The following is a 57531-nucleotide window of genomic DNA, read 5'->3' on the forward strand; positions in this document are numbered from 1 at the left end:
TCATTCATCTGAGATATGTAACTATAAATTCCTTGATTTTTTAAGGAAAATCACTTGACAATATAGGGAGGAATAAATCTTCTGAAATCAAAACAAGACTGACATATGTCCAAACTTCCTTGTCATAAACTGTAACAAAATTTATGACAGATATTGATTAAGATATTGATGAAGGGAGGATTTTATGAAAAAGTACATAGAAAAGGTAAAGCGGATGGTTAGAATTTTTCCCGGAAGGCAGGAGGGGCAAAGCAAAGAGGAGTATGCAAGGCAGAGAGTGCTGCTCGGTATGAAATACGGTGCTTTTTTACTGGCAGCTTTTGCAGTGCTGCGGGGTGTACTTGTAGTTGCGGGAGAAAGCATGACGGTGAGCAGCAGTGTGGATGGACGGGAGCTGCCGATTTACTGTGTGGAGAGGGATGAAAAGAAAATTGCCCTAAGCTTTGACGCGGCCTGGGGGAATGAGCGGTTGATGGAAGAATAGATTGAAAAATCAGAGATTTTTCATTCAACAAATTTGTGCTTGCGCCCAAATTTGAGGGCTGTTGGAAGCATGGAGGATAGATTGAAAAATCAGGGATTTTTCATTCAACAAATTTGTGCTTGCGCCCAAATTTGAGGGCTGTTGGAAGCATGGAAGGATAGAATGAAAAATCTCCGATTTTTCATTCAACATATTTGCAGGTCAAGAAGGGAGCGGCTATTAGCATGGAACGGAAGCTGGAGCTTTATGAAAAGAAGATATTGAAGGATAAGGAATTTCCCATCCAATTGATTGTGAATAAATGTCAGAGTAAGGGAAAATATTTTAGCGCACATTGGCATGAACAGATTGAGCTTCATTATGTAGTGCGCGGAAAGACAGTGATCAGGCTAGAGCAGGAGGAGACGGTGGCTGATAAGGGAGCCCTTGTGATTGTCAATAGCAATGTGCTGCATGAGGGATATTGCAGGGGCGGTGAAATGGAGGTCATGGTGGTCATTTTTGATATGGAAGATTTTTCACAGGAATTTGCGGACAAGAATATTATTTTCAGGCCGCTGATTTCCGGCGATGACGAGATTTCCAGAATCATGCTGCGCATACATGAGGAGTATAAGAGGAAGGAAATTGGCTACCAGCTGGTCTGCAAAGGAGAGCTTTTAAAGCTTGTCACTTACTTAGCACGTAACGATGCGGTGGAAATGCTCTCGGAGGAGGATCTTTTAAAAAGGCGCAAAAAGTTAGAGCGGCTCAATACAGTCTATCAATATATTGAAAACCATTATGCGGAGCCGATAACCAACCGGGAGCTGGCGGAGATGGTACATTTAAGCGAGGGGCGCTTTTGTCATATTTTTAAGGAAAGCGCAGGGGCTTCCCCCTTACAGTATATCAATGAGATTCGGCTGAATAAGGCGATGAAGCTTTTAAAGAAAGGGGATTTTACGGCCACACAGGCGGCGGAGACGGTGGGTTTTTTAGATTATAATCATTTTGGGCGTATGTTCCGTAAATATTTTGGCTGCACCCCTCTTGAAGCAAGAAAAAAAGTGTGAAAAGGACGGTCAGCATGCTTTGCGAACTGACCGTATGTGAAAAAAGCTGTAACGCTTCGCGCTCCAGCTTATTGTAATAAAGCAGAACAAAATAGCAGAATCGTATGAGTTTACAGCAGAAGAAAGCTATCTTTTTTCTGCAGTCTTTTTGTATAATAAATGCAATTTCCGATATGCAGAAATATACATTTTTGCATGGGCGCTAACGAAGCTTTTCGGTAAAAAGTTACAATTAACAGGAGGGTAAAGAGATGAAATTAGGAACTTTTACGGTAGTGCTTGGCGACATGGCATTGGATGAAGCGTGCGGCTTTTTAGAAGCAAACGGTGTACAGATGGTGGAAATCGGATGCGGCGGTTTCCCGGGAAAGGCTCATTGTGATGCGGCAGAGCTTTTGGCGGATGAGAAAAAACAGAAGGAATTTTTGGACACGATCCACAGGCACAATCTGGAAATCAGTGCATTAAGCAGTCACGGAAATATGGTACATCCGGATGCGGAAATTGCTAAGAAATTTGACGATGATTTGACCAACGCGATTTTATTGGCGGAAAAACTGGGTGTTCCCGTAGTGAATACATTTTCCGGCTGTCCCGGCGGAAGCGCTGCAGATAAGACGCCTAACTGGGTTACATGCCCTTGGCCGGAGGACTTTTCCGAAATTTTGGAATATCAGTGGAATGAGGTTTTGATTCCTTACTGGAAAAAGAAAGTAGCTTTTGCAAAAGAGCACGGCATACATAAAATTGCATTGGAGCTGCATCCGGGATTTTGCGTTTATAACACAAGAACATTGCTGCGCCTGCGCGAGGCAGTAGGGCCGGAAATTGGCGCAAACTTTGATCCTAGCCATTTGATCTGGCAGGGAATGGATCCTTGTGTGTGCATCAGAGAGCTTGGAAAAGCAGGCGCTCTGTTCCACTTCCATGCAAAGGATACAAAGATAGATCCCGTTAATGTGGCAGTAAACGGTGTTTTAGATACAATGCACTATGGCAATGAGATTGAGAGATCCTGGATTTTCCGTTCCGTGGGATACGGACATGGGGAAGAATTTTGGAAAGCAATTGCTTCTGAGCTGCGTCTGGCAGGTTATGACTATGCTATCAGCATTGAGCATGAGGACAGTCTGATGTCCGGCAGAGAAGGACTTCTTAAGGCCATTGAATGTCTGAAAAACGTATTGATTTTTGAAGAGAGAGGAAGCATGTACTGGGCATGAAAAAGCATACTTTAGCAATGGTCGGCTTCGGTGGTATGGCAGGCTGGCATTATGACTTAATTGAAAAGCTGGACAATTTATCTGTGGCCGGCATCTGGGACATAAAAGAGCAGCGGCGTGAATATGCCCGTTCCCGGCAGATTCACGTGTATGAAAGCCAGGAGGCGCTTTTAGCGGATGAACAAGTGGATTTGGTGCTGGTGGCAACTCCTAACGATGTACATAAAAGTATTGCAATAGAGGCTATGAAGGCCGGAAAAAATGTGATAAGCGAAAAGCCTGTTACACTTTGTTCGGCGGATTTGCAGGAAATGATTAACGCATCCAAACAGTATGGGCGGTTTTTGACCGTACATCAAAACCGCCGCTGGGATGAGGATTTTCTCACTGTGAAAAGGCTTATGGAGGAAGGAACCTTAGGCGAGGTGTTCAGGCTGGAATCCAGAGTGCACGGCTCCCGGGGCATACCGGGAGACTGGCGGCAGGAGGCGGAGCACGGAGGCGGTATGGTGCTTGACTGGGGGGTTCATCTTTTAGATCAGGCGCTTATGTTTTTTCCGGGGGTCAAGCTTAAGAGAGTGTATGCAACCTTGACAAATGTGACCAATCAGCTGGTGGATGACGGATTTACGGCGGATTTGGGATTTGCAAACGGAATCCACATGATCGTGGAAGTAGGAACAAGTAATTTTATCAGCCTTCCCCGTTGGTATGTGTTGGGAACAGACGGCACGGCAATGATTGAAGACTGGGGAGAGAATCTGAAGATTGTGCGTGCCTGCGGTGCGGACGAGGAGGATGTGGTCCCGGTGCGGACGGCGGCCGGCCTGACAAAGACTATGGCGCCTCGGCGTGAGGACAGCATTTTTACGGAGGAACGCCCGGAGGAGAAAAGCGATATCTGTGATTTTTACCGAAACGTAATGGCCGTGCTGGAAGGACGGGAGGAAAGTTTGATCAAGCTGGAAGAAGTGGCGCGGGTCATGAGATTGATGGAAGCCATTTTTGAGTCTGCCCAAAAACAGCAGGTGATATATTTTGAAAAGTAAAGTGTGATTTTTGTGGATTGGTTCCGGTATGGCAGATTGCTGCCGGAAAAGGGAAACATGGGAAAAATAAATTGTCAGAGGAAAATTTGTGCCGGCGCCTAAAATATAGAGGTACTGGCAGGAATGGAGGTTTGGTATGAATTTACCGGTTGCGGCGCAGATGTATTCTGTGCGTGAGGAGGCGGCTGCGGATTTTGATAAGACCATGCAGCAGCTTGCAGATATGGGGTATGACGGTGTAGAGCTTGCGGGACTTTATGGAAAGTCTGCAAAGGAAATCCGTTCCAGTTTAGAGAAGGCCGGACTGCAGGCAATCAGCGCCCATGTACCAATGGTCGAGTTTGAGCAGGATTTGGACAAAACTGTGGAGACTTATAAGGAGATTGGCTGTAAGTATGTGGCAATTCCTTATCTGGACAAAGAAAGATGGTATGGCGGCAGCAGGTATCAGGATACGCTTGATATGATGGTAAGGATATCTGAAAAATGCCGGGAGGCCGGGATGGTGCTTCTTTACCATAATCATAATTTTGAATTTGAAAAGACGGAACAGGGAGACTATCAATTAGATATCCTCTATGAAACGATTCCGGCGGATGTGCTGCAGACAGAGCTTGACTTGTGCTGGGTAAAGGTAGGCGGCGCTGACCCGGTTACATATCTGAAGAAATACAAGGGACGTTGCCCCCTTGTACACGTGAAAGATTTTATCCGTAAGGATGGAGAAGTGGTGCTGGTGGCAGTGGGAGACGGTGAGGTTTCGGCGGATGCGGTTGTGCCGGCTGCTGTGGAAAGCGGCGCAAATTGGCTGGTAATTGAACAGGACAGCCATACATTCGGAACGCCCATGGAAAATATGGAAAAGAGCCTGAAGTGTGTAAAAACGAAATGAAGTTACACTAAGGCGGCGGTTGTAAGAAAGAGAACGCGGAAGACGGTTGAAGGAGGATGATATCATGAAAGTATTAAATGTTGGTGTTGTAGGTTGTGGCGGTATTGCCAACGGTAAGCATTTACCTGCTATGAAAAGAACCGGTCACTTTAAGATTGTGGCTTTTTGTGATTTGATAGAGGAGCGGGCCGAGAAAGCGAAGAAAGAGTATGGCACAGAGGATGCACGTGTTTATACGGACTATCAGGAATTGATCAAAGAAGAACTAGATGCGGTATATGTGCTGACTCCCAATAGCTCGCATGCGCCTATTGCGATTGCGGCAATGAAGGCAGGTAAGAATGTTATGTGTGAAAAGCCCATGGCAAAGACCTTTGCAGAGGCACAGGAAATGGTTAAGACCGCAAAGGAGACCGGAAAGATTTTGACCATCGGGTACCAGAACCGTTACAGGGGAGATTCCCAATACCTTAAGAAAGCATGTGTAAACGGCGATTTGGGTGAGGTTTATTACGCAAAGGCTCATGCAATCCGTAGAAGGGCAGTTCCTACCTGGGGCGTTTTTCTGGATGAAGAAAAACAGGGCGGCGGTCCGCTGATTGACATCGGTACCCATGCATTAGATTTGACATTGTGGATGATGGACAATTATGAACCGGCATCTGTAACCGGTTCCGTATTCCGCAAGCTGGCTGACCAGAAGGATACCGGAAATGCCTGGGGAGACTGGGATCCGGAAATCTTTACGGTGGAGGATTCCGCCTTTGGCTTTATCAAGATGAAGAATGGCGCAACTATTCACTTGGAAGCAGCCTGGGCGCTTAACAGCCTGGAAGTGGACGAGGCGAAAACAACTCTGTGCGGAACAAAGGCAGGAGCAGACATGAAGGATGGTCTGCGCATCAATCGGGTGCAGTATGGCAGACAGTGTGTGGAGAAACCGGCGTTAGATGCGGCTGGGGTTGCATTTTATGATGGCGATGCAGAAAGACCTGAGGATGAAGAACAGAAAGTATTTTATGAGGCAATCGTGGATGGAAAACCGTTGACCGTATTGCCGGAGCAGGCTATGGTGGTGACACAGATTCTGGAAGCAATCTATGAATCTGCAAAGACAGGAAAGACGATTTACTTCGAATAACATGAATCGCTGACAGGCATAAAGAACAGGTTGCAAAATCAAAGATTTTCAGGCTGCGGCTTTATGCCTGACGCTTAAATTTGTGGGCTGTCAGTTAAAATGGAGGACTGTGATGACACTTGGAATTATTTCCTGGATCAAGGAAGAAGATTTTATTAAAGTAAAGGAAAAGGGCCTTTCCTTTGTGGAGCTGGACGTAAATGACCGTGCGGAGGAGTTTTTGGCCCATGTGGACGAAGTCAAAGCATACAGTGAAAAATATGAACTGCCCATCCGGGCAATTGGCCGCTGGGGAAGCGGACGCATCTGTAAAGATGGTATTTGTGAGGATGAGCTTTCTTTGGAATGTCGGTTGATTGATGCGGCGCAGAAGCTGGGCTGCAATATTTATATTACAGGCTGTAACTATGTGGATGAGCTTTCCTATTATGAAAATTGTGGACTGGCAATTGCCTATTTTGAAAAGCTGATTGCATATGGAAAAGAAAAAGGTGTCAGGATTGCTACCTACAATTGCAGATGGAACAATTTTGTCTGCGATCCTATGGCGTTTACAGTGATTCATGGATACTTGAAGGATTTGTATATTAAGTACGATACCTCCCACTGCATTTATGCAGGCGGCGACTATCTGCAGGAGGCAAGAGACTGGGGCCAGCGCTTTATCCATGTTCATATCAAAGGAGCGCTTACGATTGACGGAAAACGTTTTGACGACCCGCCGGCAGGGATGGATATGACCAACTGGGGCGCGTTTTTAGCCATTTTATATGCGAAAGGCTATCAGGAAGGCTTAAGCATTGAGCCTCACTCTGCAAACTGGAAGGGCGAGCTGGGAGATAAGGGCGTGGATTATACCATTGACTTTATCCGGAAATTGATATTGATGTAGCAGACAACCCTTTTTCATACTTTTGTATATGGAGAATGCCTTGAAAGACAGGCATTCTTCAATCTTTTAGGGTTTTATTTTTGCAGTGCAATATCAAAAAATATGAAATGTATAGAATAGGAGCATGCGGTTATGGGGGAAGAAGAAAAAATAAAAGCCGGAGTTTTGTTCTGTCCTGTGGCGCCCGAATTAAAGGCAATTAAGCTGAAAACACATAATTTAAATGTGGATTACAATAAGACATATGAAGATGAAACGGAAAAACGGGCGGCAATTCTTTCGGAGCTGATTGGCGAATTTGGCGAAGGAGGCTTTATACAGGGCCCCATTGCATTTCATTACGGAAAGCATACCAAAATCGGCAAAAACTTTTTTGCAAATTTTAATTTAACAATTCAAGATGACGCTGAGGTTATCATTGGAGATAATTGTAATTTTGGGCCAAATGTGACAATTGTAACGCCGATTCATCCTATGCGTGCGGATGAACGGAAGGCAATACTGACACCAGAGGGAAAGGAAAAACGCCTTTGCTATGCAAAGCCTGTACATATTGGCAGCGACTGCTGGTTCGGCGCTTCGGTGACGGTCTGTCCCGGTGTGACGATTGGCGATAACTGCGTAATCGGCGCGGGCAGCGTTGTGACGCGTGACATTCCGGCAGGCTGCTTTGCTGCGGGGGTTCCGTGCAGGGTAATCAGAGAAATTACAGAGGCGGACAGTATGAAATATAAGCCGGAAATATTGGCGGATAATAGTGTAAAAAAAGGTTCTAAGATGCCATAAAACGTGGAGTAAGAAACATAAACGGGGCTGATAAATTTGTGAGATAAAATCACAATTTATCAGCCCCGTTTTGTGTAAAAATTTCATGAAAATTAGTAACAAAATTTTTGTGACCGCAAATAAAATATTTTACATCAAACTGCATTTTTTTTACATGAAAGCCGTCAATATGAATAAAAATACTGGAAAAAACAGGGTTTTTTAACAGACGTACCATTTTTGGTATTATTGATTTGACGGAATTATTTCAAGTATTATATACCCATAGCACTACGGAACTGGAACACATATAATGATAGTCTGGCTTAAATTTAAGAAACGTTACCGTATAGGCGTTTACCTGCTGCTATAGTGGGAGCGGCATTGTAAGATTTCAATTCGATTGTCAACAATCCGATAGACGAGGCGATTAACATCATCTATCCGGCGGCTCCAATAGCCCTGCAGGTTGCCTTTTAAAGGCTCAGGCTTGCCGATGCCGGAATATCCGTTGCGGTCGATATCCTGCAATAGCTGGTTGATGCGCTTTAATGTTTTTTTATCCTGTTTTTGCCAATACAGATAATCTTCCCAGGCAAAATCATCCCATGATTTAATCATCTTCCACCTCAATCAATTCATGAACAGTGCCGCCGATGCGTTCCATGCGTTCTTTGGCAATTGAAAGGCGGGCTTGGTTTTCGGCGGAATAAAAAGGGTCGGCACGAAGTTCGAAGGGAATACCATTATAGCGCACGACCTGCTTTAAGAACATAGTAGTGGCGGCTGAAAGGGTGATGCCAAGATCGGAAAAAATTAATTCCGCCTGCTGTTTTAAGGTGTCATCTACACGAATGTTTAAGTTTGCCATAAGTTACTCCTTTCTATATGAGAAACAATAACACATAATTCGTAATATGTCAATACAATGCACGAAATAGTATCGTGTAAAAGTAACTATTCGTTACTTTTCACAGGTCAGGAATGCGCATTCCGTGAGAACATGATTCAGGTATGTGAAAGACAATCGTTTCACGGAAAGCTGAACTGTTGCAATATTACTTAATACACCTAATGTGGAACCATGGAGCTACGGTATAATAAATTGTGGTGCGGAGAAGCCTAAGTTCGATTTACAGGTGATGCATTGACTGGGGGATTAAGATGTATCGTATTTTAGTTTGTGATGATAATAAAGAATTTCTTAAGCTGATGGTATTGCTGCTGGAAAAATATGCGGGCGCTTATGATGCTATGGTGATAGGATGCGAAGGCGGACATGATTTGTTGGCTTACTGTTGGAATAATAAGCTTGATCTTATTTATATGGATATTGTAGTGGGAAGGGAAAATGGAATGTCTCTGGCAAAGGCTATAAAGGCAATGAATCCAAGAACGCTGATTGTCTATGTTTCAGCCTATGATGATTACTATGTTGACATGGTGCAGGCGGAACCCTTTCGGTTTATCTCCAAGGATGCTTCCGATATTCCCAAGCTGGAGAAGCAAATAGCGGATACGCTTGAGGCAGCTATGAGAAGAATAAATGGAAGGGAAATTTGGAGTTTTGTCTTTGACAGAAAGAAATACTATATAGAATTAGGAAGAATAAAATATTTTTATTCAATGGCGAGAACCATACATATAGTAGGAAATTTGGATGACGCGCCTGATTATTATTATGGCGGGCTGGACGAGCTTGAGAAGGAGCTGGAAAGGATAGATGGAAACTTTGTAAGAATTAGCAAACGGCATATTATAAATATGAAATACATCAAAGTGATGGGAAAAAAGAAGGTTGGAATAGATCATAAGGTTTTTAATGTGACAGGCAAGTATATGGAAAAGTTTATCGAAAGATGTGCGGAGTATTGGAGCCTTCATACCTGATTTGCGACATGCAGGGGGTGTATAAATGTATCAAGTTTTGGTTTGCGATGACAATAAAGAATTCCTCAAGCTTATGATACTGTTACTGGAAAAGTACGCTGATTTTTATCATGCGTCAGTCATAGGCTTTGACAATGGACAGGAATTGGTGGAATATTGCCGTGAGCATAAGCCGGATCTGATTTATATGGATATCAAACTGGGAGAAAAAAATGGGATGATGATAGGGAAAACCATAAAGGCAATGTATCCCAAATCACTGATGATTTATATTTCGGCTTATGATGATTACTATGTTGACATGGTGCAGGCAGAACCCTTCCGGTTTATTCCCAAGGATGCGGCAGACATACCTAGGTTAGAGGGCCAGCTTGCCGATACCCTGGAGGCTGCAGTGAGAAGAATCAGCGGGAAGGAAATATGGACATATTCATTTAATAGAAAGAAATATAAGGTGGAATTAGGAAAAATCAAATATTTTCATTCGGCAGCAAGGATAATTTATATAGCCGGGGGCTTGGGGAAGAACCCTGCATATTTTTATAGAAAAATGGACGAGCTTCAAGAGGAGCTGGAAAGGCTGGATGGAAATTTTGTGCGAATTAGCAAAAGCTGCATTGTAAACATGAAGTATATCCAATCCGTGAGAAAAAACAAGGTTGAAATAGACAGCAGGTTTTTGGCTGTGACCACAGGGTACCAGGAAACCTTTGCAAAAAAATATGAGGAATATTGGAATACTGCTATATGATGGAAAGGGCAGCGGACAAACGTGCAGACGGCGGGGAAGGTTTTTAACACGCATGGAAAAATGAACTTCACAACGGTGTTATTTTGTCTGATACAATTTGCATATATATAGTAAAAAGAATTTAGTGTAGTGAATTTGTGCTTGCGTTTCGATTTGAGGGATGTCAATGGGAATGGGGGATTATAATGACCAAACCAAACGAGAATTATACAGTGATCAGAGAGTATCAATGTCTATATGATGTTGAAGAATTGGTAAGACGTATCATTCGCCATCATATGCAAGATGCCTGTGAAAAAAAGGAGCTATCAGAACATAAGGAAGGTGAAGCTGGCAGCCATGGGGAATGTGACGGGTAAGACGCAGAGAAAGGAAGCTGACTTAAGGCTGAATACGGCATTATATATCCGGATCTCCAGAGAAGACGGCGATAAGGCTGAAAGTTTAAGTGTGGCAAATCAGCGCCTGCTGCTGACAGAGTTTGTAAATAAACAAAATGATTTATGCTTGTATGATGTGTACATCGATGACGGTTATACAGGCACTAGCTTTACCCGTCCAAACTTTCAAAGGATGCTTCAGGATATAGAAGATAAAAAAGTAGAATGTGTGGTTGTGAAAGATTTATCCCGGCTTGGCAGGAATATGCCCAAGGTCTCAGAGTATGTCAATGAATATTTTCCCAGTAAAAAAGTTCGTTTTGTTGCGGTAAATGATGGAATTGACAAGCAGTATTATGATATTGATACCGGCGAAAATATGATGATTGATGTTAAAAATATGTTCAATGGATTTTACCCCAGGGATATCTCCAAAAAAGTTCGTTCCACCTTCAGAACCAAACAAAGTAATGGACAGTTTATCGGCGCTTTTGCCGGATTCGGATACAAAAAATCAAAAAGTGACCATAATAAACTGGAGATAGATGAATATGCCGCTGAAATTGTAAAGCGTATCTTTTCTATGTATTTGGCTGGATTGGGACAAAATGCCATAGTCAGGCGGCTGAATGATGAAGGAATCCCATGTCCTGCAGAATACAAAAAGAGATGCGGGTTGAATTATCATAACGGCAATCAGCTTGATACTACTTCTTACTGGACCTATTCTACCGTTCACAGAATTTTACAAAATGAATTATACATTGGAAATATGGTTCAGAATAAGAGCTTTCGGCAAATATGCAAAAAGAGCGCAGTTTCCCTCCCAAGAGAAAAATGGATTGTGGTTGAAAATACCCACCAGCCCATAATCGATAAGAACACTTGGGAGCAGGTACAAAATCTGCTAAAAGGAAATGCCAGACAGACCGGCTTAAACGGTAAGATACATATGTTTGCCGGTTTTTTAAAATGCGGTGACTGTGGACGTGCCATGGTGAAAATCAGCCGCAAAAAGGACAATTGCTTTAATTGTGGAAGCTATAACCGCTATGGAAAAAAGTTTTGTACCATTCACAAAATCACAGAGCGGGGGCTGGAGGAGATTATTTTAAAAGACCTGAATTTCATTATAAAATCCATAAAGAATATTAGATTGCTGATAGAAGAAGAACAAAAAAAACAAAGAAAGGATATGCCTCATTTGATTGGCGGCGTATCTGAATGCCAGTCGGAAATTGACCGTTTCACAAAGAAAAAAGAGCGGGCTTATGAGGACTATTCAGATGGAATTATTTCCAGGGAAGATTATCTGAAATATAAAGAAAAATATGAAAATCAGATTTTAGCTTTAAAGTTAAAGATTGACTTTATGAGTCAGGCAAGAGAAGGACGATGGGTAAAACAAAGCGCATGGATAGAAAGACTGCTTAGATATGAACAGCTTAACTGCCTGGACAGAGAAATAGTGGTGGAAATGATTTCCATGATTTATGTTTATGAGGGAAATGTTGTCAGGATTATCTATAATTTTTCAGATGAACCAGATAGGTGGTTAAGCCGGTCATAGGAGCCTGCGCTGCGCTTAGGTTCATCAACCATGCATCCCCCTGGGGAAATGAAGATACGGCAAAGATTCTTGAAATTCTGAAAAAACACGATATTCATGTAACCTTTTTTATGACGGGCGGATGGGTGGAAAGCTATCCGGATGATGTGAAAGCTATTCTCGCCGCAGGTCATGATTTAGGAAATCACAGCGAAAACCACAAGAACATGAGCCAGCTGTCCGATGAAGAAAAGAAAGAAGAATTAATGAAAGTGCACACGAAGGTACAGGAACTTACCGGATACGATATGTTTTTGTTCAGGCCGCCTTACGGCGATTATGACAACGCGGTGGTGAATGTGGCAAGGGATTGCGGATACTATACCATTCAATGGGATGTGGATTCTCTGGATTGGAAGGATTATGGTGTGGATTCCATCATTAAGACAGTAACACAGCATAAGCATCTGGGAAACGGAAGCATTATTCTGTGCCACAATGGCGCAAAATACACAGCACAGGCATTAGATACGCTGATTGCTACCCTGAAAAACGAGGGATATACTTTTGTGCCGATTTCAGAGTTGATTTACAGGGATAAGTATCACATGAACCATGAAGGACGGCAGATAAAAAATTGAATATAAGGAGGTGAAACAAACGCTGCCACGCTTAGCGAGCCGGCTTATTGTAAGAAAAGCGGAGAAATTTCTGAATGATTAAGAAATTCCTCCGCTTGATTTTGATTAAGTGCAGCTGAAAACGCTTGATTTTTATAAATTGTGAGCCCGGTTATAAGCGTTACAGATCTGATTTGTATTTTTAATCAAAATATGCATTGCAACAAAGGAGCCAATTCCGCATAAGAGCGAACCGAAAACTAACCATAACAATACGGTAGTACCGTTTTCCTGAAATGTAAGGCCATAGCGTCCGGCATTAGCAGATAAGCGGTTTCCTAATTTATAGTACCAAATCCATGCATAAATGCCACAGGTAATAAATGATAAGAGAATAAAAGCAACCAATCCTGCGGTTTCTTCTCCATCACCCTCGCAGGCAACATTTACATCAGCAGCCATTTTGTAAATAAAATAATAACTGTAGATACCGCATGTGACCAGGGAAAGCAAAATATAAGAGACCAATCCTCTGTCATCTTTAAGCCTTGAGCCTCCATTAGGTGGAACTTGCTGGCCGCTGAAAGACTGATGTACTTCATTTATGGAGCTTTTTAATTCCTCTTCGGTGGCATGAAATACATTGTTTGCAGCGTTTGCCACTCTGCTTTCCAAAGAAAGATCTTCGCCGCAATGGGGGCAAAATTTTGTGTTGTCAGGAACCTCTTTTCCACATTTTTTACAAAACATGACATCCTCCTCTTAAGGTATAAATTTTTGTACGATTTTTGACAGGATATTATTTTCCGGCTGGAAAACAACAATGTCACCGTTTGAATATATAAGTCTAACGAAGTAAATTATAACAAAGATAGCAGCGGCTGTAAACATAAAAATTTTATAATTCTTTATATTTATTTTATTTTTTAGAAATAAAAAAATTATAACGAAAGGAGGAAGCCAAAAGGCGGGATGATAGTAAAAAGCGCTTTTAAAATCAAGGCGTAAAACGGCCAGCCAGGCTCTGGTCATTCCGCAGCCCATACAGGAGATTCCGGTAACAAACTTGACAGGGCAGCCAATGCCTAATACGGTAAAGAGTGCGTATACAATTATAACAGCGGCAACAGCCGGTAATATATTTAATAATTCTTTTCTTCTTTTCGACTTCATAGTATGATCCTTGCAGCCTGATACAAATTCTTCTAAAGAACAGATTTTCTGACGGTTAACAATCTTATAGTGATAATCTTATCATGATAAGATTATCATATCACCAAGCAAAGGGTTTTGTATATTCATTTTAAGAAAATGACAAAAAACAGGAGGGAATGTTTACCACTCCCTCCCTATAAAAATGGATGCCTTATACGTTTTCTTTTGCCGCAGCCGCAGCCATAGCTCTATACTTTTCTTTTTCCTGTGCCATTTCTTCAATTGTCTTAGTCTTTAGGCTAAACCCTTTTACAGGACGGTAAGGCACAGACTTGGTTTCCAGGCGTTTCTTAGCGTCCGCAATCACGTCCTGATACTGAGGCAGCCACTGCTTTCCGGCAACAAGCATTTCATCCACCATCTGTTTGATTTCATCAGGGGTACACACAGCGCCTGTTAAGGGATCCATCATAGCAGCCTGATAGAGCAGGTTAAGATCTGCATGTACCGCTGCTTCCACGGCCAGCTTCTGTACCCAGACACTTTGAGAGCAGATAGCTGCACATCCTAAAGGCAAATCGCCCACTTTAGGAACGGAGATACCATTATAGTCTACATAACAGGGTACTTCCACAACACATTCGTTGGGCAGGTTTGTGATGGTTCCTTCATTCATTATGTTAAAATGGCCTCTGTAGGTTCGTCCGGTTTCCAGACTTTCGATGATGTAGCTGCCGTGCTCGCTGGAGCGTGTTTCAGGTGAGAATTTTTTGGCAGGTTCTTTGACCCAATTAGGAAAATCAGTTTCAAACCAATTGCGGCTTTCCTTACAGACACGCAAATATCCGGCTGTCTCGCCCTGGATCCAATTGCTGTAATTAATCCATTTTTCCATATCCTCAGGGCGCTTCCTGTACCACATCAGATATTCGGAGAGATGTCCGTTGGATTCTGTGGAATAATAACCGAAATTCTTCATTACATCCAGGCGGATATTTTCATCTTTTGCAAATTCTGCGTTCTTCATCAGTTCATAGAGTTCGCCTGTGCGTTCTACGCCGTCTGTTTTTACGCTAATATACCAGGTCTGGTGATTTAAGCCGGCACAGATGATATCCACATCCTTTTTGTCTCTGCCAAGGGCTTTGGCGATCTGCTCATGTCCATGTTGTACACCGTGACACAGGCCGTAGGTCTTTACTTTGCCGTATTTGTTGCAGGCCCAGGTCAGCATTGCGTTAGGGTTGGAGTAGTTGAGCAAAATACAGCCGGGTGCGGCGACCTCCCGGATATCCTTACAGAAGGAAAGCAGGGCAGGAATGCCGCGCTGGCCGTACATGATACCGCCAATACAGAGGGTATCGCCTACGCACTGGTCGATACCATATTTTAATGGGATTTCCACATCTGTTGCGAAAGCCTCCAGCATACCGATTCTGACACAGTTAATAACGTACTTGGCATCCTGAAAGGCCTCTCTGCGGTCTAAGGTTGCATGAATTTTAATAGCCAGTCCATTTTCATCTATGTCACGCTGGCAGAGTTGTGTAACCATACGTAGGTTATCGGGATTGATATCCGTGAAGGACACCTGGATATCATGAAATTCAGGTACGGTGAGCAGGTCGGTTAAAAGCCCCCTGGTAAAGCCAATACTCCCCGCTCCAATAAAAGCTACTTTAAATGACATGAAATATTCCTCCTTATGCAATTTTTTGATGATAGGTAAGCCGCCTGCGGAACGTAGCGGTATTTGATGTTTACGTCTTTTCAGCTCTGTGATATGCTCAAATGGCAATAAGCCGCGCAAGCAAGTTTATGATTCTTATCATAGAAAAGTCGTAGGTAATTTGCAATGGTAACTATTTGATAAAAGAGGTAAATTTTTGATGTGTCAAAAAGAGAATATGACAGGAAAAAAAGATATGCAGGATAATTATGCGTTCCATTTCCTAAATGATGTGGAGCATCCGGTGGTACGACTGAATGCCGTAGGAAAAGAGCGGCGCAGTATAGATGCTTATTATTGGGATAACAGCAAACGTCCGGAATGCTATCTTTTCCAGTATACCTTAAATGGCAGTGGAACGGTGAAGATGGAAGGAGAAGAACGGGTGGTTTGCAAAGGGATGGGTTTTTTCCTTAAGATGCCCGGCCCGGAAAGTTACTATTTTGATGAAAAGAAAAATGAGGCGCCGTGGGAATTTATCTATATGCTGTTCGAGTGCGGCGCAGCGGAAGAATATTGCCGATATATTCAGGGCCGCTTTGGAAAAATCATAGATCTGCCGTGTTGCAGCCGGGCAGTTGAATTAATGTTTGAAATCCATGCACAGGCCAAAAGACAAAATCAGAGTCCGTTTTTATTGGGAAGCATGGTTTTTTCTTTTCTTTGTGCTCTGTGCAGCATTGACAAAGAAAGGAAGGAAAAGAGTACATCCTTGATTGTCAATGCAAAAGCCTGTATGGAGGAGCTGTTTACACAGCCGGTAGGAATTTGTGATGTGGCAGCCATCTGTCATGTGAGTCAGGGTCATTTGTCCCGTGAATTTACCAAAATGACAGGAGTGCGGCCCAATGAATATCTGACGAAGCTGCGCCTTAAAAAGGCTGTGGACATGCTTGGCAGCACTTCAAAGGCGCTTGCCGAAATCAGCGCTGCCTGCGGATTTTCATGCACCAATTATTTCCAGAAGGTTTTTAAAAAATATATGGGTATGTCGCCTGTCCAGTTCCGAAAATATGTAAAAAGTGAAGGGTATTCAAAGTTCCAGATTTAAATTTGACCTGATTTTTCAAATATATCCCAGCGGATTGTAGTCGCCGCAGCTTTCCTGCCTTGCAAGCTTTATGCCGGCAGTGGGTTGTTTCGGAACTGCTTTTTTGTGAGCCTGCCGGTATTCTCTTGGGGTACAGCCCTTTACGTTCTTAAAGATTCGGTTGAAGGTCTGCTGGTTATGATAGCCGGACTCTATAGCCACATTGATGATATCCATGTCCGTGCGCTGTAAAAGATAGATAGCATATTCAATCCGCAAAGAATTTAAATAGGATGGCAGGCTGATTCCTAACACGTTAGAAAAAATACGGGAGAGCGTGTATTTTCCGACACCAAATTTTTTGGCGAGTAATGGCAGAGTGATTTCTTCCCGGAAATTATTGCCAATGTAAGCGATTATTTTGCACGTAAGGTCCAGGGGGGGGGGTATTTTCAAAATCCCTAATCTGCAGCAGTGGGAAGATATGACTTAGAATAAGCGAGGTCAAGGAAGAAATTAAAGGTGTATTTTCTTCCTCCAGCGTTATCTCAAAAAGCCGTTTTTCCGCATATAAGATGTCCTCATGCATAGGCGATGGGTGTACCACCGGCACATGGGGATACTTGCCCAGCAGCTCCATTTGGTACATGGGCAGGATATCAACAGAGGAGTTCATAATGTAGAACTGGGTGTTGCCGGAAGAAGAAAGGGTGTGGTACTTGTGCTGTACATTAGGGAAAATTAAAGCAATGTCGCCAGGCCCTAAGGTATAATTCCCCACTCCAATCTGCATCTCAACAAGACCGCTTATGACATGGACATACTCAATGTAGGAATGAATATGAAGCGGATATTGCAGGGATGTGGTCTCATTATACAGAATAAAAAAATCCGGTTTGTTTTCGTAAAACATGTATTCTCCACTTTGGCAATAATTGTGTGGTTTTAAAAGTTAAATATGAATTATTATAGAATGTGGTCTGTTATAATGTCAAGTAACCATGGTAGAAGTCGAAAAAATATATAGTTTGCACAAAGCAATTTCTGGTGCGCAGAGAAAGAGTGGTAAATGTGCAGCTATTATAACGGTAATTACAAAACAATATGGAGATATTAACGCAGTATCGCAAGCACAGTTTGCGGTATGCAGGAGGTGTAAGTATGAAAAAAAGATTAATCAGCGGACTGTTATGCGCAGCAATGGCTTTATCTTTGGTTGCCTGTGGCGGCGGTTCGGGAAGTGGTTCAGAGGGTGCTTCCGGTGAAGCTGCTGATAGTGCAGACAGCGCCGGAAGTGAAGACACCGAAAGTGATGCGGCAGATAGTGGAGATGCCGGAAACGAAGCAGCAGACAGCGCCGGAAGTGGCAGCGGCCTTGAGCTTGCATATAACCTGGCAACAGAAGATTTTGCCGTTTTTGAAGGGCTGATCAAAGATTTTACAGAAGAGACAGGAATCAATGTTACGATTTATAATGGTGGCGATGACTATGAGTCAGCTATGAAGACACGTATGTCATCAGGTGATTTGCCGGATATGTGGGTGACACACGGATGGAGTATTATCCGTTACAGCGAGTACATGATGGACTTAAGCGACCAGCCTTGGGTTGCAAATATTGACGCAGGACTTAAGGATGTTATCACCAATGATAATGGCGAGCTTTTCATTCTGCCGATTACACAGGCAGTGGCAGCTATTATGTACAATAAAGATGTCTTAGAGGCAGCAGGCGTTGATGCTACCACAATCCGTACATGGGATGATTTCAATGCGGCTTGTCAGGCGATTGCGGACAATACGGAGGCAACCCCCATTGAACTGTGCTTAGGCGATGCTTTTGATGCTTATATGCTAGAGGTAATCTGGCCGACACTGTATTCCAACAGCGATATTGCTGACAACAAGGCGGATGCTTTGCAGGGTGGTTCCTTTGACTTTACAACAGATGGCGCAGACAGTTTCCAGATGGTCAGCGACTGGTTTACATCAGGTTACTTTAATGAGGATTATGTGAGCGGTAAGAAAGATGATATCTGCAGCGCTCTTGCCAATGGAGAAGGCGGTTTTGCATTATACTCCACAGAGATGATTCCTTCTATCCTTGCTTACAATGAAGAAGCTAATATTGGTATTCTTCCTGTTCCTGCTAAGGATGACAGTACAGCATCTTATTTTGGTACCGGCGAAGGTAACTTCAGCTGCTTTGGTATCTGGAAAGACACGGAATATGAAGCAGAGTGCAAACAGCTGTTAGAGTATCTGGCACGTCCGGAAATAGCGGTACAGGTTGTTAAGATTGACGGCGGTATCCCGGGACTTACGGATACTGTGTTAGATAACAATGATTTGGCAGCTTACACCACCAATGCTTTCAAAGAGGCTCAGTCCCAGTTTGACGGAGACCTGGTTTATGACAACTTCTTTGACCGTGAATATCTCCCCAGCGGTATGTGGAGTGTTATGGGCGATTCATTAGGAACGCTTCTTGCGGACGGAGATCCGGAAGGCAGCAAGGATGAGGCTATGGGTATGGTACAGGATAACTACAGCGACTTAATGGGCAACTAAAAAGTGGAAGTGATAGTTATACATAAGTAACGGTTTGGGCGAAGGCTGAATTGCTGCAAACATAAAAATAGAAAGGGGCTCCGGACTTGATGGGAACGCTTGGCGTCTTTTCGGGGACGGGGCTCTTTTTATATCCTGAACTGACAAAAAGGACCGGACTTATGGCTGTGATTGCTACAATAAATTGTTCCATGAAGTGTTTGTTACAATCAGCTGGCTGGTGAAGCATAAAGTGCTTGTTACAATCAGCTGGCTGGTCAAGTATGATAACGCTTGTTACAATAAGTTGTTCTGCCAAGGGTGACAGCGTTTGTTCTCTATATATGGATAGGAGGGTTTATGACTGGTAAACGGAAACAAAAACTCAACTGGTTTTATATGCCGGCGGTTATTATCATGCTGGCTTTTATCGCGTATCCCCTGTGCTATGCGGTTTATCTGTCTTTCTTTAAATGGAACGGATATTCTGTAAGCAAAGATTTCGTTGGTATTTCAAATTATATCTCTATGTTTAAGGATAAAGTATTTATCTCGTCCCTGCGCAATACGCTTGTCTATGGTTTTGTATGTACCTTTCTCCAACAGGTCATCGGCCTTACCATGGCAATGTTTTTGAATACGAAGTTTAAGGGCAGGGGTATCATCAGAACGGTTATTTACATGCCTGCCATGATATCAGGGCTGGTTATGGGGTACATTATGTATTTCTTCTTTCAGCTCAAGGGCGGTGTGATCAATGATATTATGTCTATGTTTGGTCTGTCCGGTTATGACTGGCTTGGAAACGGCGCCGCCGCTATCGGGGTTATCGTTTTTATCAATACATGGCAGTTTGTAGGCGTCAGCATGGTGATTTACCTGGCCGGCATCCAGGGCGTGTCACAGTCGTATATAGAGGCTGCAACGGTGGACGGTGCCTCAGCATGGGAAAGATTTCGCTATATTATCCTGCCGCTGCTGATTCCGGCTCTTTCTTCCTCCGTGATTTATAATTTGATTGGAGGCCTGAAACTCTACGATGTTATCATTGCTTTGACAGACGGCGGACCTGCCAAGAAGACGCACTCTCTGGCAACGTATATTGCTAGCCGTTACTTTGACGCGGAGCGTGCCGGGTATGCGGCGGCGATTGGTGTGTTCTCGTTTCTCATGATTATGGTGATTTCCATGATTGTCAACGCATTTTTCCGTAAAAAGGAGGTTGAACTGTGATGGCAAAAACGAAAGATTTAAAAATAAACAAAGAGCCGGCTCTGTTTGAAGATGAAAAGATGCCATTTAAGGCCAAGGACTGGTGGAAATATTTAATCAGTTTGTTTTTGCTGATTATTTATCTGTTTCCTTTTTATGTGATTATCAACGTGTCCCTGCGCTCTTTCAGCGATACATCGTCCAGAATACGGTTTCCTGATCCCATTTATTGGGAGAATTTCAGGAAGGTGATTGACAGCGGGGAAATTTTTACAGGTATTAAAAACTGTATCATTATTACCGTACTTGTCCTGCTTTTGGAAATTGTGGTAGGATGTATGGCGGCATATGCCCTGGCGCGTAACCAGTCTAAATTAAATGAGGTGGTAAGAAGCCTGATCATGTCCGTTATGATGATTACGCCGCTGACCATATTGGTAGGTATTTATTCCACCATGTCCACCATTCACGCGACTTCCACCTATTGGGGCATGGTGCTGGTACTTAGCGCGTTCGGACTACCGCTGGTTATCTTTTTGTATACGAATTTTATTTCATCCATTCCGGTAGCCTTAGATGAGGCGGCGGCCATTGACGGGGCAAGCAACCTTCAAGTGTTTTTCCAGATTATCCTGCCGCAGCTTAAGACCGTTACGGTGACGGTCATTATCTTACAGGGCGTGGGTGTATGGAATGAGTATACCTATTCTTATTATTTCCTGCAAAAGACATCCATGAGGACCATTACGCTGGTTATCAAGACTTTCTTTTCCGCCGTATCGAATGACTATGGCGCTGCGGCAGCCACGGCGGTTATTGGTATGATGCCTTTGGTAATTGTATACTTATGTTTGCAGAAGTATTTTATTCAGGGTCAAGTGGAAGGAGCCGTAAAAGGATAAAAATGATACTTACGGATGCATGTATGGATCATTATTTTATTGCATCCATGACGTGGATAAGTGACCTGATGGTAATATGTAACAGCAAGCGGTGAGTTTGAGATAAATGACAGACATAAAAGAGGTACGGAAATTGAAATTATCAATGGATTCCCCGGTTTTTAACATAGCAGATCAGATTGCGGATATACTAGTGGCCGGTTTTTTGTGGCTGGTGTTTTCGGTTCCGGTATTTACCATTGGGCCGGCCAGCGCCGCTTTGTATTATACGGTGGTAAAAGTAGTCAGAAGAAAAAGGGAAACGGTTACAAAGTCGTTTCTATATGCCTTCCGCCTTAATTTAAAACAGGGGATTGGCCTTACGATCCTTTACCTGGTATATGGAGCGGTTCTTGCAATATTTATTAGCTATATGAGATATGGGGCGTTAGAGATAAATCCATATATTGCAGTTCTTACAGGAATCATTGCAGCGGCGCCGTTTTTATTTACCCTGCCATATATATTTCCAGTGCTGTCGAGATTTCAGTTTAAAGTAAGTGGTTTGCTTCAGTATGCGCTGCATATGTCAATCGGACATTTTATCACCACGGGAATCCTGCTTGTAATGTTGCTGATCGTAGTTTTTTTCATTTACCTGTTTCCATTTTTCTTGGGAATCCTGCCAGGCATTTATGCCTATGGAGCTTCTTTTTTGATTGAAAGGGTATTCAAAAATTATTTAAAAGCTGAGAGAGAGAAATACGGAGAGGAAGATGAACTTCCGTGGTATTTGGAATAAAAAGCGTATTTGTTGTTTTTCAGGCAATATCCGGATTTTAAAATCAACATGAAAGATAGATATATCTTGTTGCACAAGGCTTTTCGTGGAATAATCGTCTGAATATTTGGTGCGTTTATGAGTTTTGCAATTATCTAAGTAATGTGTATTTGGAAAGGAGTATAAAATAAATGGACAAAAATATTGCAATCAAGGAAAATGGCTTGTCGGTTTTGTTCAATATCCGGGAAGACGGCGTGGTGGAGCTTAGTGGGTTTAGCCCTGCTTCGATGGAGGCTGCCCCCAAGGTACAGAAAGATGCGGAAAACATCAGCCCTCTTTTGGAGGTACAGATTACGGGAAAGAGTACAAGGGCTATGCATGCGTATAAGCATAATTTCAGCAGTGCATCTCTTGATTTTCATTATGTATCCCACAAACTGACGGTATGGGAGCAGGGAAAGGAATTACAGATTATCCTGAAAACGGAGTATGGCCTGCATGCTGCTTATCATATGAAATTCTTTGATGCCGTCCCGGTTGTCCAAGTGTGGACACAGTTACACAATCAGGGAGCGGAGGAGATTGGCTTAGAGTATGTATCTTCTTTTATATACCAGAATCTTTGCGGCAATGGCAGTAAACCTTATGGAGACAAAACGGATATCTATACGCCTTTAAATGGCTGGAGCTGCGAGGCCCAGTGGAAAAAGGAGGATATCCGGGACTTAAATCTGCCCGGTATGACCGTAGACGGATTCAATATGCCAGGATTCGGTAACAATCATTACTGCTATGGAGGAAGAAGCTCATGGTCATCCTGTGAATACCTTCCCATGGGGCTTGCCCATGACAGAGAGACAGGGGAAACCTACTGCTTTCAGATTGAGCATTCGGGACAGTGGCATGCAGAATACGGCACAGAGCCGGGTTCTAAACTTTATCTTGCCTTAAGCGGCCCAACGGAGGCGGAGAACGGATGGTGGAAGAATTTAAAACCGGGCGAGACTTTTACAACAGTGCCGGCAGCTTTCGGTGTGGTGCAAGGAGATGTGAATGAAGCGATTGCGGCATTAACGATGTACCGCAGAAAAATCCGCAGACCCAATGCAGATGATGAGAAACTGAATGTGGTATTTAACGATTACATGAACTGCCTGATGGGGGACCCTACCGATGAGAAAGAGCGGATGATGATTGATAAAGCCGCCAAGATGGGATGCGAATATTATTGCTTAGACTGTGGATGGTATGACAAAGGCTATTGGTGGGACAGAGTGGGCGAGTGGATAGAATGCCCGGAGCGTTTCCCGGAGGGGCTTAAATCAATCTGTGAATATGCCAAGAGCAAAAACATGGTGATGGGACTGTGGCTTGAGATTGAAGTCATGGGAGTTGCCTGTGAGCTGGCTGCTAAATTGCCGGACGACTGGTTTATCTGCCGCCATGGCAAGAGGCATATTGACAATAAGAGGTATCTTTTGGATTTCCGTAACCCGGAAGTGCGCAGCTATTGCAGTGATGTTGTAGACCGCTTGATTACGGACTATGGGGTAGGTTATTTTAAAATTGATTACAATGTGACCATGGGATATGGGAGTGATTTACATTCTGACAGCTGTTCCGATGCGATCATGGAGCATTACAGGTGCCTGTACCAGTGGTATGAGGAGATTTTTGCAAGGCATCCTGAGCTTGTGGTTGAAAATTGCGGCTCCGGCGGACAGCGTATGGACTATGGAATGTTAAAGCTTTTGAGTCTGCAGTCCACCAGCGATCAGACAGACTATATTTATAATTCATATATCGCTGCCAATGTGGCCAGCGCCGTTACGCCGGAGCAGGCCGGTATGTGGGTATACCCTTATGAGGATGAAGAAGAACATGTGATCTACAATATGGTAAACGGTCTGCTTCTGCGTCCTTACATCAGCGGCATGGTCTGGAAATTAAGTGAAAATAGCATTAAACTGATGCAGGAAGGCATTGCGCTCTACAAAGAAATACGTGAGGATGTGAAAGAAGGGGTGCCGTTCTTCCCGTTAGGATTTGGAAATATCAAACAGGATACGTTAGCATATGGGCTTTTCAGGGGAAATACGGTTTACCTATCGGTATTTGCACCCAGAGCGCAGAATGTGGAGATTCCGCTTAAATTTGACAAAGAAATTAAGCAGGTGGAAGTGATTTACCCAAAGAAGGCAAGCTGTGAATTTCAGTGTGAAAACGGGATCTTAAATGTCCATATGCCGCAAAAGAAGGCAGCGAGGCTGTTTAAGATTGTTTTGAAGTAACAGGCGAATGAGGAGGTTTTAAGTTTTGTGTAAAAAGGGGCTGTCTAAAGCCCCTTTTGTTATAAATAGCTGTATTACAAAGCGTGACAGCGTTTGCTGCAAGTGAGGTTTCTTTTAGCTGGAAAGGCTATGGCTGGCAGCAGGTTTTATAGCCGCTATTTTGGCTGTTCATCAAAACGTCTGTCCTTAAAATAGTATTCTGCATCCCGCTGGTTGATTTCCCGGTATACTTTGCAGGGACTTCCAAATGCGATTACGTTTGCCGGTATATCCTTTGTCACAACTGAGCCGGCGCCGATTACAGAATTTTCGCCGATTGTAACGCCTGGCAAAACAATTACATTGGCTCCAAGCCAAACATTGTCCCCAACCGTAATGGGAAATGAGTACATGCCATCTCCACGATGCTGTGGGTGAATAGGATGTCCGGTTGTACACAAGGTTACGTTAGGGCCGAAAAGGACATGCTTTCCGATTGTGATTTTCCAGTCATCGATTAAAGTCAGATTCATATTTGCATAGGTACCTTCACCGATGGATACATATTTTCCAACGGCAACAGTAAGAGGCGGCACGATCCAAACATTTTCTCCCACCTCTCCAAATATTTCTTTTAAAAGCGCCGCACGTCCCTCCATATCTTCCGGCGGCAGAGTGTTAAACTGGCGCACAAAGCCTTTGGTATGGGCCTGCAGGGCCATGTTTTCTTCATCATCTTCCCAGATATATCCTTTTTTCATTTTTTCTTGTTCTGTCATTTCTCTCCTCCATTCCGAAGCGTTTAACGCTGAAGAACGCGGCAGAATCTGAAATTCTGCTCTGCGAACAATTAAATTTGTGACGCTTCGGCACAAATTCCTGGTTGAATAAATTTTGATTTCTGATAGATTTTATTATAAGATATTCCTGACAGGCATACAATAACGAAAATGGAGAAGACCGGAAAATAATTAAAAATAAGCTGCGAAGGGTGTCAGTGTTTGCTGTTTAGCGTTATAATATTGGAGTACAAGACAAGGGAAATGCTGATTTTAAGGTATTTTTTATATAAAGTAGGAATGGAAAGGCTTTATGGAGACTGAAAAGTGGTATTACAAAACATCTAACAGCGCACAAGTGATTACACAGCGGCTTCAATCCGTCACTATATCGCTGCCCCTGCCCATAAACCTTCATGGAATGCATGCTTACTATATTGGGACGGTTGGGGAGGATTGCTTCCGGCTTGGGGTACTGCAGAGCCCCTTTGGGGGAAGGCGGCATAAGCTGGGCTATTTTCCTATACTGGATGGAAGAATTTATGCAGGCTGGAACCAAAAGAATGTGGTTGACGTGACGGTGGAAAATGAAATGTATATGCCATTGCAGCAGGTAAGAGGCGTATTTGAGAGCATTGTGCAGGATTTTTACTATGAAACACATTATCTTTTGGAGGACTGTCTGGAATACATGACCCATGTCAACGTCACCGATTTATACAGCTACGACTGGGCTGAAGAACAGGAGGGCTATTTATTTACGTTCAGGGGCTCTAAGGGTGGGGTGTGGGCAGATTTTGGAAAGGAAGCCTATGGCAGCACCTATTATGTACGATTTAACCGGCTAAAGGAAGGCACGGCAATGCGGATTTCCTTTGCCTGGCAGCAGGGGAGCTTTCACTGGGATCCAGTACTCGTACCGGTTGAGGATGTGCATACATTCTGGTATAGAAAATTGGAGATGAAGTTAAAACAGGCCATATAATCCGGATGCCCGAGTCAAATATCTATGAGATGTTTCTCATCTCTATCAGTACGTCTACTTGGCATGTTGCCGTGGGAATAAAGAAAAGAATTTAAGAAAAAGAATTTAAGAAGGAGAACGAGGAAAGATGAAAACCATTGAGGAATTATGTAAAAAAATTGATATACCAAAAGAAGCAGCGGCCCAGGTCGCAGCCTTTGATGCACAGTTTGATTATAAGCCCATAGAGCCTGCCATGGAGAAACTCTTTTCCAGGGATTCATGGGATGAGGGATGCAGGGAAATCAAGGCTTATTTGGGAGAGGATCCGGAAGGGCTTAAAATGCTTGCCTGTATGCTGCGCTGCGGATTAAAAACGTGGAGGAATTATGAAAAACGGGGCATCTCAGAGCAGATTTTTATTGATACCATGAAGTGTTTTAGCAGATTTATGGGGGAGCATAAAGAAGGGTATGGGAATTATGCCTTTGACAGGGAATGGTGGACTTCCAGACAGATTGCAGGAGAATTGGTGCGGATTGGCGAGTTAGAGTATGAAATGTGCCAGGACCGGGAAGGCAGGTATATTGATTTGCACATACCCTCGGACGCCAAGCTGCAGAGGAAGAATCTGTTGGAGTCCCTGCACAGGGCAAGGGATTTTTTCAAGGAAAATTATCCGGCTTACGGCTCGGTGGAGATGCGCTGCCATTCATGGCTTCTTTCCCCTACATTAAAAAAATTACTGCCCCCAAAATCCCGCATTTTAGGTTTTCAGGAGCTTTTTGCAATAGAAACTATCGGAGTAACGGAAGAATCTGAATATATCACCTGGGTTTTTAAAAGGCCTGACATTTCATTTAAAGATTTGCCGGAGAATACCTCTCTCCAGCGGGAAATGAAAAAATATTTATTGGCTGGCGGACAATTGGAAGATGCGAAAGGAACGCTTAAGGGTGATGATATACAAAATTCTGGATTGAACTGATACGTGTGTATCATAAGCCGGCCCCCAAAGGGGCGGCGTTTTACAGGTATTGCTCATGTTGGCAGGACGTTTTTCTTTAAGCTGGTATAAGCCATCAAAATATAAATTGCATAAACCAGGAAAAACAGGCCAAGAGAGATACCGGTAACTGCCGCCGGGCGGCTTGCGCCTATCAGGGTTCCAGGCTCCACTATCCGGGCTGTATTTAAAATAACGGGGACGCCGATCAGCACAGGCGGAACCGCAGGCATAGCATAATAAATGGCAAACTGCGTTCGCAGGGACCTTTGCATTTCCTTTTGTTCCATTCCCAGCTTTTGCAAAAGGAGGAACTGGCGTCTGTAGCGGCCCGTTTCACTAAGCTGCTGTATGGTAAGGATCGTGGCGGCGGTAATGGTCAGAACCAGCGCCAGATAATACAGTGGAAATACGGTCATGGCCGTCCAGGCGGCGGCATCGGCATCTTCGGCAGCTTTTATGTAAACCAATGTGTTATTGTGCCATCCGATACGTTCCATAATTTCATTTTCCAGCACAAACAGGGCGTTATAGCAATCTTCCGTTACTTTCTCCTGGGTGAGAAATACCTGTGTGGTGTGGCTTACAGGACAGTCCTCTGCCACCTGGTCCGGTACCACTAAAATAAAACCGTTGCCGTTGACATCATACAAATGCTGGGCAAATGTCTCTGTGTAAAGTCCTCCTAAGGTCAGTGTTTTCCCTCCTAAGATCACGTTCTGGTTCCAGTCTTTTAAGACTTTCTCAATATAAGGCTGACAGTGAATCAGATACTGACCGTCAGTTAATGTAACAGGCGGATAGCCCAGCATTGCCCGAAGGGCTATATAGTCGCTTTCCCGCATAACAGTGTCATATTGGTAATGACGATAATAACTGGTACGGCTTTCTATATACTCCATGGTCTTAGAAGTTTCTGCCAGATACACCTGATATCGCATATTTGCTTTTATGGGAATGTTCTTTTCGATATAATCAAGGCTGGCGGTAAAGACTTCCTCATTGGTGTCATGGGCGCTAAGGAGAATGTCAAAACAGCCATTTAGCGTAGCGCGTCCTGCGAATATCCCACGGAAAATCATCCCCATCCCCTCGGAAATAATGGTGGCCACAAGGAGCATTGAAATGGTTGCCATGATGATTCCCATGGTGGAGAGCTTGGATGCAAGGGTGCGGAACACCAGAAGGTTCTGCCTTTTGTATTTCAGGGTCGGATGTTTATGAAAAAATGCAGGGACGCCGGAGGCAAAGCTTAAGAAAAAACCATAGAGAAAAGCAATGATACAACCCGCCCCAATAAAGCCTAAGGACAGAGAGCCTGCCATAATCAAAACAGTTCCTATGATTCCCAGCGCAATGGATATGGTAAAAATCCACCTTCTTACCGGGCTTGCTTTGAGGGCTTCTTCCTCATTTTTCTTTTCATAATAGATTAGGTCATAAATCTTCATCCGCCTTATGCGCTTACGGCTTTTCATTTGGGCAAGCAGATAAATGAGTACAAAGTAAAACAGTGTCAATCCCACCGCTTTTAGGGGAAAGAAAAAAGAAAAATGATATGGCGTTCCAAACAGGGCAAATACGATAGCCCGAAGCATCTGGAACAATAGATTGCCCAGAAGGAGGCCCAAGGCCAGCGCACATCCGCCCACAGCCAGATTTTCCATAAAAAACATCCGGGCAATCTGTTTATTTTCCACACCAATCAGAAGATAAGTACCAAATTCCCGGCTGCGTTGGGTGAGCATAAAATTTATTGTATAAGAAACCAGCCAGCTCATAATAAAAATGACCACAATGCTGGCCGAAATAATAATGGACGAAAGATCCCTAAAACGACTAGACAGGCTTTGGAGCTCCTGGGAAAATACAAGGCCGTTGAAAGCATAAATCAATGCGGCTACTATAACAATAGAGACAAAGTAGACTAGATAATCTCCTGTCTGACGCTTTGCATTGCGAAGGGATAAGCTAGATAACGTCACTGACATCACCTCCTAACAAAGCTAACACATCCAAAATTTCATGATAAAAGACAGAGCGGTTTCGCTGGCCTTTTAACAGTTCATTGAAAATGCGTCCATCCTTAAGAAATAGCACTCGGCCGGCATAGCTTGCACTGTATGCATCGTGTGTGACCATCAGGATCGTTGCACCCATATCCCGATTCATCCCGGTCATAATCTCCAGAAGATTTTTAGATGCCCTGGAGTCCAAAGCGCCGGTAGGCTCATCAGCCAGAAGGAGGGACTGCCCTGCCACCATAGCCCGGGCGCAGGCCGCCCGCTGTTTTTGGCCTCCGGAGACCTGATAGGGGAATTTTTCTAAAATATCGGTGATGCCAAGCTTTGATGCCACGGCTTTCACCTGGTTTTGGACCTTTCCGGGGTCCTGATGATTAAGAGACAGGGCCAGACCGATATTCTCCTCTATGGTTAACGTATCCAGCAGATTAAAGTCCTGAAAAACAAATCCAAGCTTTTCCCGGCGGAAACGGGCTAACCGGTCGGCAGGCAAGTCGGCAATATTTTCCCCTTCTAGCAAAATATCTCCGGCGCTTACCGTATCAATGGTGGAAATACAATTAAGCAGGGTAGTCTTACCGCTGCCGGAGGCTCCCATAATGGCGATAAACTCCCCGTCACACACATCAAAGCTCACCCTGTCCAAGGCTTTTGTCACATTATTTTGATTGCCGTAATATTTTTCAATGTTTTTTACTTGCAGCATACATGCCCCTCCTTATTTCTGAAGCTGTTCTTACGCGCTCTATCATACATCAGCCGGAAGGGTTCTTGTATTGGATTTATATGGAATAACCTTACGATTTTGTAAGATTTTCCTTGGAAGGCAGAGTAAGGGTAAGAGTTGTTCCTTCATTTTCCACCGATGTAATCTGCAAATCAATTGCAAGACTCTCTGCCAGATTGCGGCAAAGGTAAAGCCCCATTCCGGTAGAGCCGCCCCGGGCGCGCCCGTTGCTTCCGGTAAAACCTTTGTCAAAAACACGGGGCAGCTCATGGGCGGGGATGCCAATGCCATTGTCACAGACAGTCAACTGAACCTGTTTTCCAAGCTCTTTTGCAGAAAGTGTAATGACAGGGGTCCGGTGTTCATGACGATAGCGGGCTGCGTTCTGCAGGAGCTGTCCCAGTATGAAATCCATCCATTTTGTATCCGTATAAACAGTTTTAGCCAAATCCCTTGTCTCTACCCGAATGCCTTTTTGAATCAACAGGGCTTTGTGATGGCGGATAGCGCCGGAAACAATTTCGTCAAGGCTTGCCTTTCTGATCAGAAAGTCTTTTTCAGGACTTTCCGCCCGGGCATAAAATAAGGCTCTTTCTACGTGAGCCTCGATTTGCATAAGTTCCTCTAAAAGCCTTCTCCTGGTTTTTGAATCAGTACTTTGGCAGATTAACTGTAAAGCGGTGATTGGCGCTTTGATTTCATGGACCCAGCTTTCCACATACTCCCGATATTCCCGCTGGGCGGCCTTGGCATCGGAAACAGCACTGACCATAGCGCGTCCTGCCCTGCGGGATAAATCCAGTAATTTACGTTCATAAATGGTTTCCGGTTTGGGAACGCATTCGGCAAACAAGTATTTTAGGTCTAACCCCTCCATAATCCTTTCTAATTCCAGCAGCTGTCTGCGGCATTTGATAAAATCACAAATCTCTATGGCCCCAAAAGTTATAAAAAATAAAATCAAAAGCAGTACAACCACTCCTGGCCAGGTTCCCACAGCCAGCAGAAAAAAAGCCGCACCAATTACCACTGCTGCCTGCAAAAGAAGCCGTCCTAAACGGTCAGAGAAAAATTCCCCCAAAGTCATAGCTGATACCCCATTCCCCTGCGTGTCTTAATTAAGTCAGCCGCACCAATATCCTTTAGCTTTCCTCGAAGCCTTGTGACATTGACGCTGAGCGTATTATCGTCAATATAAATTTGATTATCCCACAGCATTTCAATCAAATCCGCGCGGGAGACGATTTCCCCTGCATACGCCATCAAACAGGCCAAAATCTGCAGCTCATTCCGGGATAAAACCGCCTTTTTCGTACCCCTCGAAACAGTGCCCTTTGCTAAATCCAAAGACAGTCCTTCTATTTCTATCACATCGGCGCCCGGGGCTTTATTTATTCTGCGCAGAACGGCCTTGATACGGGCCAGAAGTACCGGCACGCTGTACGGCTTTGTAATGTAATCATCGCCTCCAAGGCTTAAGGCTTTCACTTCATCCGCCCCGGAATCTTTACCGGTGACAAAAATAATGGGCACATCAGCAGATTTTCGGAGATTGACACACAAAGAAAAGCCGTCCCCACCGGGCAGACCAATATCCAGCAAAATAAGATGCGGGCGGTAATTTGCCGTCTGCTGCGGCACATCCGTAAAGTCCGTGACAGGCAAGACATGGTAGCCTTCATTTTTTAATAAAAGAGCCAATTCTTCACGGACAGCCGGTTCATCTTCGATAATCATAATGCGATGCATGTTACCCCTCCACATTGTCAACAGTCTGCAAATTTAAGCCAAAACTCTCACAAATTGTGCCGCACATGAGGCAAAAAACAATTTTCCAAACAAGTTTTAAGATGTGAAAGCATGTTTCATGTCAATTCTTTCTTCCTTTTTAAACACCGCTTCAAACTGGTTTAATCCAAATCTGCGGACAAACAGCTCGCATTTACACAAAAATAAATAATATGGGTTAAGGCCTTCGCCGTACAGGCTCTCAAAATTCCCCTGCCCCTTTGAAATAACCAGGTCGGCATTTAATAAAATCTGTTTTGCGCAAGGACTTAATTCCTCCAAAACAGTACCGGGCGCACTACTGCCGTTTCCGATACAGGTGACAAGATTTGTCAGTCCTACTTCCTGTGCATCCGTCAAAGTGGCGTCATTGATCACATCCTCCCCTCTTAAAATAACGGTGATCTGTAAGCGGGGAAAGCTTTCTTTCAGGCATTTGATAAACAATTTATCCAAAACAATTTCGCCGCAGTTATCCGTTACATAAGCCAGGGTATCGGCCTTACGTAAATCCGATTGAAAGGCCGCATACTCCTGTGGCGAAATCGTCTCGTAAGGAGCCTTAGCCAGCAGCTTTTTCAGGGTGTCTTCATTTACATTTTCAACGGCGGAAAAATCAATATAGTTTGCCGCACACACATATTTCATACATTCTTTGACCGGATCATCCGAAGAACGTATCGCTTGCTCTATTTCGCCCTCCAGGCCAAGGAGTAATTGATTGTATTTGTGTTTTTGAGGTGTGTAATCTTCCGTGCCGCCCCAGAAATCCTTATACAACAGGTCAATCTGTGCGGCAAGCCATGGAGCGGAACGGGTCTGTCCATGATGATATAAAATTTCCAATACCTGATGTAAGTACCGGGATTTTTTGGCTTCATCGCCGAAAGGCCTGATTAACTTTTCCTGTTTGGATAACAGGCAGGATATACACATAGAACTTGCATGCATGATTTTCTTCTCCTTTTCAAAAGCATCTTAAGCAGATAATTGGGATTGAAATTTTTAGTTAACAACTTTTTGAAAATGCTGGTAGTCTTTGCTGGAATTCCAATTTCCGCCCCATGTAAAGCCATGGGCTGTAAAAAGTTTATAGCACAAATCTGTTTCGTCAATTTTATAAGGGAAATTTTGGGTGCGGTCGGCATACTTTTCACTGCCGGCAGGAGAAATATAAGTTTCCCCGCGGCCATTTTTGTTATATACAACATAAGGATTATAAAAAGGGTTTACATCAATGGCGCAGCCTAAGGCATGCTTGGAAAGACTGTTGGTTCCGTCCACCACCCGGTAGTTAAAGCAGGAGGTATTGTTATCCAGCATAGAAGCCGTGTCATCCCCGCCATAGGTATCAATCAACCTTATTTTTTCTATTTGATACTCGTTCAGATACAGTTCATAAAAAATCTCAACCAAATCCTGAGCAATTCCTTTATTACAGATTAATTCCCCGGTTTGCACCTGTCCTTCAAAATCATAATAAAGCACATTCAAATAGCGCAAATCCTCATAATCAATTGCCAGCTTTTCATCATCAGGAACCACATTTACCGCTTCTAAGGAAAGAACAGGGGCAAGGGTCTGTGTGATTGGGTAAGAAATACCGGTAATGCGTGCAATCACCGCATCCGTCAAAGGCTGATAAAAGAAGCCGTCCTGATAATGGACACTGTCGGAGGTTTCCGCCGCAATCGGGATAAATTTCTGTTCGGAAACAGGAATGGACGTAGGAGATATATCCTCCTGTGGCGCTATAGCAGCCTTCGCAGCAGGGGATGCCTTAGTCCCGGTAACAGCTGCAGGCGATTTAGTTGGAGAAGCTGCAGGTTTGCTTGTGGCTATCGGCGTTGCGTAAGCAGTTTCAGGATGTTCATTGGCATATTCCGAAAGTGTTTCCCCTCTGGTAAGCATCCTGACCGCCACAGAACAAGCTAAAATCATTACAACCAAAAAAATAATCGATCCTATTCCTTTTTTCATTCTAATCTCCCTATCATTTCAAAAGGTTTTCTGCTACTTTTCCAAGCGTCTTCTGGACAACATGTGAAATAGAACGGTTTTCTTTTTTCAATCATACGATAAAACACATTCTATTGCAAATAAAAACAATATCCTGTACAATATAGGACGAATAAAGCAGGAAAAGCCGAAAAGGAAATCAAAATGGGAATTGTAGAAACCAAAAATCTGGTATTTGAATATATAAGACGAGATGAAGAAGGAAACGTAGAGGGCATCACCCGCGCAGTGGATGATGTAAACCTTTCGATTGACCAGGGAGATTTCATTGCAATACTAGGTCATAATGGGTCCGGGAAATCGACCCTTGCCAAGCACATCAATGCAATCCATTACCCCACGGAAGGAACCGTGTGGGTGGATGGAAAGGATACTTCCAAGGATGCCAATTTATGGGATATCCGGCAGGAAGCGGGTATGGTTTTCCAAAATCCTGACAACCAGATTATCGGACAGGTAGTGGAGGAGGATGTGGGCTTTGGTCCGGAAAACCTTGGCGTGCCAACAGAGGAAATCTGGAAGAGGGTGGAGGAGAGCCTTAAGGCAGTGGGAATGTATGAATTTAGAAAACATTCCCCCAATAAGCTGTCCGGGGGTCAGAAACAGAGGGTGTCTATTGCAGGTGTGATTGCCATGCATCCCAAATGCATTGTGTTAGATGAGCCAACAGCCATGTTAGACCCCAATGGACGCAGGGAAGTGATACGAGCGGTGCGGGCCTTAAATGATGTGGAGGAAATCACAATAATCCTGATTACCCATTATATGGAAGAAATCATTTATGCAAATAAAGTTTTTGTGATGGATAAAGGAAAAATCGCTATGGAAGGAACCCCTAAGGAGATTTTCAGCCAGGTGGAAAAACTGAAATCTTTGCGGCTGGACGTGCCACAGGTAACGCTGCTTGCCCATGAGCTTAGGGAAAGCGGGCTTGCCATTCCGGCAGGGATACTGACTTGTGAGGAATTGGTTGCATCTCTTAGCGCTATCAGACGGCGCAAAGGTTAGCAGCCGGATTGACATGTACTTGGTAAACCTTCCAGCATCAGTCAGGCACAAAGGGATTCCGGGAGCCTATAGGAATAAATGGAGGAAGTTTGGAAGTAAGTTTCCAAACTTTCTATGAACGCAGTACCGCAAGCATAGCTTGCAGTGTGCAGGGGGTATAAAAATGTCTATTATTTTAGATCATGTGAATCATATATATGAGGCGGGCACAGCCATGGAGTTTGCAGCGCTGAAAGATATTAACCTGATGATACCGGACGGGCAGTTTATCGGTTTGATTGGACACACCGGTTCGGGAAAATCTACGCTGGTGCAGCATTTAAACGGGCTGCTTGTGCCCACCGGCGGCAACATCTATTATAATGGCGCAGACATTCACGACAATGACTACAATAAGAAAGAACTGCACAGCAAAGTAGGACTTGTCTTCCAGTATCCGGAACATCAGCTGTTTGAGATTGACGTTTTTTCTGATGTATGTTTTGGCCCTAAAAACCTTGGCCTTAGCAAAAAGGAAGTGGAGCTTCGGGCCTATGCGGCCTTAAAACAGGTAGGGCTTGAGGATGAATATTTCTATCAGTCTCCCTTTGACTTATCCGGAGGGCAAAAGCGCAGAGTGGCTATTGCAGGTGTGCTTGCCATGCAGCCAGAGGTGCTTATTTTAGATGAACCTACGGCGGGACTCGATCCTAAGGGAAGGGACGAAATTTTAGACCGGATCGCCGGCTTGCGGGAAGAAACGGGGATGACGGTTATACTTGTCTCACATAGCATGGAAGACGTGGCGAAATATGTGGACAGGATCATTGTCATGAATAAGGGGCAGGTTATGCTTGACAATGAGCCGAGAGAGGTATTTCGCTATTACAGGGAGCTTGAGGAGGTTGGCCTTGCCGCGCCTCAGGTGACATATATTATGCAGGAACTGAAAAGAAATGGTTTTGATGTGGATACGGATATTATCACCATTGAGGAAGCGCGGAAGGCTATCCTTGACGCACTAAAGATATGATGCACCGTACTTCGTACACATACCGTACTTTGTACGGATAGAATTTGCTGGCTGCCAGAAGCATAGGAGATTAGAATGTTAAGAGATATTACGCTGGGACAATACTATCAGACGGATTCCATTATACACAGGCTTGACCCCAGGGTTAAGCTGGTAACCACTGTCTGTTATATCATTTCGCTTTTTGTTGTAGATAATATTGTGGGTTATATACTGGCCGGCCTTTTTTTGGCGCTGGTTATTAAGCTGTCCAAGGTTCCTGTCAAATTTATGGTCAGAGGAATGAAATCGATTTTATTCCTGCTGATTATAGCGCTGATTTTTAATCTGTTTCTGACGCCGGGGGAAGTGGTGGTATCCTTCTGGAAGCTGCAGATTACCAAAGAGGGTATAAGGCAGGCGGTATTTATGGCTGTGCGTCTTGTGTTTCTCCTTATGGGTTCATCTGTGATGACTCTAACCACAACGCCTAATCAGCTGACAGACGGTATGGAAAAGCTGCTGGGACCTTTGAGAGTGCTTAAGGTGCCTGTTCATGAGATTGCAATGATGATGTCCATTGCTTTGCGTTTTATCCCTATTTTATTGGAAGAAACAGATAAGATTATGAAGGCGCAGATGGCCCGGGGGGCTGATTTCGAAAGCGGAAATCTGATAAAAAAGGCAAAGAGTCTTGTACCTTTGCTTGTACCTTTGTTTATTTCAGCATTTCGCAGGGCAAATGATCTGGCAATGGCAATGGAATCTAGGTGCTATAGAGGTGGTGAGCACCGCACTAAAATGAAGCCGCTTATTTATAAAATGAGAGACAGACTGGCATATGGCGCGGTCCTTTGCTATCTGGTTTTGTGCGTGGTGTGTGGAAAGATTTTGTGGTGAGAAATGGCAATGCTTTATGCGGCGGCGTGGGGGAGTATGAAAAGAGTAAAACTTGTGGTGGCTTATGACGGTACGGCTTATCATGGCTGGCAGCTTCAGCCTGGAAGGCGTACCATAGAGGGAGAATTAAACAGTGCGTTGAGCGCGCTGCTGCAGAAAGAAATTCAAGTGATTGGAGCGAGCAGAACGGATTCCGGTGTGCATGCTCTGTGCAACGTGGCGGTATTTGATACAGACACCCGTATTCCGGCGGAAAAGATTTCATATGCCTTGAATCAGAGACTGCCGGAGGATGTCAGAATCCAAAGCTCTGAAGAAGTGGAAACTACTTTCCATCCGAGACACTGCAGCAGCCGTAAAACTTATGAATACCGGATACTAAACGCACATTTTCCTATTCCTACCAAAAGATTATATGCCTATTTTACATATGTTCCATTGGATGTAAAAAAAATGCGGCAGGCGGCAGTTTATCTTGAAGGTGAGCATGATTTTAAGAGCTTTTGTGCGGTTGGCGCAGTGGTTGAATCCACAGTCAGAACAATCTATGAGCTAACGGTAGAAAAGGAGGCCGATGAAATTGTTATCAGAGTATGTGGCAGCGGTTTTCTTTATAATATGGTAAGAATTATAGCCGGAACGCTGATGGAAATAGGACGGGGGAATGGCAGACCGGAAAGTGTGAAGACAATTTTAGAAGCGAAAGACCGTCAAATGGCAGGTCCTACAGCGCCAGCCTGTGGGCTGACGCTGGTTAAATATGATTTTTTATAATTTCTTATTTGTAAGGAACATGCAGAAAATATGCCGGTTGGTTCTTAACAGTGGTGATTCCCGGTGGTACAGGAATTATCGCAAAACCCACTTTCGTGATGATATCCACAGTAGGTAACACCGTTATGGGTATGCCTTCCGGAAACAGTACAATCCCCACTTACGCAAAGAGCGGAACAGGAACCATTACAAAAACCGGTTTCATGGTCATATCCGCAATAAGTTACACCGCTGTGGGTGTGCCTTCCGGAAATGGTGCAATTGGCATCACTGCACAATGCAGCGCAGGAACCATCGCATATCCCATTTTCATGCGCATATCCACAGTATGTTATGCCACTATGTGTATGTCTTCCTGCTGCAGCGCAGTCTTCAACTGTGCATACCTGACAGGTGACAGACTCTTTTTGTCTGCGCTGTTTGTGGTGATGTCCGCCGTGAGCAGATACCGGCAGTGCCATAATTGAGGCAAAGAAAATGCCTATGATTGTTGTGATTAAAATTCTTTGCTTCCACATGGTGATTTCCTCCTACAACGAAATGAATGTGGTTGTTTTATTCTTTGTTCCTATCTAATTCCGTAAGATGAATACCTGATGCAGTTTTATTATAACGGATTGCACGGAGCGTGTAAAGCTAATTTAATTATCAATATTTTATGTTTTTGCTATTGGTTGATTTGATAAGTAAATTTATAAAATATACATTTTTTGCATTTCTCTTGACATGATGGTCTATTTAATATAGACTAAAAAAGAAAGAGGTCTATTAAGGATAGACCAAGGAGTTTGTACCAACGTCTGTTCGTGTGAGGAATTGGTAATAGGGAGGATTACTGTGTGTGAAAAATAAATTTTTCACAGACAAATTTGTGCCAACGCCCAAATTTGCAGGAACTGGCAGCATGGGGGATTTATATGGGAAATTACAAGCTGGGAGAAGCGGAAATGAAATTTGCGGAAATTATTTGGGAGAGGGAACCTCTTACCTCATCGGAATTGGTGAAAGTATGTGAAAGTAAAATGAACTGGAAGAAATCAACCACCTACACCGTACTCAAAAAAATGTGTGAAAAAGGTATATTTCAAAATGAAAATGCGGTGGTGAGCGCTAAAATGAGCAGGGAAGAATTTTATGGTGTCCAGAGCAGGAAATATGTGGAGGATGTATTTTCAGGTTCTCTGCCCAGATTTTTAACAGCCTTTTGCAATGGAAGGAAGCTTTCGGCGGAAGAAGTGGGAGAAATGGAAAAATGGATTGATGAGTACAGGGAAGATTATTTGGAAGGAGGCATGAAGGGATGACAGGAATTTTTATACATATTTTGAATATGAGTATGACCGCGTCCTTCGTCATCCTTGTAGTTATGTTTTTACGGCTTTTATTAAAGCATGCGCCCAGAATATTTTCCTATTTTTTGTGGATAGTCGTTTTTATCCGGCTACTCTGCCCTGTTTCTGTGGAGATGGACTGGGGCGTTATTCCTTATGCCCGACTGATGGAAGCAGGAGCCGGTTTGGCGATGGATACATGGAACGATGAAGGAAAACAGGTGGAGGGATCCTGGCAGATAAGCGAGGCGGCAGGAGAAGGGAATGGTGAAACAGAAACCGATACGGGGAAAGAGGAAATAAATAAGAAACCAATAGAAGTAAATAGGAATACAACTCTCTTTAAGGAGAAAGAAGGAGTGAAACCTGACAGGGGGATGATATGGTTTGGAGCGAGTATTTTATGGCTGGCCGGATGTGCAGCTTTTGTTCTATATGGTACAGTCAATTACGGCAGATGGATGTTGAAGTTAAAAGGCTGTAAAGATCAGTATGGATATCCGCCTGTTATTATTTCAGAAGAAATAAGGGAACCTTTTGTGGCGGGATGGATAAAACCTGCTATTTACCTGCCGGCAAATCTTACGGGAGACCAGCAAAAAATGGTGATGGAGCACGAAAAGATACATATTTTGCGTAAGGACTACCTGATTAAGCCAGCGGCTTATCTGGCTTTGTGCATCCATTGGTTCAATCCTCTTGTGTGGCTTGCCTTTTACTTTATGGAGCAGGATATGGAGACTGCCTGTGATGAAGCCGTATTGAAAAGGATAGGATATGAAAACAAAAAAGCCTATGCCCATACCCTTTTGCTCTTTTTGCGGGAGCAGGAGCGCTGCCGGAAACCAGGCTGCCCGATTGCGTTTGGGGAAAACAGCGTGAAAACAAGAATTGAAAATGTGGTGAAGCAAAAAGCAGTAAAACCTTGGGTGATGGCAGTTATATCTGTTGTGATTGCTGCTGCGGCTGCCCTGCTTTTAGTGGACGGACGGTGGAAACTGCAAGTATCTGTGGAAGAAAAGGAGACGCCGCAAAAAGGGTATGAAGAAGAAAATCTGGCAGGGGACGAAGCCGGGACAATTGATTTGCTGCCGGCGGAGCAGATATTTTATGAGGATATTCCATCAGAGAGCATGGAGATAACAACTCATGAATATTTTACAAGTGACTCTGGAGAAGATACCCCGGAAAAGGATGATGTAACTGAGCATACATATTATGCTGGGGTTATAGATAGCTATGAAGTTTTATTAAGGCAGGATAAGGAACCTGGGCAGATAACAGGCTATCACGTTCCGGTAGAAGTTATCAGTATATCAAATGATTATGGCTATCGTGAACACCCGGTTACACAGGAGAAGCTTTTCCACAGCGGTGTTGACTTTGCAGCGGAAGAAGGAACATCTGTGAATGCAGCGGAGGATGGGACAGTATTTGAGACAGGATGGGATGACAACTGCGGAAATTATGTAATTCTTCTGCATGAAAACGGAGAGATGACTTATTATGCTAACTGCGGTGAAATTTTGGCGCAGGATGGACAGGAGGTGAAACAGGGAGAACAGATTGCAACTGTGGGAAACAGCGGAAAAAGTACCGGTCCGCATTTACATTTTGCATTGAGCCGGGATGGAAGGTATATAGAGCCGATATGGATAGATGAAATGGCGGAATAATTGATTTCCCTGTCTGATCTATTTTATGGTTGAAAATTTACTGCTTATTTAGTACAATAGTTTTGTTGATGTAAGCATATGTATGAGGGGAAGCCTGGAAGTAAACTTTCAGGTTGTCTAATAGCGTAGTATCGCAAGTGCAGCTTGTGATACATGACAATAGGCTTTAACTATTGTATAGAGGAGGTATAAAGATGGAATTTGTATTATTAGGCGGCGGTTTGCTCATTATTATTATTGCAGTTATTGTATCCGTAGTATCCTCTGTGGTGTCAGCGGTGGCAGCAGATCAGGATATTGAGGATTAGTGAAAGTTTGGAAGTTTACTTCCAAACTCTTTATCGGTGGCTGTATCGCAAGTATAGCCTGCGATATGCAGGGATATAGAAATGAAATATCCTAATGCGGCATTTTTGTGTTACGGAAAACTTCAGGAGCAGGCATTGCCTGCTCTTTTTGTTCGAAAGCCGGTTTATGAAGCCGGATGCTCTTTTAGAAATTCTTTAGATTCCTTAATATTGCGTTTATTGATTTATGGCAAAGAAAGAAGTAGGATTGAGAAAGAACGAAAAACCGAAAGGCAAGGGTACTATATTGAGGGAAAAATTTTATCGCTTTATGCAGGGAAGATACGGCAGTGACCAGTTAAATCGTTTCCTGATGATTTTATCGCTGGTGTGTTTTGGCATATCATTGTTTGGCATTAGACCTTTTTATGTAATTGGCATAGGGCTGATTATATATGCCTATTTCAGGATGTTGTCTAAAAATATCTATAAGCGCCGGGAGGAAAACAGCGCTTATATGCGATATGAATACAAGGCAAAACAGCGCTTCGCAGCCTTTAGGCGCGACATGAGCCAGCGCAGGACGCATCACATTTATAAATGCCCTTCCTGCAGGCAAAAGATCAGGATTCCAAGAGGTAAGGGCAAAATTGAAATCAGATGCCCTAAGTGTGGCCAGACCTTCATCAAAAGAAGCTAAAATAAATTCAAACAGGAGAAAATCATGTTCGGATATATTATTATCAATAAGGGGGATATGAAGTTCAAGGAGTTTGATATTTATCATTCTTACTATTGTGGACTTTGCCAGGCATTGCACAGACAATATGGGAAGCTGGGACAGCTCAGTCTCACTTACGATATGACGTTTCTGGTGATGCTGCTCAGCAGTCTGTATGAGCCGGAGACAAAGGTAAGCGAAATGAAGTGTATTGCCCATCCCTTTGAAAAGCATACAGTCAGGGATAACATATTTTGTTCCTATGGGGCAGACATGAATATATTGTTTACCAGCTATAAATGTAAGGATGATTGGGAGGATGAAAAAAAGCTGACCCGTCTTGCATATGGAAAGCTGCTTAAGGGCGGCTGCCGGAAAATCAATGCCGTATATGGGGACAAGGCGAGAAGAATTGACAATCTGATGCGCGAGCTATCTGTACAGGAAAAGAAGAAAAATCAAGATATTGACCGGATGGCAGGAACCTTTGGGAGGATTATGGGAGAGATTATGGCTATATGGGAGGATGAATGGCATGATAACCTGAAGGTCATGGGATTTTACCTGGGAAAGTTTATTTATCTGCTGGATGCCTACGAGGACATTGAGGAGGATATGAAACTGAACAGATACAATCCTTTTGCCAAAAAATTCAATGATCCGGATTTCGAGGAGGAAACGAAAACAATCCTCACGATGATTATGGCGGAGTGCTGTAAGGAGTTTGAGAAGCTTCCGCTGATTGATAATGTAGAGATTCTGCGAAATATTCTTTATTCCGGCATATGGTATAGATATGAGATGGTAAGGCAGAAACGAGAAGGAAGTAAAGCGGATGGCAGACAGGGAGTAAAAAATGCGTGATCCATATGAAGTTCTGGGTATTTCCAGAAATGCTACAGAGGAAGAAATAAAAAAAGCATATAAGACGCTTAGCAGGAAATATCATCCTGATGCTAACATCAATAATCCGCACAAGGAAGAAGCAGAAGATAAATTTAAAGAAATACAGCAGGCATACCAGCAGATTATGAAGGAACGGACGAAAGGGTATAGTTACCAGCAAAATGCATCAGGGGGATCTTATGGAAATGCAGGTGGCTATGGCGGTTTTGGCGACTTTGGAGGTTTTGGCGATTTCGGGGGCGCTTATGGCGGCATGGGAACCGGCTATGAAGAAGATAATCATCTTAGGGCAGCAGGCAATTATGTAAGGAATGGTTATTATAAAGAAGCCAGAAATGTGCTTGACGGTATGGGGGAAAGCGCCCGCAGCGCCAGATGGTATTACTATAGTGCACTGGCACATGCAGGGCTGGGGAATCAGGTATCGGCTCTGGAACATGCAAGGAGAGCCCAGGCAATGGAGCCGGGTAATCGGGATTACAGTGCATTGGTTTACCAATTTGAAAATGGGGACAGCTGGTACCGGCAGAGACAATATACTTACGGACAGCCTTATATGGGAGGCAATGGGCTTTGCTTGAAATTATGCATTGCTAATCTGCTTTGTAACCTATGCTGTGGAGGCGGGGGACTTTGCTGTGGAGGCAGACCCTATTATAGATATTAATGTTTTCAAACACGCTTTGACTGGCCGTAACATTTCGATTCATGGCCTAAGGGCCGCTCTGTGTAACATGATTTACCTTGCTGCTCATAATTAGTTCTTGACAGTATGAAAAATTTGGGCTTTGATTATAGTATAAAAATAATAAAGAAAGGATATTGAAATGAAAACAATTGAAGAACGTTTTTATGAATTGGGGGTAGTCCCTGTAGTGGTCCTGGATGATGCAAAGGATGCGCTCCCTCTGGCAGAAGCATTGATTGACGGCGGTCTGCCTTGCGCAGAAGTGACGTTCCGTACAGAGGCAGCGGAGGAATCCATTCGCCTGATGAGCGGAAAATATCCGGATATGCTGGTAGGCGCAGGTACTGTTTTGACCAAGGAGCAGGTAGACCGTGCGGCAAACGCAGGCGCGAAATTTATTGTAAGCCCAGGCTTTGACGGAGAAATTGTTGACTACTGTCTGGAAAAAGGTATTCCTGTTTTTCCTGGTTGCGTGACGCCCTCAGAGGTTGCACAGGCTGTAAAGCGTGGGCTTAAGGTAGTGAAATTTTTCCCGGCAGAGCAGGCAGGCGGAATCGCGATGATTAAGGCTATGGCGGCTCCTTACACGATGGTGAAATTTATGCCCACCGGCGGAATCAGTGCAAAGAACCTGAAAGATTATCTGGATTTTTCGAAGATTTTGTGCTGTGGCGGAAGCTGGATGGTGAAGGGAGATTTGATTAAGGCAGGCGATTTTGCAAAGATTTGCCAGCTGACAAAAGAAGCGGCAGAGCTTGCTAAAAGCATCCGTAGCTAAATTATAAAGGCTCTTTATGTCTGTGAAGATAGTATATAGTATAAGGAGAAATATGAATCGGTGCGGTGTCGCAAGCATAGCTTGCGATATGCAGGGGTATAGGTATGGGATTTATGAAGGCAGTATGGTAAGCTTGTGATATGCAGGAGGTATAAAAATGAATTTAAATTTAAGAGCGCCAGAGAACTGTAAATTTGATGCAGTGTCATTGGGAGAGGTTATGCTCAGGTTAGACCCGGGAGAGGGCAGAATCCGCACGGCCAGGTCTTTCCGCGCATGGGAAGGCGGCGGAGAGTACAATGTGGTTCGCGGATTAAGACGTTGTTTTGGAATGAAGACCGGTGTTATTACTGCGTTTGCAGATAATGAAATCGGAATGCTGATGGAAGATTTTATCCTTCAGGGAGGAGTAGATACCTCCTTGATTAAATGGATGAAAACAGATGGCATCGGGAGAATTTGCAGGAATGGTTTGAATTTTACGGAGAGAGGCTTTGGTATACGAGGGGCCGTAGGTTGCTCTGACAGGGCAAACACTGCAATCTCCAAGGCAACGCCTGAGGACTTTGATTTTGATTCTATTTTTGGCGAGCTGGGCGTACGCTGGCTGCATACGGGCGGAATTTATGCGGCTTTGTCGGAGCAGGCTTGCGAGACAGTGATTGCGGCTATTAAGACAGCTAAGAAATACGGAACAGTGGTATCCTATGACCTGAATTATCGTCCTTCCATGTGGAGCGCAATTGGCGGGCAGGGCAAAGCTCAGGAGGTTAACAAGGAAATTGCCAAGTATGTGGATGTAATGATTGGCAACGAGGAAGATTTCACGGCATGTCTTGGCTTCGAAATAGAAGGAAATGATGAGAATTTAAAAGAGCTGAACCTGGACGGATATAAGAAAATGATTAATCATGCAGCAGAAACTTATCCGAATTTTAAGGCTGTGGCAACCACCTTGCGGGAGGTAAAGACGGCTACCGTTAATGACTGGAGCGCAATCTGCTGGGCGGATGGAGAGATTTACAAGGCGAAGGACTATAAAGGTTTGGAAATTCTGGATCGTGTGGGCGGTGGTGACTCTTTTGCATCAGGCCTTATTTACGGATTAATGACCACGGAAAACGCAGAACTGGCAGTTAATTATGGGGCGGCTCACGGAGCCCTTGCTATGACTACGCCTGGTGATACTACTATGGCCAGCAAGAAAGAGGTTGAGGCAATCATGGGCGGCGCAGGCGCCCGTGTGCAGCGGTAAAGTTAATTCATCATCCAAAACAGTTCCTCAGTGCTAAAGTGGATTTTGGAGAATGAACTGTGGTGAAAGAGGAACGGGAAAAATAGTCTTCCAAAACGGAGGACTATTTTCATTGTATGAACAAATCCGTGCAAAGGAAAATACGGGCATTCTCTGCATGAATTTGTGATTCTGCGCAGCGGAATCATGGGAGCAGTGTAAAAACAGAAATAAAATTCCGGAAATTTTTCACACAACAAATTTGTGCCAACGCCCAATTTGTGAGCTGCCGGAAGCAAGAGGGATTAAAATGAAATTTTTAAAAAGTTTGAGTATTTTACTTTTAATATTATTTGCTTTGCTATGTGGCTTTATAATTCTGTGCGCTTTTCGTCCGGACGTCACAAAGGCAGTAGCCAATTTTTTATATGCAGATGAAAATGAAGCGGAAGATTTGAATAGAATCGGTGCAGATGGTTCAAATGAGTTCAGTACGATATACGCTGTTGATTCAGGCGTAGATAATGAGCAGGGAACGGATGGTGCACTTGGCATGGACGAGGATTTGGATATGCCGGCAAAGGAAGAAGGGCTTGCAGAGGACATCGTCAAGGATTATATTCCGCCGGAAGAATCGGAGCTGTCTGTGCCGGAGAACGTGGCTGGCAAAAATGGCTATCAGGAAGTGCAGGATGAACGGGAACAGGTTGAAGATGAGGTTGCTGACCTTTTGCAAACCCAGCTGGGGGTGGGTAACACTGGTGATGGCCTTATATTTGACGCTGTTTATTATCCTTACTATGCTATGTTGGATGAAAAGGGAAAGCATCTTTACCGGCAGATTTATGCAAACGCCAATGATTTAAATCAAATGTTTGCGCCGGTAGAGGACATATCCGCTGCGCAGCTTAGAACGGTTTTCCAGGCAGTGTATAACGATCATCCGGAGCTTTTCTGGCTGGATACGGCGTATTTTTGTAAATACAAAAGAGATGGACAGTGTGTGGAAATTGATTTGCGCTTTAACCGGACCGCGCTGGAGCTGGAAGAGGCCAAAGCTGTTTTTAACGAGAATGCAAATTCAGTCTTGTCAGGCGCAAACGGCCTTCAAAGTGATTATGAGAAGGAAAAGTACATTCATGATGCGCTGATAGAGCGAATTACTTATAATATGGGGGCAGAAATGAACCAGAGCGCTTATAGCGCATTGGTAAACGGGCAGACTGTTTGCGCAGGATATGCCAGGGCATACCAATACTTGTTACAGCAGCTTGGCATACCATGCTATTACTGTACCGGATATGCAGGGGAAAACCATGCATGGAATATTGTGGAGCTAGAGGACGGATATTACAATGTGGATACCACCTGGGATGATACGGACACGGAGGGCGGAAACTATGCCTATTTTAATAAAACCGACCAGGATTATGCTGGTACCCATGTGAGAAAGGAATTGTCTGTATACCTTCCCCCATGTAATGGACAAATTTATCGGGAGCCTGACCAGCCAGAAGATTTACAAGCGCAAAGTGGCGGGGAACAGGAAGCGTTAAAGGATTTAAAAGATATTGAGGATATTGGCATCAGTCAGGAGGAGGTTTTGCATAGTCTGTCTGATTACTATGAAAACTGCTATGACCAAATTGTGGAGAACGGCCAAGGCAGCTATGAATTTTACAATGTGGTAGAAGGTGCACAGCTGGCCCAGGAATTGTATGTGGCTTATCAGGAAGAAACCTATCGTCAGGGATATATGGATGATGCCATGACTGTAATTTCCGCATCGGTATGTGGAATGAATTTGAAGATAGAGGAGCTTTCCCAGGATAGATATCTGGTCACACATGAGGTTCGATTAAATTAGAAAAAATTAAGAAAGCATTTTTTGCATTGTTCATCCCAAATAAAGCAATATATGCATTGGGAAAAGTGTGGTATGCTGATTTAGCTGGAAGGATAAATCTTTCTTTCCCAAAAGTTTGTGTCGGCGCTGCATTCACAAACTTTGTCATGTGCAAGAGCAGCGCGGAAATGAGGAAATAGATGAAATTTACAAAAATGCATGGCTGCGGTAACGATTATATTTATGTAAATGGTGACAAAGAAAAGATACTTGATGAAAAAAAGCCTGAAATCGTAAGGCGGCTCAGCGACAGGCACTTTGGCATTGGAGGAGACGGGGTTATTTTCATCAATCCCTCCCGGGAAGCCGATTTTGAGATGGAGATGTATAACATGGACGGCTCGCGGGCTGAAATGTGCGGAAATGGGATTCGCTGCGTAGGGAAATATGTCTACGATAAAGGGCTGACGAACAAAACTGAAATCAGCGTGGTCAGCTGTGGAAAAACCAAGTATCTCACTTTATTTCCGGAAAATGGCTTGATAGGATCCGTCAGGGTTAATATGGGATCGCCCATATTAAAAGCTTCAGAAATTCCGGTGATTGCTGATGGAGAGGAGGTAATCGGAGAGCGGATCGAGGTGGATGAAAAAATATACCAAATGACATGTGTGTCAATGGGAAATCCCCATGCCGTTATTTTTATGGACGAGGTATCACAGCTTCCTCTTGAGAAGATAGGCCCTCTTTTTGAAAACCATGTGCGCTTTCCCAACAGAACCAATACGGAATTTGTAAAGGTATTGGACAGGGAAAATGTACAGATGCGGGTCTGGGAGAGAGGTACTGGAGAAACCCTGGCCTGCGGCACCGGCGCCTGCGCTGTTTCAGTGGCCTGTATATTAAATGGATTGACGAAGGAGCAGGTTGCTGTTAAACTGTTAGGCGGTACTTTGCAGATTCAGTGGGATAGAAAAGAAAATCTGATTTATATGACAGGGCCCGCGGTCACTGTTTTTGAAGGTGAAATTTTTTAGATGGCGTGAGGATGATTTCTAAGCCCTCAAAAATACGGACATTCTCGCACAGTTTTTTGCAGCTGTAAAGCAGCGGCATGAAGGATAGATTGATTGGATAAAGGAGGAGAAAATGTTTAAAATCAACGACAATTATTTAAAGCTTCCCGGAAGCTATCTGTTTTCAACCATTGGGAAAAAGGTGAATGCCTATGCGGCACAAAATCCCGATAAGAAAATTATCCGTCTGGGTATAGGCGATGTGACACAGCCTTTAGCGCCTGCTATCATCAAGGCCCTTCACGGAGCGGTAGATGAGATGGCGCAGGCAGAAACCTTTAAAGGATATGCGCCGGATTTAGGTTATGAGTTCCTGCGCAAGGCGATTGCCGACAATGACTACAAGGCAAGGGGATGTGAAATCGCCGCTGATGAAATATTTGTATCAGATGGGGCAAAATGTGATGCAGGAAACATCCAGGAGATTTTCAGCGGGGATAATAAGATTGCCGTCTGCGACCCTGTTTATCCTGTATATGTGGACACCAATGTGATGGCAGGAAGAACCGGCGTATATGACAGCGCCAAAGAAGTATGGAGTGATGTGATTTATATGCCCTGTGTAGCAGAGAATCATTTTGCCCCAGAGCTTCCTAAGGAAGCACCGGATTTGATTTATCTGTGTTTCCCCAACAATCCTACAGGCTCTACCATAACGAAATCCCAGCTTCAGGAGTGGGTGGATTACGCAAACAAGGTGGGGGCTGTTATCATTTATGATGCAGCTTACGAAGCATACATTTCAGAGGAAGATGTACCACATACAATCTATGAGTGTGAAGGAGCTAGAAGCTGCGCGATTGAGCTGCGTTCCTTCTCTAAAAATGCCGGCTTCACGGGAGTGCGTCTGGGCTTTACTGTAATCCCCAAGGATTTAAAATGCGGCGAGGTTACCCTTCATTCCTTATGGGCAAGGAGACACGGAACCAAATACAACGGAGCTCCATATATCGTACAGCGTGCCGGTGAAGCGGTTTACTCAGAAGATGGAAAAGCACAGCTAAAGCAGCAGGTGGCCTATTACATGAATAACGCAAAATATATTTTGGAGGGCTTAAAGAGCGCTGGCTACACAGTATCAGGCGGTGTGAATGCACCGTATATCTGGCTGAAAGCGCCTAATGGCATGACCAGTTGGGAATTTTTTGATTATCTGCTTGAAAAGGCGAATGTGGTGGGCACCCCTGGCTCAGGCTTTGGGCCAAGCGGAGAAACCTATTTCAGGCTGACTGCTTTTGGAAGCTATGAAAATACGGTGGAGGCAGTTGACAGAATTAAGGCATTATAATACCAGCTCTTATAGAAAAGAGGAAGGTGCACTAAGAGTTGTTGTCAGCAAAAGGAATATCCTTTTTCTGGCAGCAACTTTTTCCATAAAATGATGCAGCTAAAACGTATCAAAAAAGAGGGAAAAGAGAGTGAATGAACGTCAATTTGAAGAAGCTGTGGCACGTATGGTTCAGGGAGATAAGGCCGGATTAAAGGAAATTTATGAAAATTATGTGGGATATATTTACCGGATTATTTACGAGGTGCTGCAGAATAAAGAAAATACAGAGGATGTGACCAGTGATTTTTTTATCAGGCTCTGGGAGCGGGCGGAGCAGTTTAAGCCCGGTAATGGGCATAAGGGTTACCTGGCGTCTGTGGCAAGAAACATGGCGATTGATTTTTTGAGAAAGCATCGCAGGGAGGAGCTTACTGCCATGTTGCAGGATTTGGGCTTGGAACCTGAGGAAGAAGGAGAAAGGAAGAAAAATTATATTCTCCCGGTTGAAAATGGCGTAGAGCAGGAAGTGATTGGGGATATAAGCGTTGCAAAGGCGCTGGAAATGCTAAAACCTGCAGAGAGACAGATTGTCAGCTTAAAGGTGTTGGGCGGGCTTACCTTTAAAGAGATTGCCGCATGTATGGGAATTCCTATGGGGACGGTCACGTGGAAATATCAAAATGCAATGAAAAAGTTAAGGAGGTGTGGATATGAGTAAGAATTTTGAACAGGCTTATAAAGAGTTGGCGCAAATCGAAGTTCCTGATTTGTGGGATAGAATCGAAGCCGGCCTTACAAGTAAATCCGCACCGGAAAATTCGGATATTAATTTAGATGCGAGCAAAGACATAGATGCAATTGGAAACATAAAAAGAAATACTAATATAGAAGTACATGCAGACACAGAAATAAATATAGATTCGGATATAAATACAGACACGGACATATATGCAAATACAAAAAAGATGGCACCAAATAAAATTTGGAGATTGACCGGAAAATATGCTGGGGCTATAGCTGCCATCCTGTGTGTGGCTGTTCTTCTGCCTACGGCGGCGCAGATAAAAAGAGCAGAAGATAAGTCGTTTTCCGGTGCAGCAATGGAAGGAATTGATACGGCCCAGGCAACAGAAGAATCTGCAGCAGATATGGCAATACCGGAAAATGAGGCGCAGACGGAAGATGCGGCAATGCCGGAAGAAGCATCAGCTGGGGCAGGCGCTGTAGAAGATGATAGGTCAGCAGACAGTGGAGCAGATAGCGCAGCAGCGAAAAATGCGCAGGTAAGCATGGCAGATACATGGTCTGAGGCAGAGGCAGACGAAGAAGCGGAAATGTCTGACAATGGAGGCAGCGCAAATTTTGACGGAGATGACCTTTCCTCTCAGGAGTCAGATGTGGAAAGAAAGCAGAAAAGTGAAAGCAGGGAGGAAAAAAAGATCGAGGAAATGGGGGAGGCCATAAGCGAAGGAGCGATAACGCTGCCGGAAGGTACCCTCCTTGAAGAAATTGTCATCGAGGTGAGGAGCGTATCAGACGATATCAACAGGGATTCGGGAGCAGGAACGCCGGGGAGTGTATATACAGTGGTGGTAAAAGAAGATGCCTCTGGCAGGCTTGCCAAAGACAGTGAACTAGAAGTTTTTGTTCCTGCACATGCCTCTTTTGCTTTGCTTGTTGGCGGGACATATGTGATAGATATTGCTTACACAAAAGAAGAAGAATATCCTGTCGTGCAGAGAAGTGAGAAGGCGGAAAAATGGAGGGGACCTGCCTGAGAAATATGATTCGCATATTTTACAGAGAACGATTCAATTGTTACGGGAAATTTGACTTTTGCATGGTTTGGCTTTACAATACAGGAAATAGATTGAAAAATCAAAAATTTTTCTATCTACAAATTTGTGCATAGAACCCAAATTTACAGACAACTGGCGAGATTGGAGGTCCGGTATGACAAAAAAATATGATGTGGTGGCGCTTGGAGAATTGCTGATTGATTTTACGATGAACGGAGAAAGCGGGCAGGGGAACCCCGTGTTTGAGGCAAATCCGGGAGGAGCGCCTTGTAATGTGCTTGCCATGCTGCAAAAGCTTGGAAAAAATACAGCGTTTATTGGCAAGGTTGGAAATGATATGTTCGGTAAAATGCTGGAGGAAAAAGCCGGAAGCACAGGAATTGACTTAAAGGGATTGAAAAAGGATGAGGAAGTACATACAACTCTTGCATTTGTCCAGACTTTTGCAGATGGCGACAGAGATTTTTCCTTCTATCGGAATCCGGGAGCAGACATGATGCTTAGGGAGGATGAGATAGAGGAGGAGCTGATTCGAGAAACAAAAATTTTCCACTTTGGCACCTTATCCATGACGGATCCTGTTGTGGAGAAAGCAACCAAAAAAGCAATTGTAATCGCCAAAGAAAACGGATGTATTTTATCTTTTGACCCGAACCTCCGTCCGCCTCTTTGGAGCTGCCTTGATAAGGCAAAAGAAATGATTGCTTATGGAATGAGCGTCTGTGACATCTTAAAAATATCGGACAATGAAATTGAGTTTATGACAGGAAAAACGGATATTGATGAGGGAATCAAAGAGATTCGCGAACAATATAAAATTCCGCTGATTTTTGCTACTTTGGGCAAGGATGGCAGCAGGGCTTACTACCGGGATATACAGGTAGAAGCAGCAGGGTTTGCCAATCCGGATACCATAGAGACAACAGGAGCGGGAGATACGTTCTGTGCCTGTGAACTAAATTATGTTTTAGAACATGGACTTGAAGGGCTCACACAGGAAAATTTGAAAGAGCTTTTAACATTTGCCAATGCAGCGGCATCTATGATTACCACCAGGAAGGGTGCTCTTTGCGTAATGCCTGAAAAAGATGAAATTCTTTCTTTTATAGAAGAAAGAAAAGCCTGAGAGTCAGACATTCTTAAAAAGGACTGAAAGGCTTTGAGAAGCTTTGAGATTTGAAAAATAAAAAGGAAAGATGCCTGCAGGTAGGCCCCATTATTTATAGCAAAGGACTTAACCTGCAGGCATCTTACTTTTGCGTTAATATTCAGCCATTTTATCAGAGAATGCGTTAAGCGCTCTCTGAGAAACCATAGATAATTTTTTAGCAGTATTCTCTCATACTGACTAAATGATAAAAAGGAAGCGCATCCTTTGTATATCCGGTGGTCTGGATATGAATCTCTTTTTGCTGTTCCTTTTCACACGCTTCTTCTAATGTTCTGGTAAAGCTTCTGGAAGCGGCATTAGAAGAATTCTGCTTGGACTGGTGACGCTGTTCTCTTGAGGAAATCCTCCTAAGAGGCGGGATCACCGTAACTGCCTGAACTTTATAAAGCTTTTCATCTCCGTATGCTTTGACTATCCCTCCTTGGATATAAACTTTAATTGTTTCACATTATATATCGTCTGTTTCGGGAATTTTCTAAAGCTCTTTTAACAAATTACCAGCTGGGAACTGCCTCAAAATGATTTGCAGTTTTCGTGGCAATTTTCTATAACATGAAGAATATTAGGAAATGCAAAGCTTGTCTGCTAATACTTCAAAAGCTTTTTTGTCCTCATCCTTCATAACGCCACGGAGCGTAATAGGTGAATCAAGAATCGTGATATCCTTCATCTGGGAAAGGATTTCTGTCATTGCCTTGTTAGCCGAAGGAGCCCAGGAGCCATTCTCAACCAGTGCAACCGTTCTTTTTTGATAATTTTTTCCTTTCAGGTGGTGGAGGAAGTCTTCCATAAAGGGCATAACACCGCCATTATAGGAGGATGCGGCAAGGACAACTTTTCCATAGCAGAAAGCATGCTCCAGCGCTTCGGCCATGTCATTCCGGGCAAGATCGGAAACGACAACCTCAGGACAACCCTTAGATAAGAGCATTTCCTTTAACGCTAAAACAGCATCCCTGGTGTTTCCATGGAGAGAAGCATAGGCGATAAAAACCCCTTCTGATTCCGGCTCATAGCTGCTCCAGATATTGTATTTGTCCAAATATTTGCTTAGATCGCCTGAAAGAACAGGGCCGTGCAGAGGGCAGATAATGCGAATGTCCAGTGTGGCGGCTTTTTTCAGTACAGTCTGGACGGGCATTCCAAATTTCCCCACGATATTAAAATAGTATCTTCTGGCTTCACAAGTCCAGTCTTCCTTTGCACCCAGAGCGCCAAACTTGCCAAAAGCATCAGCACTGAACAAAACCTTGTCATAACTGTCATAAGTAAACATAACTTCCGGCCAATGAACCATGGGAGTTAAAATAAAATGTAGTTCATGCTTTCCAAGAAGAAGGGTATCCCCTTCCTTGACCGTAAGGATATTATCGAAATTTAGATCGAAATATTGCGCAAGAAGCTGGAAGGTTTTCGTGTTGCCTACCAACTGCGCTTGTGGGTATTTTTCAAGAAACAGCTGGACACTGGATGCATGATCAGGCTCCACATGGGAAACGATCAGATAATCGGGAAACCTGTCCCCTAAGGCCTTTTCAAGATTGGCAAGATATTCAGCTCCTTTCCTTTTATCAACTGTGTCCATTACAGCAATTTTGTCATCAAGTATGACATAGGAATTGTAGGCGATGCCATTGGGAACAACAAACTGACCCTCAAAAAGATCAATATCTTTGTCATCCACACCAACGTAAAGTATGTCATTTGTTATCATGTGAATACCTCCGATAGATGAATTGATTATTATAGATACAATTTAAATAGTATTATACACAGAAAAGGCGTATATGTCACGGGAGAGATGAAAATCCTTTCTGAAAATTTGACTAAGTTAATGTATTCTTACGTACTTCGCAGGAGAATGTATAGTTTTGACTGAACCGTTACATACCCGCCCAAAAAACCAAAAATTCACGATAAATTTGATTGACACGCGCGAAAGCGTATAATATAATAACTAAATGTGATGTTGTGAGGTAATATTCTGTCTGATGAGTATTTGTACCTGTTACAGTAAGCTGGGCGGCAGATATAGTGTATGTGCTCAACCAGTGTTTAGAGGATTCAAATATCCCATCATATCCCTAGACAGAGTGTTATGAATAGAGTAGCCAAGGATGTTTTGAAACGAACTATGCGGCCCGGACATCTGCATGGTACATGGAGAAAGATCAGGAGGCAATAAGCTTAATGGAGGTAATATCATGAAGACATTTATGGCTAGCCCTGCTACCATTGAAAGAAAATGGTATGTGGTAGATGCTGCAAATAAGACGCTGGGGCGTTTGACCTCAGAAGTGGCTAAAATTTTAAGAGGTAAGAACAAAGCAATTTTTACGCCTCATATTGATACAGGCGATTATGTGATTATTGTAAATGCCGATAAAATAAAAGTAACAGGCAGAAAATTAGATCAAAAAATTTATTTTCGTCATACAGACTATGTTGGCGGCGTAAAGGAAACCACTTTACGCGAGATGATGGCTAAGAAGCCTGAAAAGGTAATAGAGCTTGCTGTTAAGGGCATGCTTCCTAAGGGACCTTTGGGTAGAGAGATGTTTAAAAAGCTTCATGTATACGCAGGTCCTGAGCATCCGCATGCAGCGCAGAAGCCCGAAGCATTAACATTTTAAGAGGGACTGAAAGGAGAAGATTAAAATGGCTAATTCAGCAAGATTCTACGGAACAGGTAGAAGGAAAAAATCAGTTGCCAGAGTATATTTAATGCCTGGTAAAGGTGAAATTATTATTAATAAAAGACCTATAGATGAATACTTTGGATTAGAGACATTGAAGGTGATTGTTCGTCAGCCGATGGTTTCAACAGATACCGTTGACAAATATGATGTGTTGGTAAATGTTCGTGGTGGTGGCTATACAGGCCAGGCCGGTGCAATCAGACATGGCATTTCACGAGCATTGCTTCAGGTGGATGCAGATTACAGACCGGTGCTTAAGAAAGCAGGTTTCTTAACGAGAGACCCTCGTATGAAAGAAAGAAAGAAGTACGGCCTCAAAGCGGCCCGTCGCGCTCCGCAGTTCAGCAAGCGTTAATCGGCTGTTCAAACCGTATCAAAATTGCTCAAAAACCCCGGAAAATCAAGGTTTTCCGGGGTTTTCTTATACCCAAACAAGCTGATATAGTTTGACCTGATTTGACACAACGAGAGCCATTTTCACCCAATTTTTAGTGGTTAAATATAGGACAACCGGCAAAAATGAGGGCAAAAAACGGGCTTAGTGGTTAAAAAATAGGACAACCACAGCCCTGATTTCGGGGTATTTCAGAGGCGATTTTTACTCTCTCTCTCCCCTCAATTTATACGAGAACAGTTTGGCGTAGTTTGACTGAATTTGAATAATTGAATATGATTTTAATGCAGGCACTCAGTATTTTTTACTGGGTGCTTTTTGCGTTTCCGGGGAACTGTATTCCGGGATCAGAAAAAGCCGTCACTTTTCAATTTTTGAAGTGGCGGCTTTTTCTATTTCCAGAAGCAACCACAACGAATTAGAAATGAGGTGATTATCTTGAACACGCAAATCATCGCCATCGCCAATCAAAAGGGAGGTGTGGGCAAAACCACAACCTGTGCCAATTTAGGGATTGGGCTGGCACAGGCCGGAAAGAAAGTGCTTCTCATTGACGGGGACCCGCAAGGGAGCCTGACCATCAGCCTGGGCAATCCCCAGCCGGATAAGCTGCCCTTTACCCTCTCTGACGCAATGGGCCGCATCCTGACCGATCAGCCGGTCCGCCCCGGCGAGGGGATTCTGCGCCACCCGGAGGGCGTGGACCTGATGCCAGCGGATATTCAGCTGTCCGGTATGGAGGTGTCGCTGGTAAACGCTATGAGCCGGGAAACGATTCTGCGGCAATACCTGGACACCGTAAAGGGGCAGTATTCCCATATCCTCATAGACTGCCAGCCCTCCCTGGGTATGCTCACCGTCAACGCGCTGGCCGCCGCCAACCGGATCATAATCCCCGTCCAGGCGGAGTATCTGCCCGCCAAAGGGCTGGAACAGCTGCTCTCTACGGTAGCCAAAGTCAAGCGGCAGATCAACCCGAAACTGCAAATAGACGGTATCCTGCTGACGATGGTGGACAACCGCACCAACTTTGCCAAAGAGATTGCCGCCCTGCTGCGGGAAACCTACGGCAGCAAAATCAAGGTATTCGGCACAGAGATTCCCCATTCTGTCCGGGCAAAGGAAACCAGCGCGGAGGGCAGGGGCATTTTCGCCCATGACCCAGGCGGCAAAGTAGCCGAAGGCTACGCAAATCTGACCAAGGAGGTGTTGAAACTTGAAAAGCAGCGCGAAAAAAGTAGAGCTGGCATCGGTCGATGATCTGTTTACCACCGAGGAAAGCCGCGCCGATGCGGGGCGGGAAAAGGTGGTAGAAATCCCTTTAAGCGAGCTGCACTCGTTCAAGGGCCACCCTTTCAAGGTCAAAGATGATGATGCCATGATGGAAACAGCGGACAGCATCCGGCAGTACGGCGTTCTTGTTCCTGCTATCGCCCGTCCTGACCCCAGCGGCGGCTATGAGCTGGTAGCCGGACACAGGCGGCATCGGGCCAGTGAACTGGCAGAGAAAGAAACCATGCCGGTCATTGTCCGGGATTTGGACGATGACGCCGCCACGATTATCATGGTTGACAGCAACTTGCAAAGGGAAAGCCTGCTCCCCAGCGAGAGAGCCTTTGCCTACAAAATGAAATTGGAGGCCATGAAACATCAAGGGGAACGCATGGATTTAACTTCCGCCCAAGTTGGGCGGAAGTCTGCTGGTAAAGAATCGAGAGAAATTTTAGCAGAACAGGTTGGGCAAAGCCGCAATCAGATTTCGCGCTACATTCGCCTGACCGAGTTAATCCCCGAACTGCTGAATATGGTGGATGAAAAGAAAATTGCCCTGAACCCGGCCTATGAGCTGTCCTTTCTCAAAAAAGAAGAACAGACACAGCTTTTGGACGCTATGGACAGCGAACAGGCTACCCCCTCTCTTTCCCAGGCCCAGCGGCTCAAAAAATTCAGTCAGGAGGGGCATTTATCCATAGATGTAATGCGGGCGATTATGGGCGAGGAAAAGAAAAGCGATCTGGACAAGGTGACGTTTACCTCCGACACCCTGCGGAAGTATTTTCCCAAAAGCTACACCCCTGCCCGGATGCAGGAAACCATCATCAAACTGCTGGAACAGTGGCAGAAAAAGCGTCAGAGAGATCAGGAACGCTGAAAGGAGCGCCTATGAGAGATCACGTTGCCAGGGAGTTAAAGGGCCACAACATACTGGCTGTGGAACGGTTTCAGGATAAGACCCGCTGGATGGTGGAGTTTTCCGTCCTGCGGCCCCGCACCGCCTACGGCGCACCCGGCGATGAAACGCGCCTGTTTCTGGACGAGGACGGCTACCAGGCCGTTCTCGCCAGCCAGAAACGCCGGGACATCAAAATCAAA

General features: G+C 44.0%; 60 protein-coding genes (1 of these 60 only partly in view). 43 read left to right on the forward strand and 17 right to left on the reverse strand.

Going from position 1 to position 57531, the window contains the following annotated elements; all coding sequences use genetic code 11:
* The first annotated feature begins 184 nt into the window (after window positions 1–184).
* The 8 genes from D5281_RS25750 (at window position 185) to D5281_RS13595 (ending at window position 7522) form a co-directional block, all read left to right on the forward strand.
* Window positions 185–484, forward strand: coding sequence for a hypothetical protein (locus D5281_RS25750; protein ID WP_277935364.1), 300 nt, complete (start codon window positions 185–187; stop codon window positions 482–484).
* A gap of 224 nt (window positions 485–708) precedes the next feature.
* Entirely contained in the window at window positions 709–1539 is an 831-nt protein-coding gene (locus tag D5281_RS13565; RefSeq protein WP_160560688.1) for an AraC family transcriptional regulator, read from the forward strand.
* A 251-nt stretch (window positions 1540–1790) separates the two neighbouring features.
* The gene (locus D5281_RS13570; RefSeq protein WP_160560689.1) at window positions 1791–2762 is read left to right on the forward strand and encodes a sugar phosphate isomerase/epimerase family protein; all 972 of its coding nucleotides are present in this window, start codon (window positions 1791–1793) and stop codon (window positions 2760–2762) included.
* Window positions 2759–3811 carry a Gfo/Idh/MocA family protein gene (locus tag D5281_RS13575; RefSeq protein ID WP_160560690.1) on the forward strand — a complete coding sequence of 351 codons (1053 nt, stop codon included), beginning with the start codon at window positions 2759–2761 and terminating at the stop codon, window positions 3809–3811. The genes D5281_RS13570 and D5281_RS13575 overlap by 4 nt, the downstream gene beginning before the upstream one ends.
* Before the next feature lie 136 nt (window positions 3812–3947).
* Window positions 3948–4703 (forward strand): sugar phosphate isomerase/epimerase family protein, encoded by a 756-nt coding sequence (locus D5281_RS13580; protein ID WP_160560691.1) that lies wholly within the window; start codon window positions 3948–3950, stop codon window positions 4701–4703.
* A gap of 64 nt (window positions 4704–4767) precedes the next feature.
* On the forward strand, window positions 4768–5844 hold the full coding sequence (locus D5281_RS13585) for a Gfo/Idh/MocA family protein (protein ID WP_160560692.1): 1077 nt from the start codon (window positions 4768–4770) through the stop codon (window positions 5842–5844).
* A gap of 112 nt (window positions 5845–5956) precedes the next feature.
* The gene (locus D5281_RS13590; RefSeq protein WP_160560693.1) at window positions 5957–6736 is read left to right on the forward strand and encodes a sugar phosphate isomerase/epimerase family protein; all 780 of its coding nucleotides are present in this window, start codon (window positions 5957–5959) and stop codon (window positions 6734–6736) included.
* Between the two features lie 132 nt (window positions 6737–6868).
* The gene (locus D5281_RS13595; RefSeq protein WP_160560694.1) at window positions 6869–7522 is read left to right on the forward strand and encodes a sugar O-acetyltransferase; all 654 of its coding nucleotides are present in this window, start codon (window positions 6869–6871) and stop codon (window positions 7520–7522) included.
* 336 nt (window positions 7523–7858) lie between these two features.
* Here the strand turns inward: D5281_RS13595 and D5281_RS13600 are convergent, their stop codons facing one another.
* The gene (locus D5281_RS13600) at window positions 7859–8122 is read right to left on the reverse strand and encodes a Txe/YoeB family addiction module toxin (protein ID WP_160560695.1); all 264 of its coding nucleotides are present in this window, start codon (window positions 8120–8122) and stop codon (window positions 7859–7861) included.
* Window positions 8115–8372, reverse strand: coding sequence for a type II toxin-antitoxin system RelB/DinJ family antitoxin (locus D5281_RS13605; RefSeq protein WP_160560696.1), 258 nt, complete (start codon window positions 8370–8372; stop codon window positions 8115–8117). The genes D5281_RS13600 and D5281_RS13605 overlap by 8 nt, the downstream gene beginning before the upstream one ends.
* 293 nt (window positions 8373–8665) lie before the next feature.
* Between D5281_RS13605 and D5281_RS13610 the strand changes: the two genes are divergently transcribed.
* From D5281_RS13610 to D5281_RS13630, 5 genes are all read left to right on the forward strand, one after another.
* The gene (locus tag D5281_RS13610) at window positions 8666–9391 is read left to right on the forward strand and encodes a LytR/AlgR family response regulator transcription factor (protein ID WP_160560697.1); all 726 of its coding nucleotides are present in this window, start codon (window positions 8666–8668) and stop codon (window positions 9389–9391) included.
* A 25-nt stretch (window positions 9392–9416) separates the two neighbouring features.
* The gene (locus tag D5281_RS13615) at window positions 9417–10142 is read left to right on the forward strand and encodes a LytR/AlgR family response regulator transcription factor (RefSeq protein WP_160560698.1); all 726 of its coding nucleotides are present in this window, start codon (window positions 9417–9419) and stop codon (window positions 10140–10142) included.
* 185 nt (window positions 10143–10327) lie between these two features.
* Window positions 10328–10501 (forward strand): hypothetical protein, encoded by a 174-nt coding sequence (locus D5281_RS13620; RefSeq protein WP_160560699.1) that lies wholly within the window; start codon window positions 10328–10330, stop codon window positions 10499–10501.
* A complete protein-coding gene (locus tag D5281_RS13625; protein WP_330585027.1) occupies window positions 10434–12092 on the forward strand; it encodes a recombinase family protein in 1659 nt (552 codons plus the stop codon). The genes D5281_RS13620 and D5281_RS13625 overlap by 68 nt, the downstream gene beginning before the upstream one ends.
* The gene (locus D5281_RS13630) at window positions 12074–12712 is read left to right on the forward strand and encodes a polysaccharide deacetylase family protein (RefSeq protein ID WP_330585028.1); all 639 of its coding nucleotides are present in this window, start codon (window positions 12074–12076) and stop codon (window positions 12710–12712) included. Before D5281_RS13625 ends, D5281_RS13630 begins: the two co-directional genes overlap by 19 nt.
* A gap of 132 nt (window positions 12713–12844) precedes the next feature.
* Here D5281_RS13630 and D5281_RS13635 read toward each other — a convergent pair whose 3' ends face one another.
* The 3 genes from D5281_RS13635 to melA form a co-directional block, all read right to left on the reverse strand.
* A complete protein-coding gene (locus tag D5281_RS13635; RefSeq protein ID WP_160560700.1) occupies window positions 12845–13441 on the reverse strand; it encodes a DUF4234 domain-containing protein in 597 nt (198 codons plus the stop codon).
* A gap of 12 nt (window positions 13442–13453) precedes the next feature.
* Window positions 13454–13864, reverse strand: a complete 411-nt coding sequence (locus D5281_RS13640) for a DUF2752 domain-containing protein (RefSeq protein ID WP_160560701.1) — start codon at window positions 13862–13864, stop codon at window positions 13454–13456.
* Window positions 13865–14057: 193 nt separating this feature from the next.
* Window positions 14058–15536, reverse strand: a complete 1479-nt coding sequence (gene melA, locus D5281_RS13645) for an alpha-glucosidase/alpha-galactosidase (RefSeq protein ID WP_160560702.1) — start codon at window positions 15534–15536, stop codon at window positions 14058–14060.
* 199 nt (window positions 15537–15735) lie between these two features.
* On the opposite strand from melA, the gene D5281_RS13650 reads away from it, so the two are divergent.
* Entirely contained in the window at window positions 15736–16626 is an 891-nt protein-coding gene (locus tag D5281_RS13650) for an AraC family transcriptional regulator (RefSeq protein ID WP_277935368.1), read from the forward strand.
* A 15-nt stretch (window positions 16627–16641) separates the two neighbouring features.
* Here D5281_RS13650 and D5281_RS13655 read toward each other — a convergent pair whose 3' ends face one another.
* Window positions 16642–17061 carry a helix-turn-helix domain-containing protein gene (locus D5281_RS13655; RefSeq protein WP_160560704.1) on the reverse strand — a complete coding sequence of 140 codons (420 nt, stop codon included), beginning with the start codon at window positions 17059–17061 and terminating at the stop codon, window positions 16642–16644.
* Window positions 17003–17518 (reverse strand): cupin domain-containing protein, encoded by a 516-nt coding sequence (locus tag D5281_RS13660; RefSeq protein WP_160560705.1) that lies wholly within the window; start codon window positions 17516–17518, stop codon window positions 17003–17005. The genes D5281_RS13655 and D5281_RS13660 overlap by 59 nt, the downstream gene beginning before the upstream one ends.
* Before the next feature lie 248 nt (window positions 17519–17766).
* Between D5281_RS13660 and D5281_RS13665 the strand changes: the two genes are divergently transcribed.
* From D5281_RS13665 to D5281_RS13685, 5 genes are all read left to right on the forward strand, one after another.
* Window positions 17767–19176, forward strand: coding sequence for an ABC transporter substrate-binding protein (locus tag D5281_RS13665; RefSeq protein ID WP_160560706.1), 1410 nt, complete (start codon window positions 17767–17769; stop codon window positions 19174–19176).
* 339 nt (window positions 19177–19515) lie between these two features.
* Complete coding sequence (locus tag D5281_RS13670; RefSeq protein WP_160560707.1) at window positions 19516–20388, forward strand: carbohydrate ABC transporter permease; 873 nt, start codon at window positions 19516–19518, stop codon at window positions 20386–20388.
* Entirely contained in the window at window positions 20388–21269 is an 882-nt protein-coding gene (locus D5281_RS13675) for a carbohydrate ABC transporter permease (RefSeq protein ID WP_160560708.1), read from the forward strand. The genes D5281_RS13670 and D5281_RS13675 overlap by 1 nt, the downstream gene beginning before the upstream one ends.
* 133 nt (window positions 21270–21402) lie before the next feature.
* Entirely contained in the window at window positions 21403–22050 is a 648-nt protein-coding gene (locus tag D5281_RS13680) for a YesL family protein (protein WP_160560709.1), read from the forward strand.
* A gap of 170 nt (window positions 22051–22220) precedes the next feature.
* Window positions 22221–24323 carry a glycoside hydrolase family 36 protein gene (locus tag D5281_RS13685; RefSeq protein ID WP_160560710.1) on the forward strand — a complete coding sequence of 701 codons (2103 nt, stop codon included), beginning with the start codon at window positions 22221–22223 and terminating at the stop codon, window positions 24321–24323.
* 155 nt (window positions 24324–24478) lie between these two features.
* Here D5281_RS13685 and D5281_RS13690 read toward each other — a convergent pair whose 3' ends face one another.
* Window positions 24479–25081 (reverse strand): sugar O-acetyltransferase, encoded by a 603-nt coding sequence (locus D5281_RS13690; protein WP_160560711.1) that lies wholly within the window; start codon window positions 25079–25081, stop codon window positions 24479–24481.
* Between the two features lie 313 nt (window positions 25082–25394).
* Here D5281_RS13690 and D5281_RS13695 point away from each other — a divergent pair, with 313 nt between their 5' ends.
* A complete protein-coding gene (locus D5281_RS13695; RefSeq protein WP_160560712.1) occupies window positions 25395–26066 on the forward strand; it encodes a hypothetical protein in 672 nt (223 codons plus the stop codon).
* A 127-nt stretch (window positions 26067–26193) separates the two neighbouring features.
* Window positions 26194–27033: an acyltransferase domain-containing protein gene (locus tag D5281_RS13700; RefSeq protein WP_160560713.1), complete on the forward strand. Its 840-nt coding sequence runs from the start codon at window positions 26194–26196 to the stop codon at window positions 27031–27033.
* Between the two features lie 53 nt (window positions 27034–27086).
* Here the strand turns inward: D5281_RS13700 and D5281_RS13705 are convergent, their stop codons facing one another.
* The 6 genes from D5281_RS13705 to D5281_RS13730 all read right to left on the reverse strand — a co-directional run bounded on the left by D5281_RS13705 (window position 27087) and on the right by D5281_RS13730 (window position 33570).
* The gene (locus D5281_RS13705) at window positions 27087–29036 is read right to left on the reverse strand and encodes an ABC transporter permease (protein WP_330585030.1); all 1950 of its coding nucleotides are present in this window, start codon (window positions 29034–29036) and stop codon (window positions 27087–27089) included.
* Window positions 29023–29781, reverse strand: coding sequence for an ABC transporter ATP-binding protein (locus tag D5281_RS13710; RefSeq protein ID WP_160560715.1), 759 nt, complete (start codon window positions 29779–29781; stop codon window positions 29023–29025). The genes D5281_RS13705 and D5281_RS13710 overlap by 14 nt, the downstream gene beginning before the upstream one ends.
* Before the next feature lie 91 nt (window positions 29782–29872).
* Window positions 29873–30889 carry a sensor histidine kinase gene (locus D5281_RS13715; RefSeq protein WP_160560716.1) on the reverse strand — a complete coding sequence of 339 codons (1017 nt, stop codon included), beginning with the start codon at window positions 30887–30889 and terminating at the stop codon, window positions 29873–29875.
* Window positions 30886–31551: a response regulator transcription factor gene (locus D5281_RS13720; RefSeq protein WP_160560717.1), complete on the reverse strand. Its 666-nt coding sequence runs from the start codon at window positions 31549–31551 to the stop codon at window positions 30886–30888. The genes D5281_RS13715 and D5281_RS13720 overlap by 4 nt, the downstream gene beginning before the upstream one ends.
* A 96-nt stretch (window positions 31552–31647) precedes the next feature.
* A complete protein-coding gene (locus tag D5281_RS13725; RefSeq protein ID WP_160560718.1) occupies window positions 31648–32541 on the reverse strand; it encodes a damage-control phosphatase ARMT1 family protein in 894 nt (297 codons plus the stop codon).
* 54 nt (window positions 32542–32595) lie between these two features.
* Entirely contained in the window at window positions 32596–33570 is a 975-nt protein-coding gene (locus D5281_RS13730; protein ID WP_277935365.1) for a M15 family metallopeptidase, read from the reverse strand.
* A gap of 183 nt (window positions 33571–33753) precedes the next feature.
* Here D5281_RS13730 and D5281_RS13735 point away from each other — a divergent pair, with 183 nt between their 5' ends.
* The 4 genes from D5281_RS13735 (at window position 33754) to truA (ending at window position 37282) form a co-directional block, all read left to right on the forward strand.
* Window positions 33754–34617 (forward strand): energy-coupling factor transporter ATPase, encoded by an 864-nt coding sequence (locus D5281_RS13735; protein WP_160560719.1) that lies wholly within the window; start codon window positions 33754–33756, stop codon window positions 34615–34617.
* Between the two features lie 163 nt (window positions 34618–34780).
* Window positions 34781–35629 (forward strand): energy-coupling factor transporter ATPase, encoded by an 849-nt coding sequence (locus tag D5281_RS13740; RefSeq protein WP_160560720.1) that lies wholly within the window; start codon window positions 34781–34783, stop codon window positions 35627–35629.
* Between the two features lie 75 nt (window positions 35630–35704).
* On the forward strand, window positions 35705–36508 hold the full coding sequence (locus D5281_RS13745; RefSeq protein WP_160560721.1) for an energy-coupling factor transporter transmembrane component T family protein: 804 nt from the start codon (window positions 35705–35707) through the stop codon (window positions 36506–36508).
* Window positions 36509–36544: 36 nt separating this feature from the next.
* Complete coding sequence (gene truA, locus D5281_RS13750; RefSeq protein ID WP_160560722.1) at window positions 36545–37282, forward strand: tRNA pseudouridine(38-40) synthase TruA; 738 nt, start codon at window positions 36545–36547, stop codon at window positions 37280–37282.
* Window positions 37283–37326: 44 nt separating this feature from the next.
* Here truA and D5281_RS13755 read toward each other — a convergent pair whose 3' ends face one another.
* Window positions 37327–37800, reverse strand: coding sequence for a hypothetical protein (locus D5281_RS13755; protein ID WP_160560723.1), 474 nt, complete (start codon window positions 37798–37800; stop codon window positions 37327–37329).
* A 399-nt stretch (window positions 37801–38199) separates the two neighbouring features.
* Here D5281_RS13755 and D5281_RS13760 point away from each other — a divergent pair, with 399 nt between their 5' ends.
* From D5281_RS13760 to D5281_RS13820, 13 genes are all read left to right on the forward strand, one after another.
* Window positions 38200–38586 (forward strand): BlaI/MecI/CopY family transcriptional regulator, encoded by a 387-nt coding sequence (locus D5281_RS13760; RefSeq protein ID WP_160560724.1) that lies wholly within the window; start codon window positions 38200–38202, stop codon window positions 38584–38586.
* Window positions 38583–40289, forward strand: a complete 1707-nt coding sequence (locus tag D5281_RS13765) for a M56 family metallopeptidase (RefSeq protein ID WP_160560725.1) — start codon at window positions 38583–38585, stop codon at window positions 40287–40289. Before D5281_RS13760 ends, D5281_RS13765 begins: the two co-directional genes overlap by 4 nt.
* Window positions 40290–40823: 534 nt before the next feature.
* The gene (locus D5281_RS13770) at window positions 40824–41276 is read left to right on the forward strand and encodes a zinc ribbon domain-containing protein (RefSeq protein ID WP_277935366.1); all 453 of its coding nucleotides are present in this window, start codon (window positions 40824–40826) and stop codon (window positions 41274–41276) included.
* A 24-nt stretch (window positions 41277–41300) separates the two neighbouring features.
* A complete protein-coding gene (locus tag D5281_RS13775; protein ID WP_160560726.1) occupies window positions 41301–42161 on the forward strand; it encodes a DUF5685 family protein in 861 nt (286 codons plus the stop codon).
* Entirely contained in the window at window positions 42154–42870 is a 717-nt protein-coding gene (locus D5281_RS13780) for a DnaJ domain-containing protein (protein WP_160560727.1), read from the forward strand. Before D5281_RS13775 ends, D5281_RS13780 begins: the two co-directional genes overlap by 8 nt.
* Before the next feature lie 160 nt (window positions 42871–43030).
* Window positions 43031–43669: a bifunctional 4-hydroxy-2-oxoglutarate aldolase/2-dehydro-3-deoxy-phosphogluconate aldolase gene (locus D5281_RS13785; protein WP_160560728.1), complete on the forward strand. Its 639-nt coding sequence runs from the start codon at window positions 43031–43033 to the stop codon at window positions 43667–43669.
* A 157-nt stretch (window positions 43670–43826) separates the two neighbouring features.
* Window positions 43827–44924 carry a sugar kinase gene (locus D5281_RS13790; protein WP_160560729.1) on the forward strand — a complete coding sequence of 366 codons (1098 nt, stop codon included), beginning with the start codon at window positions 43827–43829 and terminating at the stop codon, window positions 44922–44924.
* Window positions 44925–45213: 289 nt separating this feature from the next.
* Window positions 45214–46770: a transglutaminase domain-containing protein gene (locus D5281_RS13795; RefSeq protein WP_160560730.1), complete on the forward strand. Its 1557-nt coding sequence runs from the start codon at window positions 45214–45216 to the stop codon at window positions 46768–46770.
* Between the two features lie 179 nt (window positions 46771–46949).
* Window positions 46950–47786 (forward strand): diaminopimelate epimerase, encoded by an 837-nt coding sequence (gene dapF, locus D5281_RS13800; RefSeq protein WP_160560731.1) that lies wholly within the window; start codon window positions 46950–46952, stop codon window positions 47784–47786.
* 112 nt (window positions 47787–47898) lie between these two features.
* Window positions 47899–49113 carry an LL-diaminopimelate aminotransferase gene (locus D5281_RS13805; protein ID WP_160560732.1) on the forward strand — a complete coding sequence of 405 codons (1215 nt, stop codon included), beginning with the start codon at window positions 47899–47901 and terminating at the stop codon, window positions 49111–49113.
* 130 nt (window positions 49114–49243) lie between these two features.
* Complete coding sequence (locus D5281_RS13810; RefSeq protein ID WP_330585032.1) at window positions 49244–49813, forward strand: RNA polymerase sigma factor; 570 nt, start codon at window positions 49244–49246, stop codon at window positions 49811–49813.
* On the forward strand, window positions 49806–50873 hold the full coding sequence (locus tag D5281_RS13815) for a hypothetical protein (protein ID WP_160560733.1): 1068 nt from the start codon (window positions 49806–49808) through the stop codon (window positions 50871–50873). Before D5281_RS13810 ends, D5281_RS13815 begins: the two co-directional genes overlap by 8 nt.
* A 175-nt stretch (window positions 50874–51048) precedes the next feature.
* A complete protein-coding gene (locus D5281_RS13820) occupies window positions 51049–52020 on the forward strand; it encodes a carbohydrate kinase family protein (RefSeq protein WP_160560734.1) in 972 nt (323 codons plus the stop codon).
* Window positions 52021–52219: 199 nt separating this feature from the next.
* Here the strand turns inward: D5281_RS13820 and D5281_RS13825 are convergent, their stop codons facing one another.
* A complete protein-coding gene (locus D5281_RS13825; RefSeq protein ID WP_160560735.1) occupies window positions 52220–52429 on the reverse strand; it encodes a hypothetical protein in 210 nt (69 codons plus the stop codon).
* Window positions 52430–52627: 198 nt separating this feature from the next.
* Window positions 52628–53779, reverse strand: coding sequence for an FprA family A-type flavoprotein (locus tag D5281_RS13830; RefSeq protein ID WP_160560736.1), 1152 nt, complete (start codon window positions 53777–53779; stop codon window positions 52628–52630).
* A 490-nt stretch (window positions 53780–54269) separates the two neighbouring features.
* Between D5281_RS13830 and rplM the strand changes: the two genes are divergently transcribed.
* The 5 genes from rplM to D5281_RS13855 all read left to right on the forward strand — a co-directional run.
* Complete coding sequence (gene rplM / locus D5281_RS13835; protein WP_160560737.1) at window positions 54270–54698, forward strand: 50S ribosomal protein L13; 429 nt, start codon at window positions 54270–54272, stop codon at window positions 54696–54698.
* 25 nt (window positions 54699–54723) lie between these two features.
* Window positions 54724–55119 (forward strand): 30S ribosomal protein S9, encoded by a 396-nt coding sequence (gene rpsI / locus D5281_RS13840; RefSeq protein WP_160560738.1) that lies wholly within the window; start codon window positions 54724–54726, stop codon window positions 55117–55119.
* 477 nt (window positions 55120–55596) lie between these two features.
* Complete coding sequence (locus D5281_RS13845; protein WP_160560739.1) at window positions 55597–56418, forward strand: ParA family protein; 822 nt, start codon at window positions 55597–55599, stop codon at window positions 56416–56418.
* The gene (locus tag D5281_RS13850) at window positions 56375–57310 is read left to right on the forward strand and encodes a ParB/RepB/Spo0J family partition protein (RefSeq protein ID WP_103242767.1); all 936 of its coding nucleotides are present in this window, start codon (window positions 56375–56377) and stop codon (window positions 57308–57310) included. Before D5281_RS13845 ends, D5281_RS13850 begins: the two co-directional genes overlap by 44 nt.
* An 11-nt stretch (window positions 57311–57321) precedes the next feature.
* A protein-coding gene (locus D5281_RS13855; protein ID WP_004054662.1) for a DUF5720 family protein crosses the window boundary here: on the forward strand, window positions 57322–57531 show its 5' portion. Its footprint extends 66 nt past the window's final position; only the first 210 of its 276 coding nucleotides appear in the window; its start codon is at window positions 57322–57324; its stop codon lies off the right edge, out of view.

The sequence above is a fragment of the Parablautia muri genome, assembly GCF_009917485.1.
In the GTDB taxonomy this organism is placed as follows: Bacteria; Bacillota; Clostridia; order Lachnospirales; family Lachnospiraceae; genus Suilimivivens; species Suilimivivens muri.

Bases quoted from the DNA above. Each gene is read 5' to 3' on its own strand.
- D5281_RS25750 (WP_277935364.1), top strand. From the start codon at position 185: ATGAAAAAGTACATAGAAAAGGTAAAGCGGATGGTTAGAATTTTTCCC.
- D5281_RS13565 (WP_160560688.1), top strand. From the start codon at position 709: ATGGAACGGAAGCTGGAGCTTTATGAAAAGAAGATATTGAAGGATAAG.
- D5281_RS13570 (WP_160560689.1), top strand. From the start codon at position 1,791: ATGAAATTAGGAACTTTTACGGTAGTGCTTGGCGACATGGCATTGGAT.
- D5281_RS13575 (WP_160560690.1), top strand. From the start codon at position 2,759: ATGAAAAAGCATACTTTAGCAATGGTCGGCTTCGGTGGTATGGCAGGC.
- D5281_RS13580 (WP_160560691.1), top strand. From the start codon at position 3,948: ATGAATTTACCGGTTGCGGCGCAGATGTATTCTGTGCGTGAGGAGGCG.
- D5281_RS13585 (WP_160560692.1), top strand. From the start codon at position 4,768: ATGAAAGTATTAAATGTTGGTGTTGTAGGTTGTGGCGGTATTGCCAAC.
- D5281_RS13590 (WP_160560693.1), top strand. From the start codon at position 5,957: ATGACACTTGGAATTATTTCCTGGATCAAGGAAGAAGATTTTATTAAA.
- D5281_RS13595 (WP_160560694.1), top strand. From the start codon at position 6,869: ATGGGGGAAGAAGAAAAAATAAAAGCCGGAGTTTTGTTCTGTCCTGTG.
- D5281_RS13600 (WP_160560695.1), bottom strand. From the start codon at position 8,122: ATGATTAAATCATGGGATGATTTTGCCTGGGAAGATTATCTGTATTGG.
- D5281_RS13605 (WP_160560696.1), bottom strand. From the start codon at position 8,372: ATGGCAAACTTAAACATTCGTGTAGATGACACCTTAAAACAGCAGGCG.
- D5281_RS13610 (WP_160560697.1), top strand. From the start codon at position 8,666: ATGTATCGTATTTTAGTTTGTGATGATAATAAAGAATTTCTTAAGCTG.
- D5281_RS13615 (WP_160560698.1), top strand. From the start codon at position 9,417: ATGTATCAAGTTTTGGTTTGCGATGACAATAAAGAATTCCTCAAGCTT.
- D5281_RS13620 (WP_160560699.1), top strand. From the start codon at position 10,328: ATGACCAAACCAAACGAGAATTATACAGTGATCAGAGAGTATCAATGT.
- D5281_RS13635 (WP_160560700.1), bottom strand. From the start codon at position 13,441: ATGTTTTGTAAAAAATGTGGAAAAGAGGTTCCTGACAACACAAAATTT.
- D5281_RS13640 (WP_160560701.1), bottom strand. From the start codon at position 13,864: ATGAAGTCGAAAAGAAGAAAAGAATTATTAAATATATTACCGGCTGTT.
- melA (WP_160560702.1), bottom strand. From the start codon at position 15,536: ATGTCATTTAAAGTAGCTTTTATTGGAGCGGGGAGTATTGGCTTTACC.
- D5281_RS13650 (WP_277935368.1), top strand. From the start codon at position 15,736: ATGTGTCAAAAAGAGAATATGACAGGAAAAAAAGATATGCAGGATAAT.
- D5281_RS13660 (WP_160560705.1), bottom strand. From the start codon at position 17,518: ATGTTTTACGAAAACAAACCGGATTTTTTTATTCTGTATAATGAGACC.
- D5281_RS13665 (WP_160560706.1), top strand. From the start codon at position 17,767: ATGAAAAAAAGATTAATCAGCGGACTGTTATGCGCAGCAATGGCTTTA.
- D5281_RS13670 (WP_160560707.1), top strand. From the start codon at position 19,516: ATGACTGGTAAACGGAAACAAAAACTCAACTGGTTTTATATGCCGGCG.
- D5281_RS13675 (WP_160560708.1), top strand. From the start codon at position 20,388: ATGGCAAAAACGAAAGATTTAAAAATAAACAAAGAGCCGGCTCTGTTT.
- D5281_RS13685 (WP_160560710.1), top strand. From the start codon at position 22,221: ATGGACAAAAATATTGCAATCAAGGAAAATGGCTTGTCGGTTTTGTTC.
- D5281_RS13690 (WP_160560711.1), bottom strand. From the start codon at position 25,081: ATGACAGAACAAGAAAAAATGAAAAAAGGATATATCTGGGAAGATGAT.
- D5281_RS13695 (WP_160560712.1), top strand. From the start codon at position 25,395: ATGGAGACTGAAAAGTGGTATTACAAAACATCTAACAGCGCACAAGTG.
- D5281_RS13700 (WP_160560713.1), top strand. From the start codon at position 26,194: ATGAAAACCATTGAGGAATTATGTAAAAAAATTGATATACCAAAAGAA.
- D5281_RS13710 (WP_160560715.1), bottom strand. From the start codon at position 29,781: ATGCTGCAAGTAAAAAACATTGAAAAATATTACGGCAATCAAAATAAT.
- D5281_RS13715 (WP_160560716.1), bottom strand. From the start codon at position 30,889: ATGACTTTGGGGGAATTTTTCTCTGACCGTTTAGGACGGCTTCTTTTG.
- D5281_RS13720 (WP_160560717.1), bottom strand. From the start codon at position 31,551: ATGCATCGCATTATGATTATCGAAGATGAACCGGCTGTCCGTGAAGAA.
- D5281_RS13725 (WP_160560718.1), bottom strand. From the start codon at position 32,541: ATGCATGCAAGTTCTATGTGTATATCCTGCCTGTTATCCAAACAGGAA.
- D5281_RS13730 (WP_277935365.1), bottom strand. From the start codon at position 33,570: ATGAAAAAAGGAATAGGATCGATTATTTTTTTGGTTGTAATGATTTTA.
- D5281_RS13735 (WP_160560719.1), top strand. From the start codon at position 33,754: ATGGGAATTGTAGAAACCAAAAATCTGGTATTTGAATATATAAGACGA.
- D5281_RS13740 (WP_160560720.1), top strand. From the start codon at position 34,781: ATGTCTATTATTTTAGATCATGTGAATCATATATATGAGGCGGGCACA.
- D5281_RS13745 (WP_160560721.1), top strand. From the start codon at position 35,705: ATGTTAAGAGATATTACGCTGGGACAATACTATCAGACGGATTCCATT.
- truA (WP_160560722.1), top strand. From the start codon at position 36,545: ATGAAAAGAGTAAAACTTGTGGTGGCTTATGACGGTACGGCTTATCAT.
- D5281_RS13755 (WP_160560723.1), bottom strand. From the start codon at position 37,800: ATGTGGAAGCAAAGAATTTTAATCACAACAATCATAGGCATTTTCTTT.
- D5281_RS13760 (WP_160560724.1), top strand. From the start codon at position 38,200: ATGGGAAATTACAAGCTGGGAGAAGCGGAAATGAAATTTGCGGAAATT.
- D5281_RS13765 (WP_160560725.1), top strand. From the start codon at position 38,583: ATGACAGGAATTTTTATACATATTTTGAATATGAGTATGACCGCGTCC.
- D5281_RS13770 (WP_277935366.1), top strand. From the start codon at position 40,824: ATGGCAAAGAAAGAAGTAGGATTGAGAAAGAACGAAAAACCGAAAGGC.
- D5281_RS13775 (WP_160560726.1), top strand. From the start codon at position 41,301: ATGTTCGGATATATTATTATCAATAAGGGGGATATGAAGTTCAAGGAG.
- D5281_RS13780 (WP_160560727.1), top strand. From the start codon at position 42,154: ATGCGTGATCCATATGAAGTTCTGGGTATTTCCAGAAATGCTACAGAG.
- D5281_RS13785 (WP_160560728.1), top strand. From the start codon at position 43,031: ATGAAAACAATTGAAGAACGTTTTTATGAATTGGGGGTAGTCCCTGTA.
- D5281_RS13790 (WP_160560729.1), top strand. From the start codon at position 43,827: ATGAATTTAAATTTAAGAGCGCCAGAGAACTGTAAATTTGATGCAGTG.
- D5281_RS13795 (WP_160560730.1), top strand. From the start codon at position 45,214: ATGAAATTTTTAAAAAGTTTGAGTATTTTACTTTTAATATTATTTGCT.
- dapF (WP_160560731.1), top strand. From the start codon at position 46,950: ATGAAATTTACAAAAATGCATGGCTGCGGTAACGATTATATTTATGTA.
- D5281_RS13805 (WP_160560732.1), top strand. From the start codon at position 47,899: ATGTTTAAAATCAACGACAATTATTTAAAGCTTCCCGGAAGCTATCTG.
- D5281_RS13815 (WP_160560733.1), top strand. From the start codon at position 49,806: ATGAGTAAGAATTTTGAACAGGCTTATAAAGAGTTGGCGCAAATCGAA.
- D5281_RS13820 (WP_160560734.1), top strand. From the start codon at position 51,049: ATGACAAAAAAATATGATGTGGTGGCGCTTGGAGAATTGCTGATTGAT.
- D5281_RS13830 (WP_160560736.1), bottom strand. From the start codon at position 53,779: ATGATAACAAATGACATACTTTACGTTGGTGTGGATGACAAAGATATT.
- rplM (WP_160560737.1), top strand. From the start codon at position 54,270: ATGAAGACATTTATGGCTAGCCCTGCTACCATTGAAAGAAAATGGTAT.
- rpsI (WP_160560738.1), top strand. From the start codon at position 54,724: ATGGCTAATTCAGCAAGATTCTACGGAACAGGTAGAAGGAAAAAATCA.